This window comes from Stenotrophomonas sp. VV52 (genome assembly GCF_002893095.1).
GTDB classification, from domain to species: Bacteria; Pseudomonadota; Gammaproteobacteria; order Xanthomonadales; family Xanthomonadaceae; genus Stenotrophomonas; species Stenotrophomonas aracearum.
Genome location: NZ_PKQQ01000002.1, coordinates 1 through 57,671, shown reverse-complemented (window position 1 = coordinate 57,671; position 57,671 = coordinate 1). Strand labels below are relative to the sequence as shown.

At 68.1% G+C, this 57,671-nt stretch carries 46 protein-coding genes (1 of these 46 running past the window's edge); 16 read left to right on the top strand and 30 right to left on the bottom strand.

Annotated features, from left to right (window positions below; all coding sequences use genetic code 11):
- The 3 genes in view from betT to betA are tightly spaced (at most 35 nt apart) and all read left to right on the top strand, a layout consistent with a single transcriptional unit that may run on beyond the window.
- Positions 1 to 113, top strand: partial view of a choline BCCT transporter BetT gene (gene betT / locus C2U58_RS06300; RefSeq protein ID WP_102945067.1) — the 3' end only. 1,867 nt of this gene lie to the left of the window's left edge; only the last 113 of its 1,980 coding nucleotides appear in the window; its start codon lies beyond the left edge, outside the window; its stop codon occupies positions 111 to 113.
- Positions 114 to 148: 35 nt separating this feature from the next.
- Positions 149 to 1,621, top strand: a complete 1,473-nt coding sequence (betB, locus tag C2U58_RS06295; RefSeq protein WP_102945066.1) for a betaine-aldehyde dehydrogenase — start codon at positions 149 to 151, stop codon at positions 1,619 to 1,621.
- Positions 1,622 to 1,646: 25 nt separating this feature from the next.
- On the top strand, positions 1,647 to 3,320 hold the full coding sequence (gene betA / locus C2U58_RS06290) for a choline dehydrogenase (RefSeq protein ID WP_102945065.1): 1,674 nt from the start codon (positions 1,647 to 1,649) through the stop codon (positions 3,318 to 3,320).
- Between the two features lie 9 nt (positions 3,321 to 3,329).
- On the opposite strand, the gene C2U58_RS06285 is transcribed toward betA, so the two are convergent.
- Both C2U58_RS06285 and C2U58_RS06280 read right to left on the bottom strand, forming a co-directional pair.
- The gene (locus tag C2U58_RS06285; RefSeq protein ID WP_102945064.1) at positions 3,330 to 4,208 is read right to left on the bottom strand and encodes an EamA family transporter; all 879 of its coding nucleotides are present in this window, start codon (positions 4,206 to 4,208) and stop codon (positions 3,330 to 3,332) included.
- A gap of 111 nt (positions 4,209 to 4,319) precedes the next feature.
- Positions 4,320 to 4,799, bottom strand: coding sequence for a VOC family protein (locus tag C2U58_RS06280; protein ID WP_102945063.1), 480 nt, complete (start codon positions 4,797 to 4,799; stop codon positions 4,320 to 4,322).
- A 285-nt stretch (positions 4,800 to 5,084) separates the two neighbouring features.
- Here C2U58_RS06280 and fhuE point away from each other — a divergent pair, with 285 nt between their 5' ends.
- Positions 5,085 to 7,274, top strand: a complete 2,190-nt coding sequence (gene fhuE, locus C2U58_RS06275) for a ferric-rhodotorulic acid/ferric-coprogen receptor FhuE (protein WP_172448092.1) — start codon at positions 5,085 to 5,087, stop codon at positions 7,272 to 7,274.
- 108 nt (positions 7,275 to 7,382) lie between these two features.
- Here fhuE and C2U58_RS06270 read toward each other — a convergent pair whose 3' ends face one another.
- Complete coding sequence (locus tag C2U58_RS06270; protein WP_102945062.1) at positions 7,383 to 10,253, bottom strand: TonB-dependent receptor; 2,871 nt, start codon at positions 10,251 to 10,253, stop codon at positions 7,383 to 7,385.
- A 196-nt stretch (positions 10,254 to 10,449) separates the two neighbouring features.
- Positions 10,450 to 10,857 carry a biopolymer transporter ExbD gene (locus C2U58_RS06265; RefSeq protein WP_102945434.1) on the bottom strand — a complete coding sequence of 136 codons (408 nt, stop codon included), beginning with the start codon at positions 10,855 to 10,857 and terminating at the stop codon, positions 10,450 to 10,452.
- 180 nt (positions 10,858 to 11,037) lie between these two features.
- On the opposite strand from C2U58_RS06265, the gene C2U58_RS06260 reads away from it, so the two are divergent.
- Together C2U58_RS06260 and C2U58_RS06255 are read left to right on the top strand one after the other, a co-directional pair.
- Positions 11,038 to 13,017: a transglycosylase SLT domain-containing protein gene (locus C2U58_RS06260; protein WP_102945061.1), complete on the top strand. Its 1,980-nt coding sequence runs from the start codon at positions 11,038 to 11,040 to the stop codon at positions 13,015 to 13,017.
- Between the two features lie 22 nt (positions 13,018 to 13,039).
- Entirely contained in the window at positions 13,040 to 14,260 is a 1,221-nt protein-coding gene (locus C2U58_RS06255) for a multifunctional CCA addition/repair protein (RefSeq protein WP_102945060.1), read from the top strand.
- Here C2U58_RS06255 and C2U58_RS20030 read toward each other — a convergent pair.
- From C2U58_RS20030 to C2U58_RS06235, 4 genes are read right to left on the bottom strand one after another with little or no spacing between them, the layout of a single operon-like run.
- Entirely contained in the window at positions 14,241 to 15,698 is a 1,458-nt protein-coding gene (locus C2U58_RS20030) for a 2-dehydro-3-deoxy-6-phosphogalactonate aldolase (protein ID WP_172448091.1), read from the bottom strand. The two genes, C2U58_RS06255 and C2U58_RS20030, sit on opposite strands and share 20 nt — an antisense overlap.
- Positions 15,695 to 16,612 (bottom strand): 2-dehydro-3-deoxygalactonokinase, encoded by a 918-nt coding sequence (locus C2U58_RS06245; RefSeq protein WP_102945059.1) that lies wholly within the window; start codon positions 16,610 to 16,612, stop codon positions 15,695 to 15,697. The genes C2U58_RS20030 and C2U58_RS06245 overlap by 4 nt, the downstream gene beginning before the upstream one ends.
- Positions 16,609 to 17,346: an SDR family oxidoreductase gene (locus C2U58_RS06240; protein ID WP_102945058.1), complete on the bottom strand. Its 738-nt coding sequence runs from the start codon at positions 17,344 to 17,346 to the stop codon at positions 16,609 to 16,611. Before C2U58_RS06240 ends, C2U58_RS06245 begins: the two co-directional genes overlap by 4 nt.
- Positions 17,347 to 17,377: 31 nt before the next feature.
- Positions 17,378 to 20,053, bottom strand: a complete 2,676-nt coding sequence (locus C2U58_RS06235) for a TonB-dependent receptor (protein ID WP_102945057.1) — start codon at positions 20,051 to 20,053, stop codon at positions 17,378 to 17,380.
- Between the two features lie 242 nt (positions 20,054 to 20,295).
- Between C2U58_RS06235 and C2U58_RS06230 the strand changes: the two genes are divergently transcribed.
- Positions 20,296 to 21,228 carry a dihydrodipicolinate synthase family protein gene (locus C2U58_RS06230; protein ID WP_102945056.1) on the top strand — a complete coding sequence of 311 codons (933 nt, stop codon included), beginning with the start codon at positions 20,296 to 20,298 and terminating at the stop codon, positions 21,226 to 21,228.
- Entirely contained in the window at positions 21,225 to 22,394 is a 1,170-nt protein-coding gene (locus tag C2U58_RS06225) for a mandelate racemase/muconate lactonizing enzyme family protein (protein WP_102945055.1), read from the top strand. Before C2U58_RS06230 ends, C2U58_RS06225 begins: the two co-directional genes overlap by 4 nt.
- A gap of 244 nt (positions 22,395 to 22,638) precedes the next feature.
- Here the strand turns inward: C2U58_RS06225 and C2U58_RS06220 are convergent, their stop codons facing one another.
- The 8 genes from C2U58_RS06220 to C2U58_RS06185 form a co-directional block, all read right to left on the bottom strand.
- Positions 22,639 to 23,961, bottom strand: coding sequence for an MFS transporter (locus C2U58_RS06220; RefSeq protein WP_102945054.1), 1,323 nt, complete (start codon positions 23,959 to 23,961; stop codon positions 22,639 to 22,641).
- A gap of 97 nt (positions 23,962 to 24,058) precedes the next feature.
- On the bottom strand, positions 24,059 to 24,778 hold the full coding sequence (locus tag C2U58_RS06215; protein ID WP_102945053.1) for a helix-turn-helix domain-containing protein: 720 nt from the start codon (positions 24,776 to 24,778) through the stop codon (positions 24,059 to 24,061).
- 49 nt (positions 24,779 to 24,827) lie between these two features.
- Positions 24,828 to 27,653 carry an autotransporter outer membrane beta-barrel domain-containing protein gene (locus tag C2U58_RS06210; protein ID WP_102945052.1) on the bottom strand — a complete coding sequence of 942 codons (2,826 nt, stop codon included), beginning with the start codon at positions 27,651 to 27,653 and terminating at the stop codon, positions 24,828 to 24,830.
- 120 nt (positions 27,654 to 27,773) lie between these two features.
- A complete protein-coding gene (locus C2U58_RS06205) occupies positions 27,774 to 28,841 on the bottom strand; it encodes a heparan-alpha-glucosaminide N-acetyltransferase domain-containing protein (RefSeq protein ID WP_102945051.1) in 1,068 nt (355 codons plus the stop codon).
- Positions 28,838 to 29,986 (bottom strand): N-acetylglucosamine-6-phosphate deacetylase, encoded by a 1,149-nt coding sequence (gene nagA, locus C2U58_RS06200; protein ID WP_102945050.1) that lies wholly within the window; start codon positions 29,984 to 29,986, stop codon positions 28,838 to 28,840. The genes C2U58_RS06205 and nagA overlap by 4 nt, the downstream gene beginning before the upstream one ends.
- Positions 29,986 to 31,014, bottom strand: coding sequence for an SIS domain-containing protein (locus tag C2U58_RS06195; RefSeq protein ID WP_102945049.1), 1,029 nt, complete (start codon positions 31,012 to 31,014; stop codon positions 29,986 to 29,988). Before C2U58_RS06195 ends, nagA begins: the two co-directional genes overlap by 1 nt.
- Positions 31,015 to 31,021: 7 nt before the next feature.
- The gene (locus C2U58_RS06190; protein WP_102945433.1) at positions 31,022 to 32,089 is read right to left on the bottom strand and encodes a LacI family DNA-binding transcriptional regulator; all 1,068 of its coding nucleotides are present in this window, start codon (positions 32,087 to 32,089) and stop codon (positions 31,022 to 31,024) included.
- Positions 32,090 to 32,131: 42 nt separating this feature from the next.
- On the bottom strand, positions 32,132 to 33,424 hold the full coding sequence (locus tag C2U58_RS06185; protein ID WP_102945048.1) for a sugar MFS transporter: 1,293 nt from the start codon (positions 33,422 to 33,424) through the stop codon (positions 32,132 to 32,134).
- Positions 33,425 to 33,555: 131 nt separating this feature from the next.
- Here C2U58_RS06185 and C2U58_RS20025 point away from each other — a divergent pair, with 131 nt between their 5' ends.
- The 4 genes from C2U58_RS20025 (at position 33,556) to C2U58_RS06170 (ending at position 40,056) form a co-directional block, all read left to right on the top strand.
- The gene (locus C2U58_RS20025; protein ID WP_172448090.1) at positions 33,556 to 33,702 is read left to right on the top strand and encodes a hypothetical protein; all 147 of its coding nucleotides are present in this window, start codon (positions 33,556 to 33,558) and stop codon (positions 33,700 to 33,702) included.
- A gap of 136 nt (positions 33,703 to 33,838) precedes the next feature.
- The gene (locus tag C2U58_RS06180; RefSeq protein WP_102945047.1) at positions 33,839 to 34,810 is read left to right on the top strand and encodes a glucokinase family protein; all 972 of its coding nucleotides are present in this window, start codon (positions 33,839 to 33,841) and stop codon (positions 34,808 to 34,810) included.
- Between the two features lie 110 nt (positions 34,811 to 34,920).
- The gene (locus C2U58_RS06175; protein WP_102945046.1) at positions 34,921 to 37,584 is read left to right on the top strand and encodes a TonB-dependent receptor; all 2,664 of its coding nucleotides are present in this window, start codon (positions 34,921 to 34,923) and stop codon (positions 37,582 to 37,584) included.
- Positions 37,585 to 37,719: 135 nt separating this feature from the next.
- Positions 37,720 to 40,056 carry a family 20 glycosylhydrolase gene (locus tag C2U58_RS06170; protein WP_102945045.1) on the top strand — a complete coding sequence of 779 codons (2,337 nt, stop codon included), beginning with the start codon at positions 37,720 to 37,722 and terminating at the stop codon, positions 40,054 to 40,056.
- 70 nt (positions 40,057 to 40,126) lie between these two features.
- On the opposite strand, the gene C2U58_RS06165 is transcribed toward C2U58_RS06170, so the two are convergent.
- Both C2U58_RS06165 and C2U58_RS06160 read right to left on the bottom strand, forming a co-directional pair.
- Complete coding sequence (locus C2U58_RS06165; protein WP_102945044.1) at positions 40,127 to 40,516, bottom strand: VanZ family protein; 390 nt, start codon at positions 40,514 to 40,516, stop codon at positions 40,127 to 40,129.
- Position 40,517: 1 nt separating this feature from the next.
- Positions 40,518 to 41,702, bottom strand: a complete 1,185-nt coding sequence (locus tag C2U58_RS06160; protein WP_102945432.1) for an SAM-dependent methyltransferase — start codon at positions 41,700 to 41,702, stop codon at positions 40,518 to 40,520.
- A gap of 55 nt (positions 41,703 to 41,757) precedes the next feature.
- On the opposite strand from C2U58_RS06160, the gene C2U58_RS06155 reads away from it, so the two are divergent.
- Positions 41,758 to 42,495: a pteridine reductase gene (locus C2U58_RS06155; RefSeq protein ID WP_102945043.1), complete on the top strand. Its 738-nt coding sequence runs from the start codon at positions 41,758 to 41,760 to the stop codon at positions 42,493 to 42,495.
- A gap of 6 nt (positions 42,496 to 42,501) precedes the next feature.
- On the opposite strand, the gene folK is transcribed toward C2U58_RS06155, so the two are convergent.
- Complete coding sequence (gene folK / locus C2U58_RS06150) at positions 42,502 to 42,987, bottom strand: 2-amino-4-hydroxy-6-hydroxymethyldihydropteridine diphosphokinase (protein WP_102945042.1); 486 nt, start codon at positions 42,985 to 42,987, stop codon at positions 42,502 to 42,504.
- 84 nt (positions 42,988 to 43,071) lie between these two features.
- On the opposite strand from folK, the gene C2U58_RS06145 reads away from it, so the two are divergent.
- Complete coding sequence (locus tag C2U58_RS06145) at positions 43,072 to 43,806, top strand: 20S proteasome subunit A/B (RefSeq protein ID WP_102945041.1); 735 nt, start codon at positions 43,072 to 43,074, stop codon at positions 43,804 to 43,806.
- Positions 43,807 to 43,904: 98 nt separating this feature from the next.
- On the opposite strand, the gene C2U58_RS06140 is transcribed toward C2U58_RS06145, so the two are convergent.
- Both C2U58_RS06140 and C2U58_RS06135 read right to left on the bottom strand, forming a co-directional pair.
- Complete coding sequence (locus C2U58_RS06140; RefSeq protein WP_102945431.1) at positions 43,905 to 45,416, bottom strand: ATP-binding protein; 1,512 nt, start codon at positions 45,414 to 45,416, stop codon at positions 43,905 to 43,907.
- Between the two features lie 149 nt (positions 45,417 to 45,565).
- Positions 45,566 to 45,943, bottom strand: a complete 378-nt coding sequence (locus C2U58_RS06135; RefSeq protein ID WP_102945040.1) for a BON domain-containing protein — start codon at positions 45,941 to 45,943, stop codon at positions 45,566 to 45,568.
- A gap of 171 nt (positions 45,944 to 46,114) precedes the next feature.
- On the opposite strand from C2U58_RS06135, the gene C2U58_RS06130 reads away from it, so the two are divergent.
- Positions 46,115 to 47,158: an oxidoreductase gene (locus tag C2U58_RS06130; RefSeq protein WP_102945039.1), complete on the top strand. Its 1,044-nt coding sequence runs from the start codon at positions 46,115 to 46,117 to the stop codon at positions 47,156 to 47,158.
- 10 nt (positions 47,159 to 47,168) lie between these two features.
- Here the strand turns inward: C2U58_RS06130 and gnd are convergent, their stop codons facing one another.
- The 7 genes from gnd to C2U58_RS06095 form a co-directional block, all read right to left on the bottom strand.
- On the bottom strand, positions 47,169 to 48,074 hold the full coding sequence (gene gnd / locus C2U58_RS06125; RefSeq protein WP_102945038.1) for a phosphogluconate dehydrogenase (NAD(+)-dependent, decarboxylating): 906 nt from the start codon (positions 48,072 to 48,074) through the stop codon (positions 47,169 to 47,171).
- A gap of 3 nt (positions 48,075 to 48,077) precedes the next feature.
- Positions 48,078 to 49,334: a hypothetical protein gene (locus C2U58_RS06120; protein ID WP_102945037.1), complete on the bottom strand. Its 1,257-nt coding sequence runs from the start codon at positions 49,332 to 49,334 to the stop codon at positions 48,078 to 48,080.
- 11 nt (positions 49,335 to 49,345) lie between these two features.
- A complete protein-coding gene (locus C2U58_RS06115) occupies positions 49,346 to 50,083 on the bottom strand; it encodes a DUF2242 domain-containing protein (protein WP_102945036.1) in 738 nt (245 codons plus the stop codon).
- Positions 50,084 to 50,208: 125 nt separating this feature from the next.
- Entirely contained in the window at positions 50,209 to 52,386 is a 2,178-nt protein-coding gene (locus C2U58_RS06110) for a carboxy terminal-processing peptidase (RefSeq protein WP_102945430.1), read from the bottom strand.
- Positions 52,387 to 52,654: 268 nt separating this feature from the next.
- Complete coding sequence (gene lipA / locus C2U58_RS06105) at positions 52,655 to 53,665, bottom strand: lipoyl synthase (RefSeq protein WP_102945035.1); 1,011 nt, start codon at positions 53,663 to 53,665, stop codon at positions 52,655 to 52,657.
- A complete protein-coding gene (gene lipB, locus C2U58_RS06100) occupies positions 53,658 to 54,368 on the bottom strand; it encodes a lipoyl(octanoyl) transferase LipB (RefSeq protein ID WP_102945034.1) in 711 nt (236 codons plus the stop codon). Before lipB ends, lipA begins: the two co-directional genes overlap by 8 nt.
- A complete protein-coding gene (locus tag C2U58_RS06095; RefSeq protein WP_102945033.1) occupies positions 54,356 to 54,634 on the bottom strand; it encodes a DUF493 family protein in 279 nt (92 codons plus the stop codon). Before C2U58_RS06095 ends, lipB begins: the two co-directional genes overlap by 13 nt.
- Before the next feature lie 190 nt (positions 54,635 to 54,824).
- Between C2U58_RS06095 and C2U58_RS06090 the strand changes: the two genes are divergently transcribed.
- Complete coding sequence (locus C2U58_RS06090; protein ID WP_102945032.1) at positions 54,825 to 55,889, top strand: lipid A deacylase LpxR family protein; 1,065 nt, start codon at positions 54,825 to 54,827, stop codon at positions 55,887 to 55,889.
- Positions 55,890 to 55,936: 47 nt separating this feature from the next.
- On the opposite strand, the gene C2U58_RS06085 is transcribed toward C2U58_RS06090, so the two are convergent.
- A complete protein-coding gene (locus tag C2U58_RS06085; RefSeq protein ID WP_102945031.1) occupies positions 55,937 to 57,154 on the bottom strand; it encodes a D-alanyl-D-alanine carboxypeptidase family protein in 1,218 nt (405 codons plus the stop codon).
- A 101-nt stretch (positions 57,155 to 57,255) separates the two neighbouring features.
- On the bottom strand, positions 57,256 to 57,671 hold a 416-nt coding region (locus tag C2U58_RS20245; RefSeq protein ID WP_253256676.1), incomplete at its 5' end, for an SPOR domain-containing protein.

Genomic DNA, 57,671 nt, shown 5'->3' with positions numbered 1-57,671 from the left:
TCTATGAAGGTGGACAGGACTACGAGCTGGTCGGCTACAGCCGCCAGCAGATCATCAACGACATCATCGACCAGTACGAACGCCACCTGCAGTTCCTGCACCTGACCCGCTGAATCCGCTGTCCGCCCCACGCACAGGAGTCGTCGCCATGCCCACCTTCCCCGACCAGCTGCTCTACATCGGCGGCCGCTACGTGCCCTCGCAGGGCAACCGCACCTTCGAGGTGGTCAACCCCGCCAACGGCGAGGTGTTGGCCAACGTGCACAACGCCAACAGCGACGACCTGGACGCTGCAGTGGAAAGCGCGCGGGTCGGGCAGAAGGCATGGGCGTCGCTGACGACGGTGGAACGTTCGCGCGTCCTGCTGCGCGCGGTGGCGCTGCTGCGCGCACGCAACGACGACCTGGCCGAACTGGAAAGCCTCAACACCGGCAAGCCGCTGAGCGAAACCCTGAGCGTGGACATCGTCACCGGCGCGGACGTGCTGGAGTACTACGCGGGCGTGATGCACGGGCTGGAAGGCAGCCAGGTGCCGCTGCGCGAAGGCAGCTTCTTCTACACGCGGCAGGAGCCGCTGGGCGTGGGCGGGGCGATCGGCGCCTGGAACTACCCGATCCAGATCGCACTGTGGAAGGCCGCGCCGGCGCTGGCCGCCGGCAACGCGATGATCTTCAAACCCAGCGAAGTGACGCCGCTGACCGGGCTGAAGCTGGCCGAAATCTTCACCGAGGCCGGCCTGCCGGACGGGGTGTTCAACGTGCTGCCCGGCGACGGTGCCGGGGTCGGTTCGGCGCTGACGGAGCATCCGGGCATCGAGAAGATCTCCTTCACCGGCGGCACCGCGACCGGGCGCAAGGTGATGGCCAGCGCGTCCAGCTCCACGTTGAAGGAGGTGACGATGGAGCTGGGCGGCAAGTCGCCCCTCATCATCTGCGCCGACGCCGACCTTGGGCTCGCTGCCGACATCGCGATGATGGCCAACTTCTACAGTTCGGGCCAGGTCTGCACCAACGGCACCCGCGTGTTCGTTCCGCAGGCGCGGCTGACCGAGATGGAACAGGCACTGCTGGCGCGCGTGGCGCGGATCCGGATCGGCGACCCGATGGCGGTGGACACCACGTTCGGCCCGCTGGTCAGTGCCGCGCACATGCGCAGCGTGCTGGCGCATATCGAGCGCGGCAAGGCCGAGGGTGCGCGCCTGCTCTGCGGTGGCGAACGCCTCACCGACGGCGCACTGGGCAAAGGCTGCTACGTGGCCCCGACCATCTTCAGCGACTGCCGCGACGACATGGCGATCGTACGCGAGGAGATCTTCGGGCCCGTGCTCAGCCTGCTGGCCTACGCGGACGAAGACGAAGCGGTGCGGCGTGCCAATGCCACCGAGTACGGACTGGCGGCAGGCGTGGTGACGCCCGACCTCAGCCGCGCGCACCGCCTGATCCACCAGCTGGAGGCGGGCATCTGCTGGGTGAACTGCTGGGGCGAGTCGCCGGCGACGATGCCGGTGGGCGGTTACAAGCAGTCCGGGGTGGGGCGCGAGAACGGCCTGGCCACGCTGCGCGCGTATACCCGTACCAAGTCCGTGCAGATCGAGCTGGACCGCTACGTGTCGGTGTTCTGAACCGGCCTGACCAGGAGATTCCGCGATGAAGCGCGAGTACGACTACATCATCATCGGGGCCGGTTCGGCGGGCAACACGCTGGCCGCGCGCCTGACCGAAGACGCCGGGGTCAGCGTGCTGCTGCTCGAGGCCGGCGGCCCGGACTACCGGCTCGACTTCCGCACCCAGATGCCGGCCGCGCTGGCCTACCCGCTGCAGGGCCGGCGCTACAACTGGGCGTATGAGACCGAGCCGGAACCGCACATGGACAACCGGCGCATGGAATGCGGGCGCGGCAAGGGCCTGGGCGGTTCCTCGCTGATCAACGGCATGTGCTACATCCGTGGCAACGCACTGGACTTCGACCAGTGGGCCGGTTTCGATGGCCTGGAAGACTGGAGCTACCGCGACGTGCTGCCGTACTTCCGCAAGGCCGAAAGCCGCGACATCGGTCCGAACGATTACCACGGCGGCACCGGCCCGGTCAGCGTGGCCACGCCAAAGAACGACAACAACGTGCTGTTCCACGCCATGGTCGAGGCCGGCGTGCAGGCCGGGTACCCGCGTACCGACGACCTCAACGGCTACCAGCAGGAAGGCTTCGGCCCGATGGACCGCACCGTGACCCCGCAGGGGCGCCGGTCCAGCACCGCGCGTGGTTACCTGGACATGGCCAAGGGCCGGCCCGGGCTGCACATCGTGACCCGCGCCACCACCGACCGCATCCTGTTCGACGGCAAGCGCGCGGTGGGCGTGCGCTACCTGGTCGGCGGCAGCGCCGACCCCACCGACGCGCACGCACGCCGCGAAGTGCTGCTGTGCGCCGGGGCCATCGCCTCGCCGCAGATCCTGCAGCGCTCCGGCGTGGCCGCGCCGGCGTTGCTGGCCGCGCTGGGCGTGCCGCTGGTGCATGACCTGCCGGGCGTGGGCGAAAACCTGCAGGACCATCTTGAGGTCTACATGCAGTACGCGTGCACCAAGCCGGTGTCGCTGTACCCGGCGCTGCAGTGGTGGAACCAGCCCGCCATCGGCGCGGAGTGGCTGTTCAACGGCACCGGCATCGGCGCCAGCAACCAGTTCGAGGCCGGCGGCTTCATCCGCACCCGCGACGATTTCGCGTGGCCGAACATCCAGTACCACTTCCTGCCGGTGGCGATCAATTACAACGGCAGCAACGCGGTGAAGGAGCATGGCTTCCAGGCGCACGTGGGCTCGATGCGCACGCCGAGCCGCGGCCACGTGCATGCGCGTTCGCGCGACCCGCACCAGCATCCGTCGATCCTGTTCAACTACCAGTCCACCGACCAGGACTGGCAGGAGTTCCGCGACGCGATCCGGATCACCCGCGAGATCATCGCGCAACCGGCGCTGGACCCGTATCGCGGTCGCGAGATCAGCCCCGGCGCCGACTGCCGCACCGACGCCGAACTGGATGCGTTCGTGCGGGCGCGGGCGGAGACGGCGTACCACCCGTCGTGTTCGTGCGCGATGGGCACCGACGCGATGAGCGTGGTGGACGGCCAGGGACGCGTGCACGGCATGCAGGGCCTGCGCGTGGTGGACGCGTCGATCATGCCGCGGATCATCACCGGCAACCTCAATGCCACCACCATCATGATCGCCGAGAAGATCGCCGACCGGATCCGCGGCCGCACGCCATTGCCGCGCAGCACGGCGGCGTACTACGTGGCCGGAACGGCACCGGTAAGAAACCCGTAGCGCCGGGCTCTACGCGGGTGCGCCTGGTACCGGTGTCGGTATCCGCTTTGCCGTGATCGTGCTGCCAATCGACGCCACCACCGTGCAACCAATTGCCGCCCACTGCAGCGGGGTCAGGTGCTCGGCCAGCAGGCCCATCGCCAGCAGCGCGGCCACCGCCGGCTCCATGCTGATCAGGATGCCGAAGGTCTCCTTGGGCAGCCGCTTCAACGCGGCCATTTCCAGCCACATCGGAATCGAGCTGGACACCACCGCCACGCCGAGCCCGAACAGCAGGATCTTCGGGTCCAGCAGCGCCATGCCCGCATGCGCCACGCCCACCGGCACCACCACCAGCGCAGCGGCGCACAGCCCCAGCGACACCGTGTGCCCGGCCGGCAGGTGGCCGGCGCGCTTGCCGAAGATGATGTAGAGCGCCCAGCACACCGCCGCGCCGAGCGCGTACAGCACGCCAACCAGGTCCAGCGGTTCGCCATGGCCCAGCGGCAGCAGCATCAGCAGGCCGGCCGCCGCACAGCCGACCCAGACGAAGTCGATGGGGCGGCGCGAGGACCACATCGCCACCGCCAGCGGCCCGCAGAATTCGATGGCCACCGCGATGCCGAATGGAATCGTGCGCAGCGCCATGTAGAACAGCAGGTTCATTACGCCCAGGGTGATGCCATAGCGCAGGATCGCGCCGGCGTCGGCGCGCGAGGTGGCCCGACGCCACGGCCGGAACACCGCCAGCAGCACCAGCGCGGAGAAGCCCACGCGCAACGCGCTGGTGCCCTGCGCCCCGATCAGCGGGAACAGCTGCTTGGCGAACGAGGTGCCGACAGCGAGGGACGTGACCGAGCCGAGCACGGCCAGGACGGGAAGCAGCGATGAGAGGCGCGAGGTAGACATCGCGCGAGCATACGCGCGTCACCCGTTCCGCATAAGAGCCATTCGCGTAGCGACACGCCATGCGTGTCCTGCGTGCGGCCGGGCACCTCGCGGGACACGCGTGGCGTGCCGCTACCCTTTCACCGCGGCTTCTATCTTTGCTGCGTCGATCTTCTTCATGGTCATCATCGCTTCGAAGGCGCGCTTGGCCACTGCGGGGTCGCTGCTGTTGAACGCTTCGGTCAACACGCGCGGGGTGATCTGCCAGGACAGGCCCCATTTGTCCTTGCACCAGCCGCAGTCGCTTTCCTGCCCACCATTGCCGACGATGGCGTTCCACAGGCGGTCGGTTTCGGCCTGGTCGTCGGTGGCGATCTGGAACGAAAACGCTTCGCTGTGCTTGAACGTGGGTCCGCCGTTCAAGCCGATGCAGGGAATGCCGACCACGGTGAACTCCACGGTCAGCACGTCGCCCTTCTTGCCGGAGGGGAAGTCCGCCGGCGCGCGATGCACGGCGGTAACCGCGCTGTCCGGAAAGGTTGCAGCGTAAAAGGCCGCCGCTTCTTCGGCGGTGCCGTCATACCAGAGGCACAGGGTGTTCTTGGCGATCATCGGGGCATTCCTGGAATCGGGCCGAACCCGGGTGCCGCCAAGGTAGGCCGCACTGTGTTAACCCCCGGTGGGCCAGCGTCTACCCCCGGTAGACATTGCGGATGGGACTGATTCGCATTACCATAACTGAATGCCGTTTGCGCCAGGGAGGCGCTTCGGCACTCAGTTGCCACCGCCCGTGCCGCTGCATCGCACCCGCCAGACGCTGACTGCCCCCACTTTTCGCAGCGCCCGGCATCCGAGGATCGCCGCCTGGTGCGCGCCGCTGCTCCAGGAACCGCTCTGATGACCCGTACCTCCGCTGTGCTGTCCCGCTCCTTGCCGCAAGGCCGCCTGCCGCAGGCGCTGCTGATTGCGCTGGCCACCCTGGCCGCCGCGCCCGCCTTCGCCGAAGACGCCGCTGCCGACCCGACCACGCTGGACAAGATCGTGGTCAAGGGTGAGCGCGCCGAAGGCTACTCGGTGCGTCGCACCTCGGCCGGTACCCGCTTCGACCTGGCCCCGCGCGAGATCCCGCAGTCGGTCAGCATCATCAGCCACCAGCGCATCGAGGACCAGAACCTCGACGACATCATCGACGTGCTGGCCAACACCACCGGCGTGAGCAGCACCCAGTCCGACACCGAGCGCACCGAGTTCTACTCGCGCGGCTTCTATATCGACAGCTACCAGTACGACAACCTGCCCACCCAGATGGTGCAGAACTGGAGCTACGGCGATTCCGGCCTGGACCTGGCCCTCTACGACCGAGTGGAAGTGGTGCGCGGCGCCACCGGCCTGCTCACCGGCGCGGGCAACCCGTCGGCCTCGGTCAACCTGATCCGCAAGCACGCCGACAGCGCTGAACTCACCGGCAGCGTCTCGGTCAACGTGGGCAGCTGGGGCCGCACCCGCAGCACCGTGGACGTGACCACCCCGCTCAACGCCAGCGGCTCGGTGCGCGCCCGCGTGATCGGCAGCTACCTCGACACCGAATCGCAGATGGACCGGTACGACCAGCACAAGACGCTGGGCTACGCCGTCATCGACGCCGACCTGACCCCGGACACCCAGCTCAGCGTGGGCTACGACTACCAGCAGAAGCGCGCCAACGGCGCTACCTGGGGTGGTTTCCCGATGCTGTACTCGGACGGGACCTCGACGGGCTACGACTCGTCCTTCAACTCGGCCGCCAAGTGGACCTACTGGGACACCACCAGCAAGCGCGCGTTCGCCACGCTGGAGCATGACTTCAATGAGGACTGGAAGGTCCGCATCGGCGCGACCCACGACGAGACCAAGGCCGACGACAAGCTGTTCTACCCCGCCTACAACGACTGGGTGACCGGCGCGTCGCTGTTCGACCGCGAAACGGGTGCAGGCATTACGCCGTCCGCGGGCTTCTACAACACCGAGCGCAAGGTCAGTGCGGTCGACGGCTTCTTCAGCGGCGCGTTCGAGCTGTTCGGCCTCAAGCATGAAGTGATGGGTGGCCTGAGCTACAACAAGCGCGAGTACCTCAACGCAGGCAGCTACATCATGGGCTTCCCGGGCAGCACGACGTGGGACCCGTTCAGCAGCTATCTCAACTGGACCGGCGACATCAGTGAGCCGACCTGGGGCGACCTGCTCCAGCAGAGCCGCGGCACCATCACGCAGAAGGCTGGCTACGCCGCCACCCGCCTGTCGCTTGCCGAGCCGTTGAAGCTGATCCTCGGCGCGCGTTACTCGGATTGGAGCCTGGACGGCATCGAAGGAACCACGGTCAGCAGGTTCAGCCACAAGGTGACCACCCCGTACGCCGGCCTGGTGTTCGACATCAACGATACGTGGAGCACCTACGCTTCGTACACCGAGATCTTCCAGCCGCAGACGCTCCGTAACCAACAGGGCGACTACCTGGATCCGGTGGATGGCAAGAGCTACGAAGTGGGCGTCAAGGGTGCCTGGTTCGACAACCGCCTGAATGCATCGGCTGCCGTGTTCCGCATCGAGCAGGACAATGTGGGCCAGGCGACCAATGTCCCGGTCCAGGGCACATTGAACGAATTCGCCTACATCGGCGCGCGTGGCACGGTCAGCCGTGGCTTCGAGCTGGAACTCAACGGCGAACTGGCCCCGGGCTGGAATGCCACCTTCGGCGCGTCGCGTTACGTGGCAAAGGATGCTGAAGGCACCGACATCAACACCCGCCTGCCGCAGACCACGATCAAGCTGTTCACCAGCTACACCCCGCAGTCGCTGGACGCATTGACCTTCGGTGGTGGTGCCAACTGGCAGAATCGCATCTACTACCCGGTCCCGGCTTACGGCCAGATCGAACAGGGCGGTTACGCGCTGGTCAGCGCGTTCGTGCGTTATCGCATCGCGCCGCAGTTCAGCGTGCAGGCCAACCTCAACAACCTGCTGGACAAGAAGTACCTCTCGCAGGTGAACGGTTACGGCGCCTTCGGCGACGAGCGCAACGGCTCGATCACCTTCACCTGGTCGTTCTAAGGCGTCAGCCGGGCAGAGCCCGGCTCTACGTCAGGATCAACCATGCGGTAGTGCCGGGCCCTGCCCGGCAAAACAGGGGCGCCAGCGGCGCCCCTGTGCTTTCGTGCCTTAGAACCGCAGGTCCGCGCGCACGTACCAGTAGCGGCCACGCGGGATGTCATACGTCGACGCGTCATACCCGTTCAACGAGCACGACAGGCAGATCGGCGGATCCTTGTCGAACGCATTGTTCAAGCCGGCGCTGAGCTGCAGGCCCTTCATCCAGTCGAATTTGTAGCCCACCTGGAAATCGTTGTAGGTGGTGGCCGCCAGCTCGTTGGTGCCGGCAACCTGGTCGCTGCACACCGGGAACGCCGCCGCATCGCCGCACTCTTCGGTGAGCTTGGAGATGTGCCGCACCGTCCACGACGCGTTCCAGTTGCCCAGGTTCCAGCTCAGCGAGGCGTTGCTGGTCCATTCCGGAATCGAGCTGTCGGTGACTTCCACGCCCGGTTCCTGCGGCTGCCGCTGGCCGGCCGCACCCACGGCCTCGTAGCGGCCGACGAAGGTGTTCTGCCAGCCCAGCTTGAACTGGCCCATGTCGCTCTGCGGGAAGGTCCAGAACAGGTCCACGTCCCAGCCGTCGGTCTTGATCGAGCCCAGGTTGGTCAGGCGGTTGTTGAAGCCACTGACCGCACCGGTGGAGGCGCGGGTGATGCCGCCGCAGTACAGCGGGTCCAGCGTGTCCACGCACAGGTCAAGCTGGGTCTGGGCGTTGATCGCCTGGATCGCGCCTTCGATGTTGTGGCGGTAGAAGGTCACTTCCACGTCGAAGCGCTCCGACCACGAGGCGTTGTTGCCGAACCACGGGCTCCACACGAAGCCGGCACTGAAGCTGCGCGAGGTTTCCGGATCGAGCTGGTCGTTGCCGCCGGTGGTGACCGAGATCTGCGAGTTGGCCTGCTGGAAGCCGGCCGGTACGCCCAGCGCCGCGCAGTTGGCGGCACTGCCGCGCGGCGGGGTGCCGCCCAGGCCGACCGAGCACGGATCGAACAGCTGCAGGTCCGCACGCGCGGCCGAACCGTACAGTTCACCGATGGACGGAGCACGGAAGCCTTCGGCATAGCTGGTCCGCAGCACGAAGTCATTGGTCACCTGCCAGCGCAGGCCGTACTTCGGCGTGAACTCGCCACCGAAGGTGGAGTAGTCCGAATAGCGCCCGGCCAGGCTCAGGTCCAGTTTGTCGCCGAGCGGACTGTTGGCGAAGATCGGCACCGCCAGTTCCAGGTACATTTCATTGACGTCGTACGAACCGGAGGTCGGCAGCGACGGCACGCCGTTGTAGTGCCCGGCCACGGTGATCGGGTCCGGCTGGTACTCACCCTCGTACTTGCGGTACTCGTAACCGGTCGCGAACGACACTGGGCCGGCCGGCAGGGTGAACAGGTCGCTGCTCAGGTTGGCGGTGAACAGGCTCAGCTCGTTCTGGCTACGGTCGCGCACCACCGGCTGGATCCAGTCCAGCATCTGCCGCGTGATGGTGCCGGGGCCGCCGAAGATGTTCAGCGGCACGCAGCCGGGCGTGGCCGCGCACACCGCCGGGTCACCCAGCGCGATGTTCGCGTTGTAGATGTTGTAGCTGCCGAAGTTGGTCTGTTCGGCCTTGTTCTTGCTGTACATGCCGTTGACGTCCCACGACCAGCTGCGGTCGGCGGCACTGAACATGCCGGTCAACCCGGTGGCGAAGTACGTGGTGTTCACTTCCTGCTCGAAGATGCGCGGCCCGCCTTCCACCGGGCGACGCCCGATCATGCTCAGGTTGCTGCCCGAATCCAGGTCGAAGCCGAACGGGTTGTACGGGTTGAGCGCGGAGATGACGATGTTGTCGGCCAGCGGATTGCCGGTGGCGCCGTCAGGCCCGAAGAACAGCGGTTCCGGACCGGCCTGGTTGGTCGACTCGCGGCGGTTGGCCAGCGCCTTGATGTACCACTGCACGTTGTCGGTGATGTCGAAGCGGAACTGGCCGAAGATGCCCTTGCGCTCGGACGGGGTGAGCAGCAGGTTGTATTCGGCGAAGTTGAAGCGGTCCGCGGTGGTGAAGCAGTGGTAGTCGTCGGTGCGGTCGCAGCCGCCCACGCCGTTGAAGGTCGGGTTGGTCGCGCCGTTGTTCGGGGTGATGTTGTAGGCGATGCCGGTATTCGGGTCGGTGAACATGAAGCGCCCGGTCGGCGTGGCCGAGCTGCCGAACGACAGGCCGGTGCCGGGGATCGGGTAGCGCGACTGTTCGCGGCTGCTGGCCTTCACGTCGTCCTGCTTGGTCCAGCTCGCGCCGAGGAACAGGGTGTAACGGTCGCCGCTGGTGCCCCAGGCCAGGTCCACGCCCTTCTGGGTACCGTCGCCCTTGGTGTACTCGCCGTAGTTCAGGGTGACCTGGCCCCCGTCGAACTCACGGCGGGTGATGATGTTGACCACGCCGGCGATGGCGTCCGACCCGTACAGCGAGGACGCGCCGTCTTCGAGCACTTCGATGCGTTCGACGATCGCCAGCGGAATGGTGTTGAGGTCGGTGGCCGCGCCTACGCCCGAGGCGGAGGATTCGTTGACCCAGCGGATGCCGTCGACCAGCACCAGCACGCGCTTGGCGCCGAGGTGGCGCAGGTCGACCTGGGCCGACCCGGCACCGACGCCGCTGCCGTCGGGCGGGAAGCCGAAGTTGCCGGACGAGTTGAACTTGGCATTGAGCGCCGAACCGGAGCCGGTCAGCTGCTGCAGGACTTCGCCGATGGAGTTGAGACCGGTGCGTTCGATCTCGCTGCGGGTCAGGGTCTGGATCGGCACCTGGCCTTCGACCTCGGCGCGCTTGATGCGGGTACCGGTGACTTCCACCCGGTCCAGGTCGGTGGGGGTGCGGGACGCATCCTGCGCGGTGGCAAGGGTGGGGACGGACAGCAGGCACAGCGCTACAGCAGCCGCCAACGGGCGGTAATGCAGGGTGTTCATTCGCTCTCTCTCCAAAGGAATGGGTAGCTGGTACCGCCCCGCCCCCCCTTGAAGCGCGGCAGCGTCTCCTTTGTAAACATTCTGTAAAGATGAAGGTGTGATGAAACCTTCACTTTCGCAGGGAGCGTACGAGAGCGTCATCGAACGGCGTGTTCGGAACGACGGGCCGGGATGGCTCCCGGCCCGGACGCAGGTCTTACGGCCGCACGAACGCGATCTTTTCCATGTGCGCGTTGTTGGCGGCGGCCAGCACCTTGGCCATCACGTCGTATTCGGCGTTCGGGTCGGTGGCGATCCGCAGCTCCGGCAGGTTGCCGGTATTGGCCTGGGCGGCGTCCTGCATGCGCTCCTGCAGGGAGGACACGGCTACCCGCTGGCCGTTCCAGCTGACCTGGTTGCTGGCGTCCACGCGCAGTTCGATCGGCGGTGGCGGTGCGGTCGGCGGCACGAAGTCGGTCGGTTGCGGCAGGTTGACCGGGATGGGCATCGAGACCATCGGGGCGGTCACGATGAAGATGATCAGCAACACCAGCATTACATCGACCAGCGGAGTGACGTTGATCTCGGCCAGGGGGCCGGACTTGCCTGCTGCGGTGAAGGCCATGGGGTGCTCCTTGTCGGGTGACAGTGCGAGGGCCGGCCAACGGCCGGCGCTACCGGCGTTGTGTTGCGTCTCCGACATTACGCGCGTTCGCGCCGCCCATTCATGGCGCGGACGGGTGCCGTTCATCATGGAGTTGGCTTGCCCTCACCGACGTTCACTGGCGCCCGCTATCCTTTCGGCATGAACCGACTCCCCCTGCATATCCTCAGCGCCGTTCCCCTGCTCGCCTGTCTCGGGCTGAGCGCGGCGGCCGGTGCCCAGAGCCTGGACGCGCAGCGCGCGCAGATGAAGGCGGCCATCGACAACGCCGAGCGCGGCCAGTTCGATCCAACCCAGGCCGCAGCGCTGGTCAAGCACCCGCTGTACCCGTGGCTGGAGTACGCCAACCTGCGCCGCAACATCGACACGGTGACTACCGCGCAGGCCCAGGACTTCCTGAAGCGCTACAACGGCCAGGCCGTGGCCAGCAGTTTCCGCAGCGTGTGGCTGCCGGCGGTGGCCCGCCGCGAAGACTGGCCCACCCTGCTCGCCAACTGGGCGCCGACCGACAACGTCGGCCTGCGCTGCGCGCAGCTCAACGCGCGCCAGGCGACCGGCAAGGCCGATGCCCAGTGGGTCAGCGACGCCCAGGCCATCTGGCGCAGCACCGGCAAGTCGCTGCCCGACGCCTGCGACCCGGTGTTCGCGGTGCTGGATGCGAAGGGCGGGCTGAGTGCGGACCTGCGCTGGGCGCGGATCGACGCCGCCGCCGACGCGCAGCAGCCGGCGGTGATGCGCAGCGCCGCGCGCGGCCTGCCCGCGGCCGACCTGGCCTTGGCCAACACCTACGCCGCGTTCGTGGACAACCCCAACGCCAGCGCCCTGAACTGGCCGCGCAACGAACGCAGCCGGCGGATCGCCACCGACGGCCTAGCCAAGCTGGCCAAGGCCGACCCGGATGCCACCGAACGGCAGCTGCCGCAGTATGCCGACGCGCTGCAGCTCAGCGCCGCCCAGCAGGCCGACGTGAAGTATCAGATCGCGCTGTGGACGGTGGCCTCGTACGGGCCGGACTCGGCGCGCCGGCTCAACGCCGTGCCCGATTCGGCCTATGACGAACGCCTGCACGAGTGGCGCGCGCGCGAGGCGATGTCGCGGGGCGACTGGCCGGCCACGCTGGCCGCGATCCGCAAGATGGGGCCGAAGCAGCGCAGCGACTCGCGCTGGCGCTACTTCGAGGCGCGCATGCTGGACAAGACCGGCAAGCGCAACGAGGCGCTGCCGCTGTTCCGCGAAGCCGCGCGCTCGGCCACCTTCCATGGCTTCCTGGCCGCCGACCAGCTGGGCCAGAACGCGTACACGCTGTGCCCGCTGGAACCGAATGACAGCGCGCCGGCGCAGGCCGCAGTCGCCCGCGATCCTGCGATCGTGCGCGCGATGGAACTGTTCAAGATCGAGCGCTCCGGCTGGGCCGTGGCCGAGTGGAACGACGCGCTGACCCGCTTCGACACCACCCAGCGCCGTATCGCGGTGGAAGTGGCGCGCGACAACGGCTGGTTCGACCGCGCGGTGTTCTCGCTGGGCAAGACCCCGGACGAGCAGCGCCTGTACAGCCTGCGCTTCCCGCTGCACCACGACGATGCGATCCGCCGCGAATCGGCACGCAACGCGATCGACCCGGCCTGGGTGGCGGCGGAGATCCGCGCCGAGAGCATCTTCAATCCGAAGGCGCGTTCGCCCGCCAATGCGATGGGCCTGATGCAGGTGTTGCCGGCGACCGGGGCCAGCGTGGCAAAGAACATCGGGCTGTCCGGGTACGGCGGCGCCGCCAGCCTGTATGACCCCGACACCAACATCGCAGTGGGCACCGCCTACCTGCGCCAGCTGATGAACAAGTACGACGGCCTGCCGTACGTGACCATCGCCGCGTACAACGCCGGCCCGACCCCGACCGCACGCTGGCAGGCGCAGCGCCCGGGCTTCGACCCGGACATCTGGATCGAGACCATCAGCTACAAGGAAACCCGCGAATACGTGGCGCGCATCCTGGCCTTCAGCGTGATCTACGACTGGCGCTTGAACGGCGACGCGCTGCCGGTGACCGACCGCATGAACGGCCGGCTGCAGGCCAAGCGCAAGGCGCTCACCTGCCCGGCCGACGCCGACAAAACCAGCGAATGAACGGCGTGGCATCATTCAAGCCATGAAGATCTATCTCGTTGGCGGCGCCGTGCGCGACCGCCTGCTGCAGCGACCGCCCGGCGACCGCGACTGGGTGGTGGTCGGTGCCACCCAGGCTGAAATGGAAGCGCAGGGCTACAAGGCGGTCGGCAAGGACTTCCCGGTGTTCCTGCATCCGGACAGTGGTGAGGAATACGCATTGGCGCGCACCGAGCGCAAGTCCGGCCGTGGCTATCGCGGCTTCGTGGTCGACGCCGACCCGTCGGTGACGCTGGAAGACGACCTGCAGCGCCGCGATTTCACCATCAACGCAATTGCCTGCGACGAGGCCACCGGCACGCTGGTGGACCCCCATGGCGGCGTGCGCGACATCGAACAGCGCGTGCTGCGCCATGTCGGCCCGGCCTTCATTGAGGACCCGTTGCGCGTTCTGCGTGCGGCACGCTTCATGGCGCGCTTCGCCCCGCTGGGCTTCACTGTGGCGCCGGAAACGTTGCAGCTGATGCGGCAGATCGCCGAAAGCGGCGAACTGGATGCGCTGGTTCCCGAACGCGTGTGGCAGGAACTGCGCCGCGTGCTCGGCTCGGCGCAGCCGTCGGCGTTCCTGCGCACCCTGCACGACGCCGGTGCGCTCGGCGCGGTGCTGCCGGAACTGGAAGCACTGTACGGCGTGCCGCAGCGGGCCGAGTACCACCCGGAAGTGGACACCGGCGTGCACCAGGAAATGGTCAGCGACAAGGCCGCGCAGCTGGCCCCGGGCGATGACCAGGTGGGATTCGCCGCGCTTACCCACGACCTCGGCAAGGCGCTGACGCCGCAGGCGGAGTGGCCGCGCCACGTGATGCACGAACAGCGCGGCCTGGCCCCGCTGCGGGCGCTGTGCGAGCGCTTGAAAGTGCCGCTGGACCATCGCCAGCTCGCGGAAGCGGTGTGCCGCGACCATCTCAACGTGCACCGCATCGACGAACTGCGCGATGCCACCGTGCTGGAGCTGCTGGGCCGCTTCGACGGCTTCCGCCGCCCCGAGCGCATTGCGCGCATCGCGGTGTGCTGCGAAGCCGACGCCCGTGGCCGGCTCGGATTCGAAGATCGTGCTTACCCGCAGGGCGAGACGTTGAAGCGCCTGCACCAGGCGGCGCTGTCCGTGCAGGCGCGCGACCTGGACGTGACCCACCTGAAAGGCCCCGCCATCGGCGAAGCCCTGTCCCGGGCACGGATCAAGGCTATCGCCGCAGCGCGCTGACCACGAACAGGCCACCTGCGCCCGGTGAACGGGCCAGGTCGGCGTCGGACAGGCGCGCGCGGGCGGTGGTGATGAACAACCTTCCGTCTGGCGCGAACGCCAGGCTGCCCACATGCGCCGCCGGCACCGGAATCGAGCGCAGCACAGCGCCGTTCGGGGCCAGCTCCACGACCGCATGGCCACCCCACATCGCCACCCACAGGTGACCGTCGGCGGCCATGGCCATGCCGTCGGGTTTGCCGGGCACGCCAAGGAAGTCGGTGACCACGCGCGGTTCGCCCAGCGTGCCGGCCACGATGTCGGCCGGATACGCCAGCAGCGTGCGCGCCAGCGTATCGATCACGAACAGGGTCCGCTCATCGGCGGAGAACGCCATGCCGTTGGCCACGCCCAGGCCGTCGGCCACGCGCAGCGCCGGGGCGTCCACGTTCGCTGCATGGAACAGCGCGCCGCGACCGCCCAGCAGTCCGCGGTGCATCGTCCCTCCCCACAGGCCACCACGACTGTCCACGACCAGGTCGTTGAGCCGGCAGCCCGCGCCCACCTCGATCTCCGGACCGGCCTGGATCCTGCCGTCCAGCGACAGCCGCAGGAAATGCGTTTCGCCGTTACCCACCAGCGCGGCGCCATCGCGACCCAGCGACCACACCGGCTCACCCAGGGGTACGCGCGTGCACTGCGTGTCGTCCCAGCGCAGAAGGCACGGCGCGGTGGGGTCGACCCAGTACAGGGCACCGTCGGCGGCAACCACGGGCGACTCACCGACCATGGTCTGCGCAGCGTGTGCCAGCGTGGCCACCGGTGCCGGTGGCGCCTGCAGCGCCTGCATCCACGCACGGGCGCGGCGGCCCACTTCGTCGGCCCCGCGACCGGGCCGGTACAGATCGGTACCGACGCCGAACGCCTGCACGCCGGCCTCGCGATACGCCCCGATGTCCGTCGGTCCTACGCCACCCACCGCGATCAACGTGGTGTCTTTCGGCAGCACCGCCGACAACGCCGACAGCCGTGTCAGCGCGCCATGCGCCGGGAAAGCCTTGAGGTGTCGTGCCCCGGCGGCGAGCGCCGCAAAGGCTTCCGTAGCGGTGGCGAAGCCAGGCAGCGGCACCATGCCGTGCGACCGCGCGGCGGCGATCACGGCCGGATCGCTGTTGGGTGCCACGCAGAACGCGCAGCCGGTGGCGGCCAACTGCTCGACCGCTGCAACGGTCACCACCGTACCCGCACCAATGAGCATGCGCCCCTGGAAGTGCGCGGCCAGCGCCGCGATGGTGGTGAACGGGTCAGGCGAGTTGAGCGGCACTTCGGCCAGCCGCACGCCTGCGTCGTACAGCGCCTCCACCACGTCTACCGATTCGGCGCCGGTCAAGCCGCGCAGGATCGCGATCAGGCCGGTTTCATCCAGTGCGCGGTCGAATGCCATGGCATGCGTGCTCATGCCAGCGCTCCTGCCGCGCGGTGCAACGCGAGGAACCCGCGCGTGGACGCCTGCTGCGAGGCGATGGCCACGCCGGAGCTCCCCAGCTCCTGCAGCGCGCGCGCATACAGCGCACACACCGGCGCAGCCCCTACCAGCGGAATGGCGTCCAATGTCCCTCCCCAGTACCGCTGCACATCGGCCAGCTCGGCGCCGATCAGCAGCCCGCGCAGGTACGCCGCTCCATCCGTGCGCGGCAGGTCGCCGCGGATCACCCGCGCACGCGCACCGAACAGCAGCGTGCCCAGGCCGATCCCGTGCTGCGCCGCCTGTACGCCGGCCACGAATGCCGCGCCATCGTGCGCCGGACCGTCCACCACCGAGGCCAGCAGGCCTGCGGCCGTGAGCCGATCGAAAATCTCGCCCGACATCGCGGTCATGAACTCCACCACCACGCCCTGCTCCAGGCGCACCCATTTGCTGTGCGTGCCGGGCAGTGCGACCAGCCCGGTGGCCGGGATCGCGCCACTGGCAACCATGCCCAGCAACTCGGTTTCTTCGCCACGCATGATGTCCGGCGCGCCGTCGCTGCGCCGGCAGGCCAGGCCGGGCACGATCGCCACGGCATGCGCGCCGATGCGAACCTCGTGCAGCTGGCCGGCGATCGCGTCCGGCGAGGCCGGGCAGTCCATGTAGCCCGCATCGCTCCAGCCGATGTTGGACCCGATCATTCCGCTGGCATAGATGCGCGTGGCATGTGGCCACGTGGCCACCACCTCTTCCAGCAGCGCCTGCATCTGCGCGCGCTCCAGCCCGGCGATGCCGCGCGGCTGTTCGAGGGTGCCGGTGACTGCGCCGTCGGCGCCGATCCGGTAGGCACGGAAATTGGTGCTGCCCCAGTTGATGCCGATGATGTAGCTGTCCGCTGTGCTCATCGCCGGGTCACTCCTGCACCGCCGTCCAGCGCGAACACCGACCCGGTGATCCAGCCGCTGCGCGGCGAGGCCAGGAACAGCGCCAGCTCGGCCGCGTCCTGCGGCGTGCCGAGCCGGCCCAGCGGATGCCGCTGCTCATTGCTGCGGCGCGCGGCGACCGGGTCGGCGGCACGCGCGAACGAGGCCTGCAGCATCGGCGTGTCGACCGAGGCCGGCGCGATGGTGTTGACCCGGATGTTATCGGGAGCCAGCTCCAACGCGGCGGTGCGGGCCATTTCCTCCAGCGCCGCCTTGGATGCTGCATAGGCAGCCAGCCCGGGCGTGGCGAAACGCGCGTTGATCGACGACACCAGCACGATGCTGCCACCACGCCCGCGCATGTCCGGCACCACCTCGCGGATCACCCGCAGCGCGCCGAGCACGTTGACCGAATACACGTCCATCCACTGCGCATCATCGCTGTCGAGCGTGCTGCCGGGCGGGCAGGTCCCCGCGCAGTGCACCAGCGCGTCGAACGGTCCCATCGCGCCGCGCAGGTCGGCGATGGCAGCGGTGACCGCTGCCGCCGAACGCAGGTCGGCCACCGCGCTGGCGTCGGCGCCCGGTGCTTCGCCGAGATCCAGCGCGGCCACCCTGGCGCCGTCGGCGCGCAGCCGTGCCACCACCGCCGCGCCGATCCCACTGGCCGCGCCGGTGACCAGCACCGCGCGCCCCTGCATTCCCGCCTCGCTCATGCCCTGCCCTTCCTTTCCAGAGAAGCCATGCTCAGAACCGGTAGGTCAGGCTGGCCTTGTAGGACCGGCCGAACACCACGTTGGTACGCAGGCCTTCGGGGTACCCGTCGAAGGTGCGCTGTTCGCTGTCGAGCAGGTTGTTGCCTTCCAGCTTCAGCGACAGGCGCTCGCTGAAATCGTAGCTCATCGACGCCGACAGGTCCTTGTAGGTGTCGTTGTAGATGCCGGTGGACGCGGCCGACAGCCCGACCAGGTACTCATCGCGCCAGTTGTAGGCCAGGCGGATGCCGAACGGACCGTTCTCGTAGTAGCCGATCAGGTTGGCATTGTTCTTCGACAGCCCCGGGAAGGTCATCGCGTTGCCGTTGATGTCGGTGATCGGGGTCTCCGAGTCGATCCAGGTGTAGGTCGCGACCACGCCGAAGCCGTCGAACATGCCGCTGAAGGGCACCTGCGCCAGCAGCTCCACGCCCTTCACCTTGGCCTGGTCGCCATTGATCTTGCGCAGCACCAGGTAGTTGACGTTGCTGTAGGTCTCCGCGCTCTGCCGCTGCACGATGAAGGTGGAGATGTCCTTGTAGAACAGGCCGGCCGAGAGCAGGCCCTGGCCACCGTAGTACCACTCCAGCGACAGGTCGTACTGGGTCGCCTTGAACGGGTCCAGGTCGGGCGCGCCGCCGCTGCCGGTACCCGGCGAGGTCTGCACGCCGTTGGCGTCGAACACCGCGTTGTTGTTGAGGGTCACGCCGTTGTTGAGGTCTTCGGTATTCGGGAAGGCCACCACCTTGGCGGCGCCGCCGCGCAGCACCAGGCTGTCGGTGATCTGCAGCTTGGCCACGGCCGAGGGCAGCACTTCACGATCATCGCGCTCGAAGCTGGACGGGGTCAGCGCGCCGGTACCGCTGATCAGGTTGCCGCGCGAGGTCATGTCGCGCCCGACGAAGCGCACGCCGACGTTGCCGCCCAGCGCCATGCCGGAGACTTCGGTGTCCCAGTTGAGCTTGGCGTAGGCCTCGAGGAAGTCCTCGTCGACGCTGAAGGTGGCCGAGTAGGCCAATGCGGTGCTGCCCGGGTCCAGGCACTGCGCGTTCTGCGAGATCTGCGGCAGCGTGGTGAAGCTTTCGCAGCCACCGAAGGTGCTGCGGAACGCGCCCAGGTAGTCACGCGGCAGGCCGTCGAATTCGCCCGGCAGGAAGTCGTTGTTGCTGTACACCCGGATATACGGGCCCATCTGCGAGACCGGGATGCCGCCGGCCGGACGGATGTCGGCACGGCGCGGATCCTGCAGGCTTTCCAGGCGGCTGAAGCGGGCGCCGAAGTCCAGCGAGCGCAGCGCGCCGTCGCCGAAGGCCAGGCTCCAGTCGGTGCGCAGCGCGCGCGAGTCGGTCTGCGCACGCCAGTCGTTGTCGAACATGATCGTCATGCGCCACTGCGACGGGTCGACCACGTTGACCCCGCTGACGTTGAAGCTGCCGAAGCTGCCACTGCGCAGGTCGAAGTCGGTGACCGAGGTCAGCCCTGCCATCGGCGCCAGGCGCATGTAGCGCTGGTTGTAGCTGGCGGTGGATCGGCCCCAGTCGAGCTCGGCCGAGCCGTCCAGGCGATCGCCGACCCGGAAGCTGGCGCGCAGTGCGCTGGACAGCACGTCCGAGTCGATGTCGGCCACTTCGGTGTTGAGCAGCACGGTGCCGGTGGAACGCCCGGCCAGCAGGATGTCGTGGTCGGAGTAGACCGCGTTGGTCAGGCCCGCAGACGGATTGAACGCGATCCAGTAACGGTCGCGCTCGGCCTCCTGCCGCGAGTAGAACGTATCCCAGGACAGCTCCACGCCGTCGGCCGGGCGCCACTGCAGCACTGCGCTGACACCCACCTTGGTGCGGTCGTCGTCAATGTTCTGCGCGCGCATGTCGGTACTGCCGAAACGCTGGGTGGTGCGGTCGACCGGGTCGGTGAAGCGCGCATAGCCGGAGAATGTGTCCAGGCCCTGCTGCACCACGTTGCGGCGGCCGTAGGTAGCCGACAGCAGCGCGCCGAAGGTGCGGTCCTCGTTGCGCCGCGAGAGCAGGCCGAAGGCGTTGTGGCCCCAGGAATCGGCCATCTCGTCGTAGGTGCCGGCCAGGCTCACCACGTTCTGCTCGCTGTCGCCGGACAGCGGCTGCCGGGTGTGGATGTCGACGATGCCGCCGAGGCCGCCGGACAGCTGGTCGGCGCCGGCCAGCTTGGTCACTTCCAGCCGCGATATCAGCTCGGACGGCACCAGCGACAGGAGGCCGTAGGTGGAGGTGGCCAGCTGGTCCAGGCCGTTGCCGCCACGCCCGGTGGCGTCGACGATCTGGCGGCCGTTGTACAGCAGCACGTTTTCGCGCAGGCCGCGTACCAGGATGTCGCTGCCCTCGCCCATCCCGCGCTCGAGCTGCACGCCGGCCACGCGGGCCAGCGACTCGGCCACGTTGGTGTCCGGCAGCTTGCCGATGTCATCGGCGACGATCGCGTCGACGATCTGCGCCGAGTCGCGTTTGAGGTCGCGCGAGGCTTCCAGGCTGCCGCGGATGCCTACGACGCTGACCGCGTCGAGGGTCTGCGCCTGCTGCTCCCCGGCAGCGGTGGTGGCGGGCGGCGACGCCGGGTCCTGTGCGGCGGCCAGCATCGGCGCGAGCAGGCAGGTGCCCAGGGCGGTGAACAGGGTGGAACGTCGAAAACGAAGCATGGATCGGCCCTCTCCCAAGGTAGGGATCCAGCGCCAGGTCCCCCGACCTGTCCGCTGGATCCAGCTTTTTCGTCGTTGCTGCTGCGCTGCGGCTTGGCAGCGTGTAGCTAATATAGCAATATGATTTGGCCGCGCACGCTGCAATGCAGCGAAGAATCAATCACTCCTGTGGCGTCTGCGGCCACTTCCCTTCCATAGTGTTGCTATCCATGGCACACTCAATCCAACAAGGACCCGGCGCAATGGCCGTTCTGCAAGGTGTCTTCCCGATCCTTCCCACCATCTTCGACGCCCAGGGCGGCATCGATGAAGCCGGGACCGAAGCGGTGTTCGAGTACATCCTGGCCGCAGGTGCGGCCGGGGTGGTGTTCCCGGGACTGGCCAGCGAGTACGACATGCTCGCGCTGGACGAGCGCCTGCACCTCACCGCCTGCATCGGGCGCTGGAACCGCGGCCGCGTGCCCTTCATCGTCGGTGCCAGCGCGCGCACCCTGGAAGACGCGGTGCAGCTGGCCCGCGCAGGTGGCGACGCCGGCGCCAGCGCCGCGATGGTGCTGACCCCGCATGCACTGGCCGGCGACGCCGAGGGCATGGCCGGGTTCTTCAGCCGGCTGGCCAGCGAATCGGGCGTGGCGGTGATGCTGCAGAACGCACCGGCACCGATGGGCGTCGGGCTGGGCGTGGACGCGGTGGTGGCACTGACCGCGCAGGTACCGGCCATTGAGTACGTGAAGGAAGAAACCATGCCGTCTGGGCACCGCATCACCGCGCTGTCCGAACGCGCCGGCAGCAGCGTGCGCGCGGTGTTCGGTGGCGCCGGTGCGCGTTATGTCCTGGACGAACTGGCGCGCGGCGCGGTCGGCACCATGCCGGCCTGCGAGATCACCGAAGTGCACGTGGCGATGCTGGCGGCGTGGGCGGCAGGCGACCATGCACGTGCACGCACCCTGTTCGAACGCACCCTGCCGCTGCTGAGCATGCAGGCGGTGTTCCGCTGGCGCCTGACCAAGGCGATCCTGCTGCGCCGCGGCCTGATCGGCAGCGACCACGTGCGCGCACCGGGCCCGGCGCTGGACCGCTTCGATGCCCGCGAACTGGATATCCTGCTGGATCGCATCAGCGACCTGCTGCCGTTGGACGCCGTCCCCGGGCAGGCCCGGAGAAGCCACGCGTGAGCCAGGTCACCCAGGTTGAAACCTTCATCCTTACCGTGCCGCGCAGCACGCCCTACCTGGGGCCACTGGGCGCCGGCGAACGGGTCAACGCGCGCGGTTACCTGGTGCGCCGTGGCAACGGCACGCTCTACCCCACCGTGGACCGTTCGGTCCTGGTGCGCGTGACCACCGCCGACGGCGCGGTGGGCTGGGGCGAGACATATGGCATCTGCGCGCCCCGCGCGACCTGCGAAATCATCAACGACCTGCTCGCGCCTGAGCTGCTCGGGCGCGAGCCTGGGGACGTCGAGCAGATCTGGGACGATCTGTACGGATTGATGCGGGTACGCGGCTGCGGCAGCGGCTTCCATACCGACGCGCTGGCCGCGCTGGACATCGCGCTGTGGGACCTGCGCGCCCGCGCGGCCGGGAAGCCGCTGTGGGCGCTGCTGGGCGAGCGTCGACGCGACACCATTCCCGGCTACGTGTCGGGTCTTCCGGCATCCACGGTGGAAGAAAAGGTCGCGATGGCACGCACCTTCGTCGCGCAGGGCCATGACGCCTTCAAGGTGCATGCGGTGGTGAGCCACGACGGCATCGTAGAGGAGATGCTGGCGTTGCGCAGTGCGCTGGGTGATGACGTGCAGCTGATGGTGGACCTGCACTGGAAGTTCGATCACGCCCAGGCGCTGGCATTGGCCACGCAGCTGTTGCCGGCACGATTGACCTTCATCGAAGCGCCGTTGAAACCCGAAGACGTTGCGGGGTTGATTGCACTGGGGCAGGACAGTCCGATTCCGGTCGCCGCCGGCGAAGAGTGGGCGACCGACTACATCGCCCAGCTGCGCCTGGCCGGTGGGACCCTCGCCTACGTGCAGCCAGAGATGGGCCACACCGGCATCACCCAGTTCCTGCGCATCGCGCGCATGGCGGCCGAACACGGGGTGCCGGTGGCGCCGCACGCCACCATTGGCGGCGGCATTTTCATGGCTGCGAGCCTGCACGCTTCCGCGGTGATCGACGACCTGTGGCGGCACGAGTGGCAGCACTCGATCTTCTCGCGTTCGGTGGAGATGCTCGACACCGACATGGCGTATGCACGCGAGGGGTATACGTTGCCGAGTGGGCACGGCCTGGGCGCGCAGCCGAATGCGGAGTTCTGGGACCATGCGGAATTGGTGAGCTGACAATCACTTCAATCGTCGGGATCGTCGGGGTGCGCCGGTAGGGTCGCACCCCGGTCGACCGCCGATAGCATCGCAACATTCGGTAGGGCCATGACCTTCGTCGGAGACGGCTCCGGCAAAGGTCATGCGTTCGCCGCGCCGCCCGGCAGTGTCGGCGGTTGTTTGGGAACCAACCCTACCGCTGCCCTGCGTTCAACCCTGCAGGTCACCCCGCCACCCGCCGCCCTGCGTTCAACCCTGCAGGTCACCCCGCCGCTACGGCTTCGGCATCCGGTCCGATCAACGTCATCTTCGAGCGGCGCGCCATCTTCAGCGCGATCCACGCGAGCGTGACCGCGATGGGGTGCAGGAAGGCCATCAACACGAAGGCACGGTCGAAATTGCCGTCGGCCACCAGGTGGCCCACCACCTGCGCCGACACCATGCCACCCAGCGCGCTGCCGCAACCGACCAGCCCGGCCACCGAGGCGATGTAGCGCGACGGGAACAGGTCCACCGTCATCGCGGTGAGGTTGATCTGGTAGGTCAGGTGCGCGAACGTGACCAGGCAGGCCAGGCCGAGCAGCAGCGGGATCGGCGGATGGAAGGCCACCAGCAGGCCCACGGGCGCCAGGCACGCGGCGCCGACCATGGTGGTCAATCGCGCGCGTACCGGGTTCATGCCGCGCTTGACCAGGCGGCCGGAGATCATCCCGCCACCCACGCTGCCGATGTCGGCGGCGACGTATACGATCCACGCCAGCGACGCGATCGCGGCCAGGCCCATGCCACGCGCGTCGCCCAGGTATTTCGGGAACCAGAACAGGTAGAAGTACCAGACCGGGTCGGCCACCGCCCGCGAGGCGACCAGCGCCCACACGGTACGGTCGCGTGCCAGTCGACCCCACACGCCTTTCATCGAGGAGGCCGGCGCTGCGGCTACCGGTGTTTCAATCGCAGGCGTGGCGACCGCCTCCGCCGTGGTCGCTGCCGTCGTGACCGGCGCAACCGCGCGCTCCCGCCCCGGACGCGGGTAGAACCACCACCACGCAATCATCCACAGCAACCCGGCCACGCCGGTGATCCAGAACGCGCTGCGCCAGCCGTAGTGCAGCGCGATGCCGCCGATCAACGGCGGTGCCAGGGTCGCGCCGATCATCGCGCCGGCGGTATACAGGCCCAGTGCCAGTCCGCGCTGCTTTGCCGGAAACTGCTCGGACACCACCTTGGTGCCCACCGTGTAATTGCCTGGCTCACCCAGCCCGAGCGCGAAGCGTGCTGCCCCCAGCTCCACCGCGCTGCGCACGAAGCCGGTGGCGATATTGGCCAGCGACCACCAGCCGACGAACAGCAGCAGCGCCACCCGTGCGCCCAGCCAGTCGGTAACCCTGCCGGCCATCACGTACGCGGCTGCATACGCGAACAGGAACACCTGTACCACGCGTGCGTACTCGAGGTCGGTCATGCCCAGGTCGGCCTGGATCGTGGTGGCCAGGATCGACAGCGCCTGCCGGTCCAGGTAATTGATCACCGTGGACACGAACAGCAGCGACAACAGCACCCACTTGGTGTTCCCCGACCTGCTCACGCCGCTGCACGCTTGGACATCGCCGATGCCTCCCCTTCGGAAGGCTGCAACGTATTGCTATTGTAGCAACATGTCAAACCGCACTGCGGCAAAGATCTCAGCCGATCTCCGCAGCGGCCGCGCGCAGTGCGGCGACCAGTTCGGCGGTGGCCGATTCGGGGATCCAGCCGGACATGGCGATGCCGGCATGCACCGGGTCGCCCATCGCGATCGCCACGATGTGGTGGTCGCGTTCGTCGGCCACGTGCACCCGGGCATGGCCCTGCGCGCGGGTCTGGGCCAGGGTCGCCAGCAGCTGTTCGATGCCGTCCGGGAACATCGGGATCGGGCGGTCTTCATACAGCTCGCGCACTTCCTCGTCGGACAGCTGCGCCAGCAGCACGATGCCGATTCCGCTGGTGGTGGCGGGCAGCAGGCCGATGCGGCCCAGCCCGCGCGCCGCCTCGATCCCGGGCGGCGCATGGAACAGGTAGCTGACGCTGTCGTTCCACAGCACCCCCAGTGCCACGGTGTGGCCGAACCGGCGCAGGTGTTCCAGCACCGGCAGCGCGCGCCGGATCAACCCGGAGGCGAACAGGCTCTGCGCGGCCAGCACATGCATGCCCGGCCCGGCGGTGTATTTGCGGTCGGCGGTCTGCCGCGCGATGCCGAGGTAAGCCAGGGTCTTGAGCAGCCGGTTGACCCGGGTCGGGTTGGCATCCAGCTGCCGGGCCAGTTCCCGGCAGCCCACCGGTTCGGGCGATGAGGCCAGCGCCTGCAGGGTGGCGATTCCGTCGATCAGGCTCTGGTTGGGCTGGGCATTGGGCTTGGTTCGCATCCGGAAAGCGTACACCAATAGCAACACCCAGCCCTGCCAGCGGCGGGGGTCAGAAGTCGACGCGCAGTCCGATGTTGCCTTCGATCACCTTCCGTTCCTTCAACCGGTGGCTGTCCAGGTCGCGGGTGTAATCGGCCACCGCGAACGCGCTGATGTTGGCGTTGTAGCGCGCGACCACGCCGACCCCGACTTCCAGCGCGCGATAGCTCTGCTCGCTCAGCAGCGGATCGCCGCCGATGTCGATCCGGTCCTCGCCACTGAAGGCACGCCAGTAGTTGAGCTTGAAGTAGGGTTGCCAGCCGTTGTCGACCAGCATGTAGTCGCCGGCCAGGCGCAGTCCGATCCGCGCGGTCCAGGCATCGTCGTTGTCCACCCGCAGCACCGACAGCGCATCGCGGGTGTCGTCGATCCGGGTCTTCTGCCAGATCACCTGGGCCTGCGGCTCAAGCCACCAGGCCGAACTGCCGAAGTGCAGCAGCGGCTTGCCCACTTCCAGCGAGGCGGTGGTGCCGTCGCCCTTCATGTCCACGCCGATGCCGCGGCTGGACACGCTGTCGCCGTCGTAGCGGCTGCGCATCAGCACCGCATCGAGGTAGCCGTTGGCGCTGCCGACCCGCGTGTAGGACAGGCCCACGTGCTTGTCGTCCAGCCGCGAGCGGCCGACATCGACATTCTCCCAGCCCAGCGCGAAGCCGGTGACATTGCCCTTGGCGCGGGTCTGCCCGACGAAGAGCCCGACCTGGTTGCGCACGTCGCCGTCGCTCGCAAACAGGTCGCCGCCGGCCTGCACGCCGACGAAGTGACCATTGAAACCGGGCTGCGCATCGCCGGCCCAGTTCTGCTCGTGGCTCTGCCCGATCATGCGACCCCACACCGAACGGAAGATGCCGTCGCCGCGCAGCAGCCGCTGTTCGCCCTGGCGCTCGTGGAAGGTGCCCAGGCTGGCCATGCTGGCCTCGCGCAGCAGTGGCGGGATCACCGCATAGGTCGGCGTTTCCACGCGGTAGATCGGTACCACCGCCATCTGCGGCGGACGCGCCTGCGGCGTGGGCGGCACCTGCAGCGGGCTCGGCACCGGCACCGGAACCGGCGGCGGCGGGGGCTCCGGCGGCACGCCCACCACGGGCGGTGGGCGCGGGGGCGGATCGGGAACGACCACCACCGGTGCCGGCACCGGGCCGGGCACGATGGTGGAGCGCAGGTACCAGTTGTCGCTGGTGCCTGCGCTCACGCCGCCCTTGAACAGGAAGTACTCATAGGCACCTGCCGACAGACTGCCGGCCAGGGAGAACGCGCCTGCCGCAGTACTGCCGCCATTGGTGGCCTGCACCACCATGATGCCGTCGGCCACGGTGCTGGCACCGCCACCACCGACATTGGTGACGCGCATGATCGTGCTGCCGGTGGCACTGCCGCCGGCGATCACCAGCTTGTCCGATGCCGAGGCGTCGTTGCCCAGCACCGTCTGCAGCGCCAGCGTTCCGCCGTTGCCCACGTAGTTGCCGGCAATGGTGAAGGTGTCGCCCGGCGCGCTGCTGCCGTTGCCCAGGTCGATGCGGCCGGCATTGCCCACATCGGCCAGCTGGCCGGCGGTGAACGCCGCCACGCGACCGCCACCACCACCGGCCAGCAGCGCGCTGGCGCTGTCGACCAACAGCGCGCCGGTGCCGCTCGCGCTGTCGCCCAGTGCCAGCGTGCCGTCCATGGTCAGCTCGGTGCCACGCGTGGCGTTGACCTGTTCCCAGTTGGCAAACCGCGCCACGCCACCGGTCTTGACGTTGAGCATGTCCAGTTTGTCGGTACCCGGACCTGCGTCGAACAGCGGCAGCGCACTCATCTGGGTCGGGGTGAGGTTGGTCAGGGTAGCGGTGTCGTTGCCCTCGCCGAAGTCCACCGGCCCGCGCAGCACGCCACCGCCGGTCCATTCGAAACGGTCGTTGCCGACGCTGAGCAGGATGCTGCCGCCCACCGAGCCGCCGCTGATCCTGACGATGTCGTCGCCGCCGCTGACGCTGATGTTGCCGCCGATGTCGCCCCCGGAGAGTTCGACCCGGTCCTTGCCCAGGCCGGTGACCAGGTTGGCGTCGATGCTGCCACCGGACATCAGGAAGATGTTGTCGTCCAGCTTCATGTTGACCCGGCCGATGCGGCCGCCGGTCATCTCGGCCGAATCGCCGTCGTCGAAACCGCCGATGATGTGCCCGGCGGTCATGCGGAATTGGTCGAAGCCATCGCCCTGTACCAGCGCGCCGACGGTGCCGCCGGTCATCACGAAGGTATCCGGGTCGCGGCTTTGATCAATGGTGCCGGTCACCGTGCCTGCGCTGATTTCAAGGCTGTCCTCGCCTTCGCCCTGGTCGATGCGGTCGAGGGTGCCGTCGCTGATCACCACGCTGTCGGTGCCCGCGCCCTGCAGCACGCCGCCGGTGATGCTGCCCGCGAGCATTTCGAGCCGGTCGGCACCGAGGCCGAAGATGATGCCGCTGGTGCCGCCGCTGGTGCCGCCACGGTTGATGACCGTGGTGGCGGTATTGCTGAGGATGGCGGCACCGGCGGTGCCGGTGATCGTGCCGCGGTTGTCGATGCGGTGCCCGCCGCCGCCATCCAGCGCGATCGCCGCGCCGGTGGGCACCACCAGCTGCGCGTTGGCCTGCACGTTGATGGTGATTCCGGCCGAGCCGGAGACGCTGGCGACCGCCGTGGTCTGTGGATTGGGCGCGGCCGTGGAACAGGTCACGGTCTGGCCGGCGGTGGGCGTGGTGGTGTCGCAGGCCGCCCACGCCGGGGCGGACGCGGTCAACAACACAGCGGCGAGGCAGCACGAAACAGCAGAGGCCAGCCCGTTGCGGGCCGGCAGGGAGGCATGGGGTTGCATACACCCTTCCTTTCAACGAATGAAATGGGGTATTGCAACGGACCTATGGTTCCCCCCGCAGGGCCGGCTGACGCTACTGTCTGTCCACTCGCGTGATGGCCACGTCAAAAAACAGGCGGGTCAGATCTTGAAATACACCCGGCGTCGATCAAGCAGCCACACCACGCACCACCAGAACGCGACGAATCCCAGCGCGCACGACAGCGACGCGAGCTTCGGCGCCGCGGGCATCAGCGAGAGCAGTCCGGCGAAGCATGCCGCCCAGGCACCGCTGGCGATCAGCACCAGCGCCATGACCGACGAACCGAGATACGCGGCGATCGCGTTGACGCCGAAACGGCGCCCGATCGCCGGCCAGTGCCAGTGGTCGATGAGCTGGTGCGCCAACAGCAGCGCCAGGATCGACAGCCCGCCGGTCCACAGCACGTAGCTGGGCGTCCACAGGTTCTTGTTGAACGGCAGTACCGCCGCCAGCAGCAGTCCAGCGCCCAGTCCAACCAGCGCCAGGCCGGCGAGCGCGCCGCGCCGCCCTGCACGCAGCCAGCTGCCGGCGATCAGTCCCAGCAGCGTGGTGGCGATCGCGCCGGCACTGCTGAGCAGGCCTTCGGGGTCATGGCCAAGTCTGGTGATCGCGTCGTACTTGTACAGGAACGGCGCGAACAGCGCGGTGTCCACGCGGCTCACCGGGTTGTGCCACGGCGCCAGCGTGTCGGCACCGAGCAGCAACGCGGTGTAGCCCAGCAGCAGCGCACCCAGCACCAGCCAGTGCGTGCGTGCACGCGCATGGATGGCCAGCAGGCCCACCACCGCCACGCACAGCGCGATCCGCTGCAGCACCCCCCACACCCGGTACGCCGGCAGGTCGAACAGCCACCACGCCAACACGTGCAGCAGCGCGCCGGCGAGCAGGATGCGCAGCGCACGCTGCAGCAGCGTGCGCCCCAGCGCCGGGCGCAGCAGCGGGTCGACCGCACGCGGCACCAGGCTCCACGCCATCGACACGCCGGCAATGAACAGGAACAGCGGGAAGATCAGGTCGGTGGGAGTAAAACCGTGCCAGTCCGCATGCAGCAGCGGCGCATACACGTGGCCCCAGTCGCCCGGATTGTTGACCAGCAGCATCGCGGCCACGGTCAGTCCGCGCAGGGCGTCGATGGAGCCCATGCGCACCGATGCGGAGGTGTTCATGCGTCCTCGCGCTGGCCGGCGATCCAGGTCGCACGGACCTGCAGCGCGTCGTCGAGCAGCACCAGGTCGGCCTGGTAGCCTTCGGCGATCTCGCCCAGGCGGTCGTCCACGTTGAGGAACTGCGCCGGGTAGCGCGAGGCCATGCGCGCGGCTTCGTCCAGCGGCAGGCCGAGCAGGTTCACCGCATTGCGCACGGCGGTGACCATGTCCAGCGCCGACCCGGCGAGCGCGCCGGCCGCATTGCGCACCACACCATCCACCACGGTGATCACTTCGCCATACAGCTCGAAGCTGGGGCTGTCGGCGCCCACCGGCGACATTGCGTCGGTGACCAGCATGACCTTGCCCGCGGGCTTGGCCGCCAGCGCCACGCGCAGGCTGCCGGGGTGCACGTGCACGCCGTCGGCGATGATGCCGATCCAGCTGTCGCGGTCTTCCAGCGCCGCGCCGACCGCGCCGGGTTCGCGACCGGTCAACGGCGACATCGCGTTGTACAGGTGGGTGAAGCCGCGGATGCCAGCGTCCAGCCCGGCGCGCGCCTCTTCATACGTTGCCGCGGTATGCCCGGCGGCGACGATCACGCCGCGCTCGACCAGCGCGCGGATGCTGTCCAGCGGCACCCGTTCGGGCGCCAGCGTCAGCAGGGTCACGCCGTTGTCGAGCGAGGCCGCCATCGCGATCTCGTCCGCATCTGGCACGCGGAACTTGCTGGCGTCGTGGGTACCCTTGCGCCCCGGCGCGATGTACGGGCCTTCCAGGTGGATGCCGATCACGCCGGGCACGCCCTGTTCGATGGCGGTGCGGGTGGCGTCAATTGCGGTGCGCATCACCTGCACGTCGTCGCTGATCAGGGTCGGCAGCAGCGCGGTGGTGCCGAAGCGGCGGTGCGCCGCCGCCAGCGTGCGCAGGCTTTCCACGTCGGGCGTATTGTTGAACAGCACGCCGCCGCCGCCGTTGACCTGCGCATCGATGAAGCCCGGCAGCAGCCAGCCGCCGCCGAGGTCCACCTGTTCGGCCGCACTGCCCAGCTGCGGGGCGGCATCAGACAGCAGCGCGCTGATCTTTCCCGCTTCGATCACCACCGCGAGATCGTCGCGGAAGCCGTCAGCGGTCAGGATCCGCGCATTGCGCAGGACAGTCTTCATCAGACGGTCTCCGTAACCTTGTTCAGGTGCGGCGGCAGGTCCGGGTTGTGGCCGCGACGCAGCGCCAGCGCGTTGATCGCGCGGTAGAACGCCTGCACGGTCAGCAGCGGCGCGCAGGCCGGGTGCGGTGCCTGCGGCAGCGGCAGGTCGCCGTCCGGCGCGGCCAGCCACACCTGCGCGTCACGCGCGGCGAACTCGGCCGCCACGGCGCGGGTGCCCGCACCGGTTTCGTCTGGCTGTGCGAAGGCCAGTACCGGGAAGCCCGGCCCAACCAGCGCCATCGGGCCATGCTTGACCTCGGCCGAGCTGTAGGCCTCGGCGTGCAGGCCGCAGGTTTCCTTGAACTTCAGTGCGGCTTCCTGGGCGGCGCCCAGGCCCAGGCCGCGGCCGACCACGAACAGGTTGTGCGCCGGCACCAGGCCGTCGGTCAGGGCCGTCCAGTCGCTGTTCCAGGCCTGGCGCAGGGCGTCGGGCAAGGTCTTCAGCGAAGCGACCAGGCCGGCATCCTGGCTCCAGTACGCCACCAGCTGCAGGATCGCCGACAGCGAGGCCAGGTAGCTCTTGGTCGCCGCCACGCTGCGTTCGGCGCCCGCGCCGAGCGGAATCACCGTTTCAGCCAGCTGCGCCAGCGGCGAATCTTCCACGTTGACCAGTGCCACCACGCGCGCGCCGGCCGCACGCGCGGCTTCGGCATTGCGCAGCAGGTCCGGGCTCTTGCCGGATTGCGAGATGACGATGTACAGCGCCCCGCGCAGCTGCAGCGGCGCTTCGTACACCGAGCCCACCGACGGCGAGGCCGAGGCGGTCACCAGGCCGAGCTTCGTCTCCAGCAGGTACTTGGCATACGTCGCAGCGTGGTCCGAGCTGCCGCGTGCGCAGGTCACCACGAACGGCGGCGGCGCCGCGCGCAGGGTCGCGGCCAGCGTCTGCACGGTCGCTTCATTGCGCGCGAACTGCGCAGCGATCACGTCGGCCGCTTCGGCGGCTTCGCGGAACATCAGGGTGTCGTGCGGGGCGGGCAGGGACATGCGGGACTCAGGTGGTTTCTGGGGTGGGGGGACGCGCGGCCAGCGGCCGCATCGGAGCGGTGGAACCGCGCACGATCAGCTGCGGCACGAAGCCCTGGTTCTGCAGCTGCAGCGGCGCGTCGTCGTAGGCGTCGCTTCGCAGCTGCGCGATCAGCAGGCGCGCGGCATGCCGGGCGATGTCTTCGGTGGCCTGCTTGGCAGTGGTCAGCGGCGGCCAGGACTGGCGCGAGAACGGGCTGTCCTCGAAGCCGGCGATGGAGAGGTCATAGGGCACGTTCATGCCGGCCGACTTCGCCGCGGCCAGCACGCCGGCCGCGATTTCGTCGTTGGAGCCGAAGATGGCGGTGGGCGGTTCGCGCAGCGCCAGCAGGCGTCGCGCGCCGCGGAAGCCGTCGTCGAAGGTGTAGTCGCCCTGCACCACCAGGTGCTTGTCGTGCGGAATGCCGTAGTCGCGCAGCGCCGCTTCGTAGCCGGCGTGGCGCTCGCCGCTGGAACGGTGCGAGGAGCCGCCCCAGAGGAAGCCGATGCGCTGGTGGCCGAGCTGGATCAGGTGTTCGGTGATCTCGTAGGCGGCCTCGCGGTCGTCCACGAACACGCAGGCGCCGTCCTGCGGGTCGGCGGTGGCGGCGATGATGCGCACCAGCTTTATCCCGCGTGCGGTCAGCGCGGCCACGAGATCGCGACGCTCGGACATCGGTGCGGTCAGCACCAGCCCGGCCAGGCGCGAACGCTGCACCCAGTCGGCCAGTTCTTCGGCCAGCATCGGCGAGCTGGAATCGCAGGGATGGATCTGCAGCCCGAATCCGGTTTCGCGGCACGCGGCGAGCACGCCGTTCTGCACGCCGATGATGTGGTACGGGTTCGGGTTGTCGTAGACCAGCCCAATCACCAGGGTGGTGCCGGTGCGCAGGTTGCGTGCAGCGGGATCCGGCTCGTAGTCCAGCTCGGCGATGGCACGCAGCACGCGCGCGCGCGTGGCCTGCATCACCGACGGTTCGTTGTTGATGACTCGCGAAACGGTCTTCAACGACACCTTGGCCCGCTCGGCGACATCCTTGATGGTCGCTCTACGCATGCTCTTTTCCTGGCTCACCGGTTGGGCGTCCATCATCGCCGATCACTGCCCGTCGCGGGGCAGGCCGATCCGGTAGCCGCGCAGCGAGTAGAACAGGATGTACAGGTAGCACGGCACCATCAGTGCGGCGAACACGAACTGGAAGTCGAAATGCTGCTTCAGCACCGCGAACGCCTGCGGGATGATCGCGCCACCGGCGATGGCCATCACCAGCAACGCCGAACCGGTTTCGGTGAAGCGGCCCAGGCCGCGGATGGCCAGCGGGAAGATCGCCGGCCACATCATCGCGTTGGCAAAGCCCAGCGCGGCCACGAAGCCCACCGACACATAGCCATGGGTGAACAGCGCGCCGATGCAGAACAGCACGCCCAGGCTGGCCGAGATGCTCAGGTAACGCGACTGCGAGACCACGTGCGGGATCAGCGCCAGGCCGGCCAGGTAGCCGACCAGCATGGCGAACAGGGTGATCGAGGTGAACAGCTTGGTCTGGTCCAGCGGCAGGCCGAAGCCGTGGCCGTAGGTACCGATGGCGTCACCGGCCATCACTTCCACGCCCACGTATACGAACAGGCACAGCACGCCCAGCCACAGGTGCGGGAACTGGAAGATGCTGGTGCGTTCGGCCACGCCGGGCGCGCGCGCCGGAGTGGCGTTGGCTTCGGCGGTCTTGATTTCCGGCAGCGGCGAGAACAGCACGCCCACCGCGAGCACGACCAGCAGCCCGGCCATGGCCATGTACGGCATCTGGATCTTGGCCGCGAAGGTGTCCAGCAGGGCGTTGCGGGTCACCGGATCGGCGGCGGCCACCTGGTCGGACAGGTCGCCGATGCCATGCAGCACCAGGGTGCCGATCAGGAACGGCGCGATCATGCCGGCGATCTTGTTGCAGATGCCCATCAGCGCGATGCGGCGCGCGGCGGTCTCGATCGGGCCGAGGATGCTGATGTACGGGTTCACCGCCGTCTGCAGCAGGGCCAGCCCGCTGCCGATGATGAACAGGCCGCTGAGCGCGCCCGGGTACCAGCGCTGCTGCGCGAAGTGGGCGAACACCACCGCACCGGCGGCCATCACCAGCAGGCTCAGGCTCAGGCCCTTCTTCATGCCGGTGCGCTTGAGGATCCACGAGGCTGGCAGCGCCAGGAAGAAGTAAGACAGGTAGAACACCATCAGCACCAGGAAGGCGCCGACCTCGTCCAGCTCGAAGGCCAGTTTGACGAAGGTGATCAGCGGGCCGTTGAGCCAGGTGAAGAAGCCGATCAGGAAGAACAGCACCCCGATGATCAGGATCGAGGTGGCCACGCTCGAACGCGCGGAAGCAGCAGGCACTGCAGACATCGGGAAGGCTCCTGCATCGACGGCACGCAGGCGGCGTCGGAAGAGTGGCTGGGAACAACGTTGTCACATTTATTCGATGGGCCACTGGTCTTTGTCAACAACTGGTTTCGGCGGCAGCGCTCGAAAACCCCATGCTGCAGCTGCGCAAATACCCGGCAACCGCCCGCCCCGCCTTCACGGGGCCTTTGGTTGCAGCCGCTTTGCGAAATCTTTACGACATCGGCATGAAAACGTTTTCTTGTGACACAGGTCGCTGCGGCGCAGCATCGAAAGTGTGAGGTTATCGTTGACATCGTTGTCAGAACGATTACAGACTCCGCTCAATCGCCGGGTGCCAGACCCGGCCGTACGCATCCCAGGGGAGTCCGAGTGACCGCAGCCGCCCACGCCTTACCGGCCCATGCCAGCCCCGCGATGCCGCCGTTCCTGGCTGCCGACGTGGGTGGCACGCACGTCCGCGTGGCCCGCGTGCAGGCCAGCGCCGACCCGGCCCACCCGGTGGAGCTGCTGGAGTACCGCAAGTTCCGCAATGCCGACTACCCCGGCCTGAGCGCGATCCTGTCGGCCTTCATCGCCGACGGCGAGCGCCCCGCGCACTGCGTGGTGGCCACGGCCGGCTACGCCCGCGAAGACGGCACCGTGATCACCGCCAACGTGCCGTGGCCGCTGTCGGCCCGGCAGATCGAGCGCGACCTGGGCCTGGAAGCGGTGTACATCGTCAACGACTTCGAAGCGGTGGCCTACGCCGCCGCCCAGGTCGACGCCAGCGGCGTACTGCAGCTGACCGGTCCGGCCACGGCGCCGCGCGGCCCGACCCTGGTGGTCGGCCCCGGCACCGGGCTCGGCGCCGCCCTGTGGATTCCCACCGCGCACGGTGCGGTGGTGCTGGCCACCGAAGCGGGCCAGCCGACCCTGGCGGTCAGCACCGAACTGGAAATGGCCATCGTCCGCCAGATGCAGCGCGAGCACGCGCACGTCTCGGTCGAGCACGCGCTGTCCGGCCCTGGCCTGATGAATCTGTACCGCGCGCTCTGCGCGATCGAAGGGCAGCCGGCGGTGCTGGCCACCCCCGATGCGATCACCGCCGCGGCCGTCAGCGACCAGGACGTGCTGGCGCGCCAGAGCCTGGAAGTGTTCTGCGGCCTGCTCGGCAGCACCATCGGCGACATGGCCCTGCAGTACGGCGCCCATGGCGGCGTGTACCTGGCCGGCGGGATCCTGCCGCAGATCCGCGAATTCCTGTTGAACAGCACCTTCGTCGCCCGTTACCTCAACAAGGGGCCGATGCGCGAGGCGCTGGAACGTATTCCCGTGAAGGTGGTCGAGCACGGGCAACTGGGCGTCATCGGCGCCGCCAGCTGGTACCTCGGCCGCACGGACGCTTGAATCAGTTCCAGAAGTAAGTCGCGCACCGGCAACGGTCGCTGGGCAAGGTTGTACGCATCTCTAACCGAACGCCGTCGCTGGCGCACACACGATTGATGAGGAGAGACATCATGAACCACCGTATCAGCCTGCTTTCGGCAGCCATTTTCAGCTGTATCGCGTTCGGCGCCCACGCGCAGGAAGCCCAGCCCACCGCCACCGACCTGGACACCGTGACCGTCACCGGTATCCGCGGCTCGATGGAAAAGTCGCTCGACACCAAGCGTGAAGCCAATGCGCGCCTGGAAGTGGTCACCGCCGAAGACGTCGGCAAGCTGCCGGCGCACAACGTGGCCGACACCCTGCAGCGCCTGCCGGGCGTGAACATCAGCTCGGCCAGCGCCGACGAAGGCGGCTTCGACGAAGCCGACCGCGTCAGCCTGCGCGGCACCGCCCCGAGCCTGACCCAGACCCTGATCGACGGCCACAGCGTCGGTTCGGCCGACTGGTTCGTGCTCAGCCAGGGCAACAACGTGGGCCGCAGCGTCAGCTACTCGCTGCTGCCGTCCGAGCTGGTCAGCTCGGTGGAAGTGAACAAGTCCTCGCAGGCCAAGCTGCAGGACGGCGGCACCACCGGTACAGTCAACATCATCACCCGCACCCCGCTGCAGTTCTCCAAGCCGTTCAGCGCCGAAGCCTCGCTCGGTGCGGTGCGTTCGGACCAGGCCGATTCGACCGATCCGCAGTTCTCGGGCCTGGTCAACTGGAAGAACGACAGCAACACCTTCGGCGTGCTGCTGCAGGCCTTCTACCAGAAGCGCGAACTGCGCCGTGAAGCGCAGGAAATCCCGGGCGGCTTCTTCAAGATCGCCGCCACCGATCCGGTTGCCGCGACCAATCCGGACCTGATCGGCGTGAACGTGCCGGGCCTGCTCGGTTCGACGCTGTTCGAGCAGACCCGTGAGCGCAAGGGCGGCCTGCTCACCTTCCAGTGGAAGCCGATCGACAACCTGACCCTGGGCCTGAGCGGGTTCACCTCGGAACTGGAAGCCAACAACTACAACCGCAACTACATGATGTGGGGCGGCAACTTCGCCAAGTCGCAGGCGCCGAACCCCGGCTACACGATCAACGACGGCGTGCTCAGCAATGCCACCTACGCAGGCGTGCCGGGTACCAACTACGCCGTGTACGACATGATCTACCGTGAAGCCTCGGCCAAGACCAGCTACGTCACCTTCGACGCCGACTGGCAGATCAACGACAACCTGGAAGCCAAGTTCCAGGCCGGCACCACCAAGGGCACCGGCGAGACCCCGCGCCAGTTCATTGCCGAGGTAACCCTGGGCCAGGGCGGCGGCGCCAGCTGGGCCACGCACGGCGCCGGTTCGCCGGTGGATTGGAACGTGGGCGGCGACACCAGCCCGAACGGCGTGAGCAGCTTCGGCACCTGGGGCAACCAGCAGGTCAAGGCGGAAGACCAGGAAGACTGGGCTTCGCTCGACTTCAACCAGTACTTCGGCAACGGCGGCGCGCTGAGTTCGATCGACTTCGGCCTGCGCTTCGCCGACCACGAACGTGAAGCGCTGTCGCCGGAAGGCGCCAGCCCGGGCGACATCTGGTCGGCCCTGCAGGGCAGCGCCACCGGCAGCTACCCGGGCAACTTCGCCAGCGGCATCGGTGGCAACTTCCCGCGCGATATCTGGTACTACACCCCGGACGCGCTGAAGACCGCGATCATCAACAACTCCACCTGGCTGTCCAACAACGACGGTCCGACCGGTCGCCACAACTACGGCGCCGAGTGGAAGGTGAAGGAGAAGAACTTCGCCGGTTACGTGCAGGCCAACTTCGCCGGTGACTGGTGGAGCGGCAACGTCGGCCTGCGCTACGTCGACATCAAGCAGGACATCGACACGTACCTCGCCGTGAGCGACCCGGCCCGCGCCGACGTCAGCAGCCTGTTCGGCATGTGGCAGCGCCAGGCCTTCCAGAACAAGCACAGCCGCGTGCTGCCGAGCGCCAACATCAAGTTCGACCTGGACGACAACCTGGTGCTGCGCGTCGCCGCGTCGCAGACCCAGACCCTGCCGGATTACTCGGCACTGGGCGCGTCTGCCTGGGGTTCGGACCTGAACAAGACCGGCGGTGGCGGTAACCCGGAACTGAAGCCGACCATCGGCTCCAACCTGGACGCCAACCTGGAGTGGTACTTCATGCCGCGCGGCCTGCTGTCGGTCGGTGCGTACCACATCGACCTGAAGGACTACATCGCCTTCGACGTGATCAACAAGCAGCTCTTCAGCGAGTTGACCAACCAGCTTGAAACCTACGCTGTCTCCACCCCGATCAATGCCGACGGCAAGGTCACCGGCGTGGAAGTGGCGTACGAGCAGCCGATCGGCGAGAACTTCGGCATCAACGCCAACTACACCTACGCCAACGGCAGCTCGGCGCACACCTGGGCCGACGGCAGCCACAACCTGCTGGGCACCTCGAAGAACACCTACAACGTGGGCGCCTTCTTCGAGAACGACACCTTCGGTGCGCGCGTCAGCTACACCCGCCGCTCCTCGTTCCTGATCAGCCTGTCCGGTGCCAACCCGTACTACCAGGATGATTTCGGCACGCTGTCGGCCTCGCTGAGCTACTCGCCGACCAAGTGGATGAGCATCACCCTGGACGGCCTGAACCTCAACAACCCGACCTACAAGTACTACCAGAGCGCGTCGATCCCGACCTCGTTCTACTCCAACGGTCGTCAGTACTATCTGAACTTCCGCTTCAAGTACTGATCCATTGCGTGGAGCCGGCCAGCGGCCGGCACTACGCAGCAGGAGCCGGGCACACCCCGGCTCTACGCCTCACCTGAAACGGGTCCGGATATCCGGGCCCGTTTTTTTTTCACACCGCACCAAAGGAATGACCCGATGCAGACCCGCACCCGTCGTACCTCGCTGTCGCTGCTTTCGTTCGCACTGGCACTCTCCCTGGCGCCGCTGGCCCAGGCCACCGACGCCCAGGCCCCGGACGGTCCGCGTGCCCTGCCCGGCTCGCTGCCCCTGATTCCCGCCCCCGCCCAGCTGCAACGCCTCGAAGGCGCGGGCTATACCGTTACCTCCACCACCGCGCTGCGTGCGCAGGGTGCGGCCGCGCAGCGCGTGGCCGGCCTGTTCGCCACCCAGCTGCAGCACAGCGGCGGCCCGTCGTTGAAGGTCGCCAGCGCGCGCGGCACCGATGGCATCCGCTTCGTGCTGGATGCCACCCTCAAGACCGGTGCGGAGGGTTACCAGCTGCGCAGCGATGCGCGCGGCGTGACCGTGCAGGCCGCGACCGAAGCTGGCCTGTTCTACGGCGCGGCCACCCTTTCGCAGCTGCTTACCGGCGGCAGCAACGGCGTGGTGCCGGCGCTGAAGATCGACGACGCGCCGCGCTTCAGCTGGCGCGGCCTGATGCTGGACTCGGCCCGCCACTTCCAGAGCCTGGACGAGATCAAGCGCGTGCTCGACGCGATGGCCGAACAGAAGCTCAACACCTTCCACTGGCATCTCACCGACGACCAGGGCTGGCGCATGGAGATCAAGCGCTACCCGAAGCTGACCGGCGTCGGCAGCTGCCGCATTCCGGCCGGCGATGGCGGCCGCGACCCGGTCACCGGCGCACCGCGCCCCTACTGCGGGTTCTATACCCAGGACCAGATCCGTGAAGTGATCGCCTATGCGGCCGCGCGCCACATCCAGGTGATTCCGGAAATCGACGTTCCGGGCCACGCAACCGCCGCGATTGCCGCCTACCCCGAACTCGGCACCATCGACACGCCGCTGCAGCCGCTGAGCGAATGGGGCGTGTTCCCGAACCTGTTCAACACCGAGGAAAGCACCTTCGAGTTCCTGGAAAACGTGCTCGAAGAGGTCATCGAACTGTTCCCGGCCAAGTACGTGCATGTCGGCGGCGACGAGGCAGTGAAGGATCAGTGGGAAGCCAACGCGCGCGTGCAGGAACGCATGCGCGAGGTCGGCGCGGGCACCGAGAATGAAATGCAGGCGCACCTGATCAAGCGCCTGGAGAAGTTCCTGGAGCAGCACGACCGCCGCCTGATCGGCTGGGACGAAATCCTTGAAGGCGGCCTGCCGCCGGAGGCCACGGTGATGTCCTGGCGCGGCACCGAAGGCGGCCTGAAGGCCGCCAGCGAAGGCCACGACGTGGTGATGTCGCCGGTGACCGACATGTACATGGACTACCTGCAGACCAACTCGGAGAACGAGCCGCCCGGCCGCCCGCTGACCACTCCGCTGGGCCGCGTGTACGGCTTCGAACCGGTGCCCGACGCGCTGGCCAGGGACAAGGAACAGCACATCCTGGGCCTGCAGGCCAACATGTTCACCGAGCACACCCGCAGCGTCGCGCGGCTGCACCACAACGTGTTCCCGCGCCTTGCCGCGGTGGCCGAAACCGGCTGGACGCCGCGCGACCGCCGCGACTTCGCCGACTTCCTGGCCCGGCTGCCGTCGCAGCTGCAGCGCTGGCAGGCGATGGGGATCGCGTACGCGCAGACGCCGTTCGAAGTGGAAGCCGACGTCAGCGATGACCGCAAGGCCGGCACCGCCACGCTGGCGCTGCGCAATCCGCTCAACTACGAGATCCGCTACAGCGTGGACGGCAGTGCAGTGACCGCGCAGTCGCCGCGCTACACCGCGCCGCTGACCCAGCCGCTGCCGGTGGGCGTGCAGGCCGCGACCTTCTTCAACGGCGAGGCATTGGCCAAGGCGGCCAGCCGCTTCGACATCACCGCGCAGTCGTTGCTGACCCGCAACGACGAGCACCTGGCGATGTGCCCGGGCGAAGGCAAGCTGCTGCTGCGGCTGGAAGACGACGGCCCGCTGGAAGGCGAGCGTGCGATCTTCAACGTCAACATCTTCAACCCGTGCTGGCTGTGGGAGAAGGCAGACGTGGACGGCATCGCCAGCGTGCGCGTGCGCGCCGGGCAGATTCCGTACTACTTCCAGCTGGCGCACGACGAGCCGCAGCGTCGCTTCGTGAAGGCACGCAGCGCGCATGGCGAGATGGACATCCTCAACGCGCAGTGCGACGGCAAGCCGCTGGCCAGCGTGCCGCTGCCGGCCAAGCCGGGTGCGGATGGCTTCATCACGCTGGAAGCGAAGTTGCCGCGTTCGCTGAAGGGCCGTCAGGACCTGTGCGTGCGTTTCACCGGCGATACGCGCCCGACGATGTGGGTGCTGGACGAGTTGACCCTGGTCCCGCGCTGATCCGTAGTGCCGGCCGCTGGCCGGCGCCTCGGGGTAGCAGGTTTCACCTGGAGCCGGCCGGCGGCCGGCACTACCCCTTCAGGCGGATCAACAGATCCCGCAGCGGGGTGAAAACCACCGCCATGCCAGCGATCACGCCGGTCGTGTTGGCCAGCGCATCCATCGGGTCGGCCATGCGGTTGGTGGTCAGCGCGCCCTGCAGGAATTCAATGCCGACGCCCAGCAGCACCAACCCGGCGCCGGCGCACAGCAGCGCCGTGCGCGTGCGGTAGATCTGTACCGCCGCCGAGGCCAACAGGAAATACGCGAGGAAATGCTCGACCTTGTCGCTGTTGGGCGGCAACGCCAGCGGCGGCGGCGGGATCAGGCAGACCACGATCGTGCTCACGATCGCCAGCCACCACAGCCCCAGCCACAGGCGCGGAAAGCGCAGCGGCTTCAACATCCCGGTGGGCAGCATCTCAGAGGCGCCAGGTCAGGTCGCCGAGCGCGAACGCCGGTTCGAAATCCACGTCGCGCTGGAACCCCATCACCTGGAAACGCTCGCCCATTTCGCTGGGCAGGGTGAGCTTCTTGACCTGGTCGCGCAGGCGCAGCTTGCCCACCTCGTCGGCACGGCCTTCGGCCAGCGACAACAGCGCGTCCAAGCCGTTGCCGAGCAGGAAGCTGGACTGCGTGCAGTACCCGGCCAGCTCGAAGCCGGCATGGGTCCCGGCTTCGGCCAGCGCGGTGAAGTCCACCGAGGCGGTCAGGTCCTGCAGGCCCGGCCACAGGAACACGTCGTTGTGCACGTGGTGGCGGTAGAACGCGCGCACGGTGCCGTCATCGCGGTCGTCGTTGTAGAACTCGTTGCGCGGGTAGCCGTAGTCGACGAACAGCATCGCGCCGCGCTTGAGCCCGCCGGCCACCGCCTGGATCCAGTACGGCAGGTGCGGCAGCAGCTCGGAGCGGTAGCCGTCGGCAAAGGGCTTTTCGCGGTAGCGTTCCAGATGGCGCACGGCCGAGGTAAGCATCGCGTCGGCCGGCTGCGCGCCGCGCATGAACGCGCCGTCGGCATCCAGCTCCACGGTTTCCTCGTACACCATGCCGTCGCGCGCGAGGAAGCGCGGCGTGGGCAGGGCGTCGATCACTTCGTTGGCGAACACCACGCCGTCCCAGTCGTCGTCGAACGGGGCGTCCAGCCATTCCACCAGGGCAAACAGGGGCGGTACCAGCGCCCGTTCCAGGCGCTCGCGCTGGCGTTCGCGCAGGTCCGCACTCGGTTCCAGGATCGCGTAACGCTCGGGCAGGGCGTCCAGTTCCAGCATGCGCTTGAGCAGGATCTCGGCGAATGCGCCGCTGCCGCCGCCCAGCTCCAGGAATCGCGCTTCCGGCCCGAGCTGCTGCATGACCGGGGCGATCGCGTTGGCCAAGGTCGCGGTGAACAGCGGGCCCATTTCCGGCGCGGTGGTGAAGTCGCCGGCCTCGCCGAACTTGCTGGACCCGGCGCTGTAATAGCCGTAGCCGGGCGCATACAGGCTCAGCTCCATGAACCGGGCAAACGGCATCGCACCGCCGTTGGCGAGGATCTCCGCGCGCAGGGCGGCGGCCAGTTCGTCGCTGTGGGCCAGGGCGTCGGTGTCGGGCGTGGGCAGGGAAGAATGCATGGTGCAGGCGATTGCGGTGACAATGCACAGCATAGCCGAGCCGCAAGGAGCCCCGATGACCGCCACCACACCCGTCGTGCTGATCACCGGCAGCGCGCGCCGGATCGGCGCCGCGATTGCCCGCCAGTTCCACTCCTGTGGCTGGTCGGTGGTGCTGCACGCCAACACCTCCACCGCCGAGCTGCAGCAGATGGCCTTCGACCTGGACATGCTGCGCCCGGGCAGCGTGCTGGCCCTGCAGGCCGACCTGCGCGACGCCGAGGCCCTGCCCGACATGGTCGAACAGACCGTGGCCCAGTTCGGGCGGCTGGACGCGCTGGTCAACAATGCCTCCAACTTCTACCCCACCCTGCTCGGCCAGATCACCGCCGAGCAGTGGGACGACCTGTTCGCGGTCAACGCCCGCGCGCCGCTGCTGCTGGCCCAGGCGGCGGCCTCGCAGCTGCGCCGCCACCAGGGCTGCATCGTCAACCTGACCGACCTGCACGGCACCCAGCCGATGCGCGACCACCCGGTCTATGCGGCGGCCAAGGCGGCGCTGGAAATGGTAACCCGTTCGCTGGCGCTGGAGCTGGCGCCCAAGGTCCGGGTCAATGCGGTGGCGCCGGGCGCGATCCTGTGGCCCGAACAGGGCAAGGACGACTATGCGCAGCAGGCGCTGCTGACGCGCACGCCGCTGGGCCGTACCGGGACGGTGGAGGAAATCGCCGAGGCGGTGTATTGGCTGGTCAACGACGCCCCGTTTGTGACCGGGCACACGTTGCGGGTGGACGGGGGGCGGATGTTGTCGTGATGGGGATTACCCCAGTTCGACGACCTCGAACGCGTCGTCGTATTGCTTGTGCGCCTTCCACAACGCGGCCAGGGTCAGCCCGCTGACCGGGTCCACGAAGTCCGGCGCGATGTCTGCCAGCGGCTTGAGCACGAAGGCGTGCTTCAGCTCGGGACGCGGAATGCGCAGGTGGCCGGGGCCTTCCACGATCAGGTCGCCGTAGAACACCACGTCGATGTCCAGGGTCCGGTCGCTGAAACGCGGCCCGCTGCGGTCGCGCCCGTGCGCGTCTTCCACCGCATGCAGCCAGGTGTCCAGCGCCTCCAGCGGCATGTCGGTTTCCAGCGCCACCGCATTGTTGAGGAAGGCCGGGCCGTCGAACCCCACCGCCGCGGTGCGGTAGGCCGGGGACACCCGGATATCGCCGAAACGCTGGCGCAGCACGGCCACCGCGGCGTGAAGATGCTGTTGCGGCTGCAGGTTGCTGCCCAGGCTCAGGAGCACAGTGGTCATGGTATTCAGCGTACGTGGGGCGAATCCACACAGGACCAACAGGGTCACCGCATAGAATCGGGGTGCACATCATAGGACACCGACATGACCTATTGCGTCGGCATTGCGGTGGATGAAGGCCTGGTCTTCGCCGCCGATACCCGTACCAACGCGTCGCTGGACGACGTTCGCGTGCACCGCAAGCTGCACGAATTCGAGTTCCCGGGCCAGGCCAGCTTCGTCATCATGGCCGCCGGCAACCTCGCCACCACCCAGTTGCTGATCTCGCGGCTGCACCGCGACGTCGAGGAACAGCGGCCGGAAAACCTGCGCGCCTACCGGCACCTGTTCGAGGTCGCCGAGTACGTGGGCCGGGTGCTGGTGGACAGCCAGGTCAAATGCAGCAACCCCGAGCACGGCCATGACGGGGTCAACACCCAAGCCACGCTGATCCTGGGCGGCCAGGTCGGCGGCGAGCATCCGGGGCTGTACATGATCTATCCGCTGGGCAACGCGATTGCGGCCTCGCCGGAGACCCCGTTCCTGCAGATCGGCGAGTCCAAGTACGGCAAGCCGATCCTGGACCGCATCATCCGCCCGCAGACCCACCTGGACGACGCCGCACGCACCGCGATCGTGTCGCTGGACTCCACCATCCGCTCCAACCTGTCGGTCGGCCTGCCGGTGGACCTGGTGCTGCTGCGCGCCGGCGACCTGCGGATCAGCCACCGCATGCGGCTGGCCGGCGACAGCCCCTTGTATGCGGAGATCCACGGGAACTGGTCGCGGCGGTTGGAGCAGGCGGTGGCGTCGCTGCCAAGGTTTCCCTGGGAGGGGTGAAGCCGGCATTGCGTGGAGCCGGCCGGCGGCCGGCACTACCGACGCTTGACCCACCCGTGTAGTGCCGGCCGCTGGCCGGCTCCACGCGGTGCCTGCAATCACCCCAACGCGTCGGCGACCGAGCGGAACACCTGCTGCATTTCGAGCGGCTTGCGCAGCACGTGGACGCTCACGCCGGTGGGGTATTCCTGCAGCGGCGCCGGTTCGTCCACGTCCTCCAGCACCAGCGCCGGGCCGTGGTAACCCAGTGCGGCCATTTCATCCAGCAGGTGGCCGGCCGAGAGCAGCTTGTCGCCGGCGTCGGCAATGACCAGCGCCGGCATCGCTTCCTGCTGCATCCAGCGCAGCGCCGCGCCACCGTCGGAGGCCAGCTGCAGGTGGTAGCCCTGGCTGGACAGCGCATTGCCCAGCAGCGAGAGCCGGGTCGCCTCGGCGTCCACCACCAGGATCGACTGCCCGGCACCGGCGGCCACCGGCGGCGCCAGCGGTGCCTCCTCGACAACTTCGGCGCGGATCGGCAGCAGCAGCACGAAACAGCTGCCGACGCCGGGGGTGCTGGCGACCTGGATGCTGCCCTTGGCGCCTTCGATGATGCGCTTGCAGGAGATCAGGCCCAGGCCGGTGCCGTTGGGCTTGGTGGTGAAGAACGGATTGAACAGGCGCGCCATCACCTCCGGCCCCATGCCCACGCCCTCGTCGTTCACCGACAGGCGCAGCCGCTCCACGCCGCGTGGATCGGCATCGGCTTCGGCGCGCAGGGTCAGGCGGCCGCCATCGGGCATGGCCTGGATCGCATTGAGCGCCAGGTTCAGCAGCACCTGCTGCAGTTCGGTGTAGTTGGCGTCCACCGCCAGCGCCGGGTCAACCACCTCCAGGTGCAGGCTGACCTGCGCCGGCAGCGTACTGCGCAGCAGCAGCCCGATCGCGTCGAACAGGTGCGCGACCTGGATGCGTTCGCGAGCGTTGCGCGACCCGCGTACGAACGACAGCATCGACTCGGCCATTTCATGCCCGCGCCGGCCGCACTCGGCGATCACGTCGGCCAGGTGGTGCAGCTGCGGGTCCGGGGTTCGGGCCTTGAGTAGCTCGGGCATGATCAACAGCGGCTGCAGGATGTTGCGGAGGTCGTGGCTGAGCCCGGCGGCCAGCAGCGACAGGCTTTCCAGCCGCTGCGCACGCATCAGTTCGGCTTCCACCCGCTGCCGGTCGATGGACCCGCGCGCATCGCGCACCGCGCGTGCCACCGCCGAAGGCAACCGCGCCGGCTGGTGCTTGATGATGTAGTCGTTGGCGCCCTGGTGCAGGGCCGCCACCGCGTTCTCTTCGCCCAGGGTGCCGGAGACGAAGATGAAGGGCAGGTCCGCGTGCCAGCCGCGCACGATCTCCAGCGCCTGGTTGCCGGCGAACCCGGGCATGCCCAGTTCGGACAGCACGATGTCTGGCGCGAAGCGCAGCAGTGCCTCGCGCAGTTCGGCCGCGGTCTCCACCCGCTCGAAACTGGCCTGCAGGCCGGCGTCGAGCATCTGCCGGCTCATCAGCGCGGCGTCGTCAGGCGAATCTTCCACCAGCAGGATGCGCAGGTGTCCCAACGAAGACCCGATCGGTGGCATGGCGTACTCGGCCTCCCCGGCCGGGTTCATGTATGGCGTGAATATACTCCACACCAACGTGAATACGGGACAGGACCGGACAGTCCGGAGACATCAAAAAAGGGCGCGCCCTGCGGCGCGCCCCTCCTCTGAATGCGTTGCGGTGTCGATCAGCGCTTGGCAGCGGCGCCGGCGACCATCAGCGCCTTCGAGTCGACGCTCTTGACGCCCTTGATGTTCTTGGCGGTCATCACGGCCTTGTCGTGCTCGGCCTTGGTGGCGACGGTGCCGGACAGCGATACGACGCCGTTGACCGTTTCCACCTTGACGTCGGTGCCGGACACATTGCTGCTGGCCAGCAGGTCGCTCTTGACCTTGGTGGTGATCCAGGTATCGGTCACCGGCTCGGCCGAGTCATGCGTGTCGGCATGGGTCATGGCGCTGTGGTCGGTGGTCTTCGGCGGATCCTTGGCCATCGCTGCGGAGGTGCCCAGCAGCATGCCGAAGGCGAGCGAAGCAGCAAGCAGATTACGCGTAGTGTTGGTCATGTGCGGTGTCTCCCTGGTGTGTGCCGCCAGTGTCGGCGGCGATGCGTACACGAGACGTCGCCGCCACATCAAATCGCCGTGAACCAGTCAGCTTGATCCCCAACGGTTCACGTTTCCGCACTGCATCAATTGCAATTATTCTTACTCCCCGCATACAGCAAAGGCGATTTCATGAGCGCGATCCTGCAGGTGGGACTGATCGGTTACGGCCTGGCCGGCAGCGTGTTCCATGCACCGCTGATCCAGCACACTCCCGGGCTGGCCTTGCACGCCATCGTCAGTTCGCAGCGCGACCGCCTGCTGCGCACGTTCACCGACGTGCATGTGCACGCGCAGGTGGACGACCTGCTGGCCGACCCGGCCATCGACGCAGTGGTGATCGCCACGCCGAACGAGCAGCATGCGCCGCTGGCATTGGCGGCGCTGCAGGCCGGCAAGCATGTGCTGGTGGATAAACCCTTTGCGTTGAGCACGGCCGAAGCGCGCAGCGTAGTCGACGCCGCACGCAGCGCCGAGCGCATAGTCAGCGTGTTCCAGAACCGGCGTTTCGATGCCGACTACCTCAGCCTGCGTGGCGTGCTGGAGTCCGGCGCATTGGGACGGATCGCCGAATGCCATTCGCACTTCGACCGCTTCCGCCCGCAGGTGCGCGACCGCTGGCGCGAGAGCGACGCACCGGGCAGTGGCTTGTGGATGGATCTCGGCCCGCACCTGCTCGACCAGATGCTGCAGCTGTTTGGCTGGCCCGAAGCGATCAGTGCCGACATCGACGCGCAACGCGACGGCGCACGCAGCGATGACTATTTCCATGCGGTGCTGCACTACCCCGGCCTGCGCGCGATCGTGCATGCGGGCTCGCTGGTGGCGGCCTCCGCAACGCGCTTCGCGGTGCATGGCAGCCACGGCAGTTACCTGAAGGACGGCCTCGACGTGCAGGAAGACCAGTTGCGCCAGGGCATCGCGCCAGGCGCACCGGGCTGGGGGCTGGACCCGGTGCATGGGCAGCAGGTGCAGGTGGATGAGGACGGCAAAGTGCAACGCAGGAGCGTGGACAACGCACTCGGCGACTACCGGCGCTTCTATGCCGCATTCCGCGACGCGATGCTCGGCGAAGGCGAACCGCCGGTGACTGCCGAGCAGGCCCTCCAACTGATGCGCCTGTTGGAAGCCGGCCGCGAAAGCGCCGACACCGGTCGGCGCGTGGACCTGCGCTGATCGGACCGCGTTACTCCTTCATCATCGCGTGGCCGCCGAACTGGTTGCGCAAGGCGGAGAGCATGCGGTCGCTGAAGGAATTCTTTTCGCGCGAGCGCAGGCGTTCCAGCAGCGACAGGGTAATCACCGGCGCCGACACATCCAGGTCGATCGCTTCGGCCACGGTCCAGCGGCCTTCGCCGGAATCGGGCACGAACGGGGCGATGCCGTCCAGCTGGGGGTTGCGCTGCAACGCGTCGGCACTCAGGTCGAGCAGCCACGAGCGCACCACGCTGCCGTGCTGCCACGCCTTCGCAACCTCGCCCAGGTCCAGGTTGAACTCGGTCTTGCGCTGCATCAGCGCGAATCCTTCGGCATAGGCCTGCATCATTCCGTATTCGATGCCGTTGTGGACCATCTTGCAGAAGTGCCCTGCCCCGCTCGGCCCCACGTGCGCCCAGCCGCTGTCCTCGGCCGGTGCCAGGGTGCGGAAGATCGCACCAATGCGCTGCACTGCTTCGGTGTCGCCGCCGATCATCAGGCTGTAGCCTTCCTGCAGCCCCCACACGCCGCCGCTGGTGCCACAGTCGATGTAGGTCACGTCTTCTTCCAGCAGCTGCGCGGCGCGGCGCATCGAATCCTTGTAGTACGAATTGCCGCCGTCGATCACCACATCACCTTCGGACAGGTGCGGCGACAGCGAGGCCAGGGTCTGGTCGACCACCTCACCGGCCGGCACCATCAGCCACACCACGCGCGGTACCGACATCGTCGCCAGCGCGTCGGCGACGGTCGCACTCACCTCGAAGCCGCGCTCGGCGGCGCTGGCACGTGCGGCCTCGCCCGGATCGACGCCGATCACGCGGTGGCCGCCGCGATGCAGCCGCTCGGCCATGTTGGCGCCCATGCGCCCCAGTCCAATCATTGCAATTTCCATGACTCACCTCTGCTCGGGTTGCGAATCTCTCGATGCTGCCGCGCACTGCTGGAGTTGGGTGTCCACCCAGCGGCGGTACAGCGTGGTATGCAGGTTGTGCAGGCCCAGCTCGAACGCGAACGGCGTGCGCGGATTGCGGTCGAGCAGGCGTGCCACGTGATAGCCCACCGGACGTATACCGCGCGGATGCACATAAATCACGAACCCCTGGTAGAACGGATCGTCCAGCAGGGCGTCCAGTTCAGCCAGCACCACCTGCTGCCGCGCCGGCAGCGACGCACGCAGGTCCGGGTCGCGCTCGAACAGCAGCCGCTCGAAGCGACGCGGTCCCGGCCCGGGAATCTGGCTGGCCAGCGCCCAGATGCGGCGATTGATGCGGTCGTAGTGGGCGAAGCCGCCGTGCGTGCGCAGCGCCTCGCCCGCCGCCGCGCTCACCTCCACCACCACGAAGTTCTCTGCCTGGTTGTTGATGTCATCCAGGAACTGGCGGTCGAACACGTGCTCGATGAAACCCGGCGTCCCGACGAACGCCTGGCGACCCCTGCGCGAGGTACGCACGGCCTTGCCGTCGGCGAAGAATTCCCCGGCGTGCTTGCCGAGGAGGATGCTGTCGGTGTCGTGCAGGGTCAGGAAGGTGCCGATGGAGAGCTCGGCCGGGCTGAACGCCGCATCGAAACCGGCGTCGCCGTACAGCTCGCGCTGGGTGGCCAGCTGTGCGACCTGGCGGCCCACCCCGCACTCGCTGCGCACGCGGCCGTCGTAGAACGCCTGCAGGGCCGTGCTGTTGCGGCCGGCCGGCTGGTAGCCGCGGCCGAGGCTGCGGAAACCTTCCCAGCCCTGCGCGGCGGCGCCGCCAGGGCCGAAGCCGATCCAGCCCAGCTGCAGTCCGGAAAAGCGATAGCCCGGATTGTCCTGCAGCCGGGTGGCGGCGCGCCGGGTCGCGTTGCCGAGTTCGAAGGTGTACGCACAGACCGTCGCCGGATCGTCCAGCAGGGTGCGCAGGAAGGGCGCCCGCTGAGCGGCTGACCAGGTACGCGGCATCTCCACGCGCAGGTCTCCGGCCGCCTGCGCATCGCGCAGCGTGCCGCGGCCGCAGACCGGGCCACCATGCACGCGCGGCGCATCGATATCGGCCTGGGCCAGCTGCCAGCCCAGGCGTTCCAGCAGAGACTGCACGCAGTCGGTCGGCGCGGCGATCGTTGCGCCAGGCAGCGACAACGCCACGGCAAGCGCCAGCACCGGAAGTCGCGGACGCGCCATCCCGGCCCCGGTCAGTTCAGCGGCGTGGGCGTGTCAGCGGGCGGCGTTGGAACGTCAGCAGCTTCGGCAGCGTGATCCACTGCAGGCACCGCCTCGGCCGGAGCAGGTTCCGGCAACGTCGCGGCTGGCATGGCTGCGGGCGCAGCCGCAGGGGGCAGCGGCGCCGCCGGGCGTGGTTCCGGAACGGGCGTCGGCGGGACCGGTGCCGGCGGTACCGGCTCAGGAGTACCGGCCTTCGCCGCCGGCAGGTACTGCTGCAGGCGGGCGAAGAAGCGGCGGTAGAAGTCGGCGTCCTGCACCGTGCTGCTGGCCACCTTCACCAGCGAGTCGTCATTGCTGCCGAACGGCAGCGACACCGAACCCAGCGCGCCGACGCCGACGCTTGCAGAAGTCGGGCTCTTCTTCAACGCATAGCGGTCCTGCACCGCGCTGATGAACACCAGCGCCTCGTCGCCGCGTGCCGCGCAGGAAATGCGCAGGACGAGCTGCTCGTGCGCGTCTTCGCGCGGCTGGAAGTTCTTGTTGCCCTCCACCGCATCGGCATCGGCGCGGGCGATCGCGTAGCCCTGGCTGAGCAGGGTGCGCCGCGCCGCCTCGCAGGCCTGCGCCGGGGTACCCGGCACGGTGCGCGAATAGGTATCGCCCGAGTCAAAGGATTCGCGCAACAGCGTGCTGTCGGCCGCCTTGCCGCCGCAGGCGGACAGGGTCAGGGCCAGCAAACCGGCCGGGAGAGCATGGGACAGCCGCATGGGCGCTCCTGCAGGAGGGTCGGCCTCGAAGCATAGGCCCAGCAGCGTATGCGCGGGGTCTAAACGCGAAAGGCCGGCGTCTCCGCCGGCCTCTCGTTTCAGGGGGATTCACCCGATTCCGGCGATCAGTCCGCCCAGCGGCCGGCCGCGGTCGACTGCGGCAGCACCTGCGCCGACAGCGGACGGTCTTCGGCCAGCAGGTTCACCGCGTCGGCCAGGATCGCCGCCGACTCACGCAGCAGCGGGTCCGGACGCTTCTCGGCGGCCTTCTCGCGCGCGGCGTCCTTCACGATGTCGCGCTCGTTGCCGGTCAGGCCATCGTCGTTGCTGTCGTCGGCCAGCGGGTCCAGGTCCAGGCCGAGTTCCTTGCGGGTGGCCTGGCGCTGCTTGCGCTGGGTTTCCTGGCGCTCACGCTCGGCACGGCGCTCGCCTTCGTTGAGCGAGATGTACTTCTTGGCGGCCTCGGTGCGGAACTGCTCCACGTCCTCGTTCCACCACTGGAATTCCTTGTCGGTGGCGATGCGCGCGGCGTGGCGGGTTTCCAGCTTGGGCAGCAGCGGACCGAAGTTGCCGTACTGGGTATGCGGCACGGCGGCGATGCGGGTCCACGGCAGCGCGTTGTCGTAGGTGCTTTCGCCGTACTCGCTGGCGTCGACGCTGGCCGGGAAGGCCAGGTCCGGCACCACGCCCTTGTGCTGGGTGCTGCTGCCACTGACGCGGAAGAACTGCGCGATGGTCAGCTTGACCTGGCCGAAGCGCTGCGCTTCACCGCTCGGCCAGCGGTCCAGGTCGACGATGTTCTGCACGGTGCCCTTGCCGAAGGTGGTTTCACCAATGACCAGGCCGCGGCCGTAGTCCTGGATCGCACCGGCGAAGATTTCCGAGGCCGACGCCGAGCCGCGGTTGATCAGCACCGCCAGCGGGCCGTCCCACGCCACCGCCTCGCTGCGGTCGTTGTTGACCGTGACCCGGCCACCGGACTCGCGCACCTGCACCACCGGGCCCTGTTCGATGAACAGGCCGGTGAGCTCGATGGCTTCGTCCAGCGAACCGCCGCCGTTGTTGCGCAGGTCCAGCACCACGCCGTCCAGCTTGTCGTTCTTGAAGCCGGCCAGCAGCTTGGCCACGTCGCGGGTGGCCGACGCGTAGTCGGTCGCGTTGCGGCGGCGGCCTTCGAAGTCCTGGTAGAAGGTCGGCAGCTTGATCACGCCCACGCGGCGCTCGGGCTCACCGTCCTTGGCCGGAATGGTCAGGGTTTCGCCCTTGGCGGCCTGCTCGGCCAGGCGCACCTTCTGCCGGGTCAGCACCAGCATGTGCGGCTTGCCATCCACGCCTTCCTCGGCCGGAATGAATTCCAGCCGCACCTGGGTGTCCTTCTTGCCGCGGATCTTGGCCACCACGTCGTCGATGCGCCAGCCGATCACGTCCTCGACCGGACCCGACTTGCCCTGGCCGACGCCGACGATGCGGTCGCCCGGCTTCAGCGTGCCGTTCACCGCAGCCGGACCACCGGCGATGATCTCGCGGATCACCACCATGTCATCCTGGCGCTGCAGCTGCGCACCGATGCCTTCCAGCGACAGCGACATCGCCTGGTTGAAATTCTCCGCCGTGCGCGGGGTGAAGTAATCGGTATGCGGATCGACCGCGCTGGTATAGGCGTTGAGGAAGAACTGGAACACGTCCTCGCCCTTCAGCTCGTTGACCGACTTCTCCAGCTGCGCATAGCGCTTGTCGAGCGTCTTGCGGATATCGGCCGGCTGCTTGCCGGCCAGCTTCAGCCGCAGCCAGTCGTTCTTCACCGACTTGCGCCACAGGTCATCCAGCTCGGCGCTGCTCGCCGCCCACGGCACGTCCTTGCGGTCGTACTCGAAGCGCTCGTCGCTGCTGAAGTCGAAATCCTGCTTGAGCAGCTTGCGCGCATAGCCGACCCGCTCACCCACGCGCTGCTTGTACACCGCGAACACCTGGAACGCCGGCTCCAGCTCACCGCCGCGGATCGCTGAGGAAATGTTGGCCTCGAACGGCGCGAACTTGGTGATGTCGGCCTGGGTGAAGAACTGCTTGCTGCCGTCCAACGACTCCAGGTAGCGCTTGAACACGTCCTTGGACGTCGCCGCGTCCAGCGCGCGCGGCCGATACGCATACCGGCTGTCCGAAAGCAGCCCGTAGACCAGCTTGGAGGTCGTGACCTGGTCGGCGGTCGCCGCCGACGGCAGCGCCGGCGAATCGGCATAGGCAGACAGTGCCAGGGGGGCGCTCAGCGCCAGGGCCATCAGGAATGCGGGGGCTTTGAATTTCATCGACTTGCTCATGGCACCTTGCCAGGGGAGAGACTGCGTGCGGATCTGACCACACGACAGTGCCGAAAGTTGCGGGGTTTGTCATCCACGGCGCCGGAACGCGCATTTCCAGCCTAAACCGGGCGCTGTATGAAGTCGTGAATCCAGTGGATATCCATTGAAACCGGGGGTTTCCAGCGAAACCCCACCGGTGCCTGAACCCGTTGCGGGTCGGCGGGCATTCAGCCCCGTGCACGCTGCGCGGCCGGCCAACGGCCGGCACGGGGGGTCAGGCGACCCCTGCGCCCTTGGCCTGTACGTCGGCGTGGTACGAGGAGCGCACCATCGGGCCGGAGGCGACGTGGCTGAAGCCCAGCGCGTAGCCGTAGTCTTCCAGCGCCTTGTACTCGTCCGGGGTCCAGTAACGCAGCACCGGGTGGTGGTGCGCGGTCGGCTGCAGGTACTGGCCGATCGTGATCATGTCCACGTCGTGCGCGCGCAGGTCGCGCATGGTCGCCCGCACCTGGTCCATGTCCTCGCCCAGGCCGAGCATGATCCCCGACTTGGTCGCGATCGACGGGTGCTGCGCCTTGAAGTTCTTCAGCAGGGTCAGCGACCACTGGTAGTCCGCGCCCGGCCGCACGTTGCGGTACAGGTCCGGCACGGTTTCGATGTTGTGGTTGAACACGTCCGGCGGGTTGGTCGCCAGGATGTCCAGCGCCCGCTCCATGCGGCCCTTGCCACGGAAGTCCGGGGTCAGCACCTCGATCCGGGTGTTGGGGGACTTCGCGCGGATGGCACCGATGCAGTCGGCGAAATGCTGCGCACCGCCGTCGCGCAGATCATCGCGATCCACGCTGGTCACCACCACGTACTTCAGGCCCATGTCCGCCACGGTCTGGGCCAGGCTGGCCGGCTCGCCCGCGTCCGGCGGCTTCGGCCGGCCATGCGCCACGTCGCAGAACGAACAGCGCCGGGTGCAGACCTCGCCCAGAATCATGAACGTGGCCGTGCCGTGGCTGAAGCACTCGTGGATGTTCGGGCAGCTGGCCTCTTCGCAGACCGTCACCAGGCGGTTCTCGCGCAGCTTGGCCTTCAGCGTCTGCACCGCATTGCCCGACGGGATCCGGACCCGGATCCACGACGGTTTGCGCAGCACCGGCGCGTCGGCGAACTGCACCGGCGAGCGGCCGATCTTGTCACCGCCCAGCTGTTTGACCCCCGCCTGCAACGGCGCGGCGGACGGCGTGTCGCCCTGCACGACCTGCAGGGGAATGATGCGAGCGGTGGTTTCAGTCATGGTCAGTCAGATCGGGCAGGTCCGCGGCAGGCTGGAGGTCCAGGCCGAACTGGCGGGCCAGGTGGCCCAGCAGTACCGGCGTGACGGCCGCCATGCCGGACGGTCCCCCCAAGTCTACCACCGAGGTGACCTGCAGCCCTTGATAGCCGCAGGGATTGATGCGGTGGAACGGTTCCAGGTCCATCGCCACGTTGAAGGCCAGGCCGTGGAAGGTGCAGCCCCGGCGGACCCGGATGCCCAAAGCGGCCACCTTGGCCCCGCCCACGTACACCCCGGGCGCGCCGTCCAGCCGTTCAGCCCCGATATTCCATTCGTCCAGCGTATCGATGATCGCCTGCTCGATCCGGCACACGTAATCGCGCACCCCGATCCCGAGCCGGCGCAGCTGCAGCAGCGGGTAGACCACGATCTGGCCCGGCCCGTGGTAGGTCACCTGGCCGCCGCGGTCCACGTGCAGCACCGGAATGTCGCCCGGCGCCAGCACGTGCTCGTCCTTGCCGGCCTGGCCCAGGGTGAACACCGGGTCGTGCTCGACCACCCACAGCTCGTCGGGGGTGTCGTCGGTGCGCGCGTCGGTGAAACGCTGCATCGCATGCCAGACCGGCGCGTAGGGCTGGCGGCCCAGGTCGCGCACGATGGCCGGCCGGGCTACGCGCTGCCCGGGGGCCGCGGCGTCCAGCGCACACGCGCTTACAGGGTCCACTTCACTTCCGGGTGGCTGCGCAGCGCCTCATGGGCGGCGTCGAGCTGCTCACGGGTTTCGGCCTTGAAGACCAGCTTCACCGAGACATACTTGCCGTTCGACGAGGTCTTCCAGTTGATGCGCTCCTTGAGCACCTCAATGCCGGCAGCCTGCAGCAGCAGCGGAAGTTCATGCTCCAGACCGATGTTCGCCGCGCCCATCGCGCTGAGCTCGAACTGACCGGGGAACTGGAAGCCGTGTTCGGGGTTGTCAGACTTGATTTCCATGGCGGGATTATGGGGATGGAAACGACGGAACCCAAGCCCTGCGGGAACGTGCGCACAGTGGCACCCAACGTTGCGTGAAGATCGGCGTTCATCAACAAAACGATCCAGTGCATGCGCGGCGTTGAGATGGCCTCACACCCTCACTACGCTGCACCCGCTTAAAAGTGGATAAACCATCAGCGGGACTCCCATGCAGTTCAAGCCCTTTGCGTTGCCGGCCGCACTCGCCGGTGCCCTTGCCTTTGCCGTGCCCACCGTACAGGCGGCCGAGCAGTGCGGTCCCGATGCGATGAGCGAGCATCCCCCGCAGATCAACTTCCGCGTAGACAACGACCTGTTCGGCGGCGCCGACCAGGACCAGGGCTACACCAACGGTGCCCAGATCACCCTGGTCTCGCCCAACCTGGTCGACTACACCGACGATCCCTGCCTGCCGCGCCTTGCCCGCTGGGTCAACCGCCATCTCGAACGCCTGGCCCCCGGCGAATTCGAGCAGCAGAACATGATCTTCAGCTTCGCCCAGCAGATCTACACGCCCAAGGACTTCACCCGCCGCGACGTGATCGAGGACGACCGTCCCTACGCCGGCGTGCTGGTTGGCAGCTTCGGCTACAACGCCCGCCGCGGCGACCGCCTGCAGACCACCCAGCTCACCCTTGGCGTGGTCGGGCCGTGGGCGCTGGGCAAGGAAGTGCAGGATGCCGTGCACGACGCGCTCGGCGATGAGAAGTTCCAGGGCTGGGACAACCAGCTGCACAACGAGCCGGTGGTGATGCTGACCCACGAGCGCATGCGCCGCTGGCCGGCCGACGCCACCGACAACCTCAGCGGCTGGGGCTGGGATGCGATCAGCCACTACGGCGGTGCGGTCGGCAACCTGGCCACCCACCTCAACGCCGGTGGCGAAGTACGTTTCGGCTGGAAGCTGCCCGACGATTTCGGCAGCACCCCGCTGCGCCCGGCCGGCGAAAACACCGCGCCCACCCGCGGCGGCAAGCCCAGCGGCTGGTCGTTCCATGTGTTCGCCACCACCGACGCAGCCTGGGTGATCCGTGACATCACCCTGGACGGCAACACCTTCCGCAACAGCCACAGCGTGGACAAGCGCAACGTGGTCGGGCAGGCCGGCTACGGCCTGGCGGTGATGTACAACCGCTGGAAGTTCGCCCTCGCCCGCTACCACAGCACCCGCGAGTTCGACCTGCAGGACCAGTCGCCGATCTATGGGTCGTTCACCATCAGCCGGTCGTTGTAAACGACCGGCGTGACGAAAAAAAAGACCGGCTTTCGCCGGTCTTTTTTTTATTCCGATTCCCACCACATCCAGAAGCTGTCCCACAGGCGCTTGAAGAAGCCGGCCTCTTCCACCGCGGCCACGGCCACCAGCGGGGCCTGGGCCACCACCTTGCCATCCAGGGTCACTTTCAGCGTGCCAACTTCCTGGCCCGCAGTGAACGGCGCTTCCAGGGTCTTGGGCACGTCGATGCTCGGCTTCAGGTCGTTGTAGCGACCGCGCGGCACGCTCACCAGCAGCGGCTGGGCCACGCCCAGCTGCAGCTTGTCGGCCGTGCCCTTCCACACCTTGTGCTCGGCCACGGCCTTGCCCGGCTCATACATGCGGTGCGTTTCGAAGAAACGGAAGCCCCAGTTGAGCAGCGCCAGGCTGTCATCGGCGCGCTGCTTTTCAGAGCTGCCGCCCAGCACCACCGCGATCAGGCGCTGGTCGCCGCGCTGCGCCGAACTCATCAGGCAGTAACCGGCTTCCGAGGTGTGACCGGTCTTGATGCCGTCCACGCTCTGGTCGCGCCACAGCAGCAGGTTGCGGTTGGGCTGGGTGATGCTGCCCACGGTGAATTCCTTCACCTTGTTGTAGGCGTAGGTTTCCGGGTAATCGCGCACGAACGCGCGGCCCAGCAGCGCCAGATCGTAGGCGGTGGTGTGGTGGCCTTCGGCGCTCAGGCCGTGCGCGTTGACGAAGTGCGAGTCCTTCATGCCGATCTTGGCGGCGTAGCTGTTCATCAGCGAAGCGAATGCCTCTTCGCTGCCGGCCACGTGTTCGGCCAGGGCGATCGCCGCGTCGTTGCCCGACTGGATCGCCATGCCCTTTTCCATGTCTTCCAGGCGCGCGGTCTGGTTGACCGGGAAGCCGCTGTAGCTGCCGTCGGTGCCTGCGCCGCCTTCGCGCCAGGCGCGCTCGCTCATCATCACCTGGTCGTCGGTGCGGACCTTGCCGTTCTTCACTTCGGCGGCGACCACGTACGAGGTCATCACCTTGGTGATGCTGGCCGGTGCCAGCTGTTCATTGATGTTTTCGCCCGCCAGCACCTGGCCGGTGGCGTAGTCCATCAGGATCCAGGCCTTGGCCACGCTGGGCTTGGGCGCCGGCGGGGTAGCCACGGTGGCCGGGGCGGCGGCGGCAGGAGCAGGTGCCGGGGCCGGCGTGGGCAGGGGGGTCTGGGCGGAGACCATGCCCACGAACAGGGTCGTGGCCATGGCAGCAGCGGCAAAGCGGAATTTCATCGGACAGCAAGCTCCAGGAAGGCGCCAAGGGGATTACAGGGGACGGCCATTGTAGGGCCATGGGGTGGCCGCACGCGCAGGCGCGCACGGCGCGGCCGCATTCACTCTTTTACGATCTGGGGCGACCCGAATCCCAGACCGGCAATGCGGCCGGCAAGTTCCGAGGCGCTGGCCGTGTCGGCGGCGGGGACGCGCAGGCGCCACAGGGTGCGGCCCCCGCTGACGATGTCGCTGATGCTGGCGCCGACGATGCCGGCCGAGGACAGCTGGCCCAGCGCGCGGGTGGCGTTTTCACGGCTGGCGAAGCTGGCCACCTGCAACAGCACGTAGCCGACCTGCTCCTGCAGCGACGCACCCGCCGTCGGCGCAGGCGCCGGGCGTACGACCGTGGGCGCCGGGCGCGCCGCCGCCACGACGGGTGCGGCCGGCGGCAGGGTGCTCACGGTGACCGGGCCGGTCTCCAGCGAGGCGGCCTGGGTGGCCGCAGGCTGGGCGCTGCCGGCGGTGCGCGGCGACG

Bases quoted from the DNA above. Each gene is read 5' to 3' on its own strand.
- C2U58_RS06120 (WP_102945037.1), bottom strand. From the start codon at position 49,334: ATGGCGCGTCCGCGACTTCCGGTGCTGGCGCTTGCCGTGGCGTTGTCG.
- C2U58_RS06210 (WP_102945052.1), bottom strand. From the start codon at position 27,653: ATGCAACCCCATGCCTCCCTGCCGGCCCGCAACGGGCTGGCCTCTGCT.
- C2U58_RS06285 (WP_102945064.1), bottom strand. From the start codon at position 4,208: ATGTCTACCTCGCGCCTCTCATCGCTGCTTCCCGTCCTGGCCGTGCTC.
- C2U58_RS06180 (WP_102945047.1), top strand. From the start codon at position 33,839: ATGCCGCCGTTCCTGGCTGCCGACGTGGGTGGCACGCACGTCCGCGTG.
- C2U58_RS06195 (WP_102945049.1), bottom strand. From the start codon at position 31,014: ATGTCCCTGCCCGCCCCGCACGACACCCTGATGTTCCGCGAAGCCGCC.
- C2U58_RS06215 (WP_102945053.1), bottom strand. From the start codon at position 24,778: ATGCGAACCAAGCCCAATGCCCAGCCCAACCAGAGCCTGATCGACGGA.
- C2U58_RS20030 (WP_172448091.1), bottom strand. From the start codon at position 15,698: ATGAGCACGCATGCCATGGCATTCGACCGCGCACTGGATGAAACCGGC.
- C2U58_RS06145 (WP_102945041.1), top strand. From the start codon at position 43,072: ATGACCTATTGCGTCGGCATTGCGGTGGATGAAGGCCTGGTCTTCGCC.
- fhuE (WP_172448092.1), top strand. From the start codon at position 5,085: ATGACCCGTACCTCCGCTGTGCTGTCCCGCTCCTTGCCGCAAGGCCGC.
- folK (WP_102945042.1), bottom strand. From the start codon at position 42,987: ATGACCACTGTGCTCCTGAGCCTGGGCAGCAACCTGCAGCCGCAACAG.
- C2U58_RS06270 (WP_102945062.1), bottom strand. From the start codon at position 10,253: ATGAACACCCTGCATTACCGCCCGTTGGCGGCTGCTGTAGCGCTGTGC.
- C2U58_RS06110 (WP_102945430.1), bottom strand. From the start codon at position 52,386: ATGAAATTCAAAGCCCCCGCATTCCTGATGGCCCTGGCGCTGAGCGCC.
- gnd (WP_102945038.1), bottom strand. From the start codon at position 48,074: ATGGAAATTGCAATGATTGGACTGGGGCGCATGGGCGCCAACATGGCC.
- C2U58_RS06155 (WP_102945043.1), top strand. From the start codon at position 41,758: ATGACCGCCACCACACCCGTCGTGCTGATCACCGGCAGCGCGCGCCGG.
- C2U58_RS06165 (WP_102945044.1), bottom strand. From the start codon at position 40,516: ATGCTGCCCACCGGGATGTTGAAGCCGCTGCGCTTTCCGCGCCTGTGG.
- C2U58_RS06175 (WP_102945046.1), top strand. From the start codon at position 34,921: ATGAACCACCGTATCAGCCTGCTTTCGGCAGCCATTTTCAGCTGTATC.
- C2U58_RS06095 (WP_102945033.1), bottom strand. From the start codon at position 54,634: ATGGAAATCAAGTCTGACAACCCCGAACACGGCTTCCAGTTCCCCGGT.
- C2U58_RS06190 (WP_102945433.1), bottom strand. From the start codon at position 32,089: ATGCGTAGAGCGACCATCAAGGATGTCGCCGAGCGGGCCAAGGTGTCG.
- betB (WP_102945066.1), top strand. From the start codon at position 149: ATGCCCACCTTCCCCGACCAGCTGCTCTACATCGGCGGCCGCTACGTG.
- C2U58_RS06235 (WP_102945057.1), bottom strand. From the start codon at position 20,053: ATGCTTCGTTTTCGACGTTCCACCCTGTTCACCGCCCTGGGCACCTGC.
- C2U58_RS06280 (WP_102945063.1), bottom strand. From the start codon at position 4,799: ATGATCGCCAAGAACACCCTGTGCCTCTGGTATGACGGCACCGCCGAA.
- C2U58_RS06135 (WP_102945040.1), bottom strand. From the start codon at position 45,943: ATGACCAACACTACGCGTAATCTGCTTGCTGCTTCGCTCGCCTTCGGC.
- C2U58_RS06185 (WP_102945048.1), bottom strand. From the start codon at position 33,424: ATGTCTGCAGTGCCTGCTGCTTCCGCGCGTTCGAGCGTGGCCACCTCG.
- C2U58_RS06115 (WP_102945036.1), bottom strand. From the start codon at position 50,083: ATGCGGCTGTCCCATGCTCTCCCGGCCGGTTTGCTGGCCCTGACCCTG.
- nagA (WP_102945050.1), bottom strand. From the start codon at position 29,986: ATGAAGACTGTCCTGCGCAATGCGCGGATCCTGACCGCTGACGGCTTC.
- C2U58_RS06265 (WP_102945434.1), bottom strand. From the start codon at position 10,857: ATGGCCTTCACCGCAGCAGGCAAGTCCGGCCCCCTGGCCGAGATCAAC.
- C2U58_RS06255 (WP_102945060.1), top strand. From the start codon at position 13,040: ATGAAGATCTATCTCGTTGGCGGCGCCGTGCGCGACCGCCTGCTGCAG.
- betA (WP_102945065.1), top strand. From the start codon at position 1,647: ATGAAGCGCGAGTACGACTACATCATCATCGGGGCCGGTTCGGCGGGC.
- C2U58_RS06090 (WP_102945032.1), top strand. From the start codon at position 54,825: ATGCAGTTCAAGCCCTTTGCGTTGCCGGCCGCACTCGCCGGTGCCCTT.
- C2U58_RS06170 (WP_102945045.1), top strand. From the start codon at position 37,720: ATGCAGACCCGCACCCGTCGTACCTCGCTGTCGCTGCTTTCGTTCGCA.
- C2U58_RS06130 (WP_102945039.1), top strand. From the start codon at position 46,115: ATGAGCGCGATCCTGCAGGTGGGACTGATCGGTTACGGCCTGGCCGGC.
- C2U58_RS06085 (WP_102945031.1), bottom strand. From the start codon at position 57,154: ATGAAATTCCGCTTTGCCGCTGCTGCCATGGCCACGACCCTGTTCGTG.
- C2U58_RS06205 (WP_102945051.1), bottom strand. From the start codon at position 28,841: ATGAACACCTCCGCATCGGTGCGCATGGGCTCCATCGACGCCCTGCGC.
- C2U58_RS06230 (WP_102945056.1), top strand. From the start codon at position 20,296: ATGGCCGTTCTGCAAGGTGTCTTCCCGATCCTTCCCACCATCTTCGAC.
- C2U58_RS06140 (WP_102945431.1), bottom strand. From the start codon at position 45,416: ATGCCACCGATCGGGTCTTCGTTGGGACACCTGCGCATCCTGCTGGTG.
- C2U58_RS06240 (WP_102945058.1), bottom strand. From the start codon at position 17,346: ATGAGCGAGGCGGGAATGCAGGGGCGCGCGGTGCTGGTCACCGGCGCG.
- C2U58_RS06260 (WP_102945061.1), top strand. From the start codon at position 11,038: ATGAACCGACTCCCCCTGCATATCCTCAGCGCCGTTCCCCTGCTCGCC.
- C2U58_RS20025 (WP_172448090.1), top strand. From the start codon at position 33,556: ATGCTGCAGCTGCGCAAATACCCGGCAACCGCCCGCCCCGCCTTCACG.
- C2U58_RS06160 (WP_102945432.1), bottom strand. From the start codon at position 41,702: ATGCATTCTTCCCTGCCCACGCCCGACACCGACGCCCTGGCCCACAGC.
- lipA (WP_102945035.1), bottom strand. From the start codon at position 53,665: ATGACTGAAACCACCGCTCGCATCATTCCCCTGCAGGTCGTGCAGGGC.
- C2U58_RS06245 (WP_102945059.1), bottom strand. From the start codon at position 16,612: ATGAGCACAGCGGACAGCTACATCATCGGCATCAACTGGGGCAGCACC.